Origin of the sequence: Halarcobacter bivalviorum (assembly GCF_003346815.1) — a bacterium.
Taxonomy (GTDB): Bacteria; Campylobacterota; Campylobacteria; order Campylobacterales; family Arcobacteraceae; genus Halarcobacter; species Halarcobacter bivalviorum.
Genome location: NZ_CP031217.1, coordinates 230,687 through 288,357, shown reverse-complemented (window position 1 = coordinate 288,357; position 57,671 = coordinate 230,687). Strand labels below are relative to the sequence as shown.

Sequence of the window (57,671 nt, the reverse complement as noted above, 5' to 3'; positions counted from 1 at the left end):
GAATTCATTAGATCTGGTGCTGCTGGACTTCACATTGAAGATCAAGTTGCTGCAAAAAGATGTGGTCACAGACCAAATAAAGAATTAGTTTCAATTGAAGAGATGTCTGATAGAATCAGAGCTGCTGTTGATGCTAAAATGCAATTAGACCCAGATTTCTATATTATTGCAAGAACAGATGCACACGCTTCTGAAGGGCAACAAGCTGCAATTGATAGAGCAAGAGCTTATGTTGAAGCTGGAGCAGACGCAATTTTTGCAGAAGCTATTCATACATTAAAAGAATATAAAGAGTTTACTGATGCAATTGATGTACCAGTATTAGCAAATATTACTGAATTTGGTGCAACTCCAATGTTTACTACTGAAGAGTTAGCTTCAGTTGGAATTGATATGGTACTTTACCCATTATCAGCATTTAGAGCAATGAACAAAGCTGCATTAAATGTATACCAAGAATTAAAAGAAAAAGGTACTCAAGAGGGTGTTCTTGATACTATGCAAACAAGAATGGAACTATACGATATGTTAGGTTACCATGATTATGAAAAGAAAATGGACGAATTATTTGCTAAGGGAAAAGCAAAGTAATTTTTTTTAAAAATTAAAAAAATCTAGGGAAAAGAAAAAAAAGGAGATTAATATGAGCGGATTAGCAGGTGTTACAGCTGGACAATCAGCAATTTGTACTTGTGGTTTAGGAAATGGTCTTAACTATAGAGGTTATGATATTGCAGATTTAGCTTTAAAAGCAAACTTTGAAGAGGTAGCATACCTTTTATTAGTTGGTGAATTACCAAATAAAGCACAATTAAAAGACTTCACAAGAAAAATTATTGCAGGAAGAGAATTACCAATTTCTGTTAAAGAAGTATTAAAAGCAATTCCAGCATCTTCACATCCAATGGATGTTATGAAGACTGCAACTTCAGCTTTAGGTTGTGTTGAACCAGAAGCAGAAGATTTCTCTGATCAAATGGCTAAAATCATTAGATTATTAGGAGCATTCCCATCATTTTTAGTGTACTGGCATCACTGGCACAAAAATGGTAAAGAAATTTGTTTAAAATCTGAAGAGACAACTATTGCAGGTTTCATTTTAGAGAGATTAAAAGAGACTAAACCTTTAGCTGTTGAAGTAAAAGCTATGAATGCAATGTTAACTTTATATGCAGAGCATGAATTTAATGCATCTACATTTGCTAACAGAATTACAGCTTCTACATTATCAGATATCTACTCTTGTATGACTACTGGTATTGGTACTTTAAAAGGTCACTTACACGGTGGAGCAAACGAAGTTGCAATTAAATTTGTACTTGGTTTTGATAATGTTGATCACGCACTTAAATCAGTTGATGAATTATTTGCAAGAAAAGAAAAAATCATGGGATTCGGACACAGAGTATATAGAAATGTTGATCCAAGATCTCCTGTAGGATTTGAATTAGCTAGCGAGTTAAAAGAGTTAGAGACTTCTGACCCTAAATTATTTGATATTGCAAAAGCAATTAGAGACAAAGTAAAAGCTGAAAAAGGTTTACCAGATAACATCGATTTCTTCGGTGGATTAATTTACCACTATATGGAAATTGAAAGATTATATTATACTCCATTATTCATTATGTCAAGAGCTGCTGGATGGGCTGCTCACGCATTTGAACAAAGAGCAAACAATAGAATTATCAGACCAAGTTCTGAATATACTGGTCCAGAGCCAAGAGAGTTTGTTGCTTTAGACGATAGAGCGTAATAACCCACTTCCCCTTACGGGGAATTTGACTAAAACGATTTTTTTATAGTAGCCTCTTTTGAGGTTGCTAAACAAACTGCCACATTTCAGTGGATAAGTTCATAACAAATTTAACACTGATGGCAAAATAGGAAAACCTACAAAAAAACAAAACAGGTATAAAAAATGACAAACGAAAAATATCTTAAAGATCTTGATGGTGTAGATGGTGTTAAATATTATGATGTGAAAGCTGCAGTAGAAGATATTACTGCTGGTTCATTTGAAAAATTAAACTATACATCAAGAGTATTAGCTGAAAACTTAATTAGAAAATGTCCTAGTGAAGACTTAAAAGATTCACTTATTCAATTAATTGAAAAAAGAACTGATAAAGATTTCCCTTGGTATCCATCAAGAGTTATCTGTCACGATATTCTTGGGCTTACTGCATTTGTTGACCTAGCAGGTCTTAGAGAAGCAGTTGCAAAAGAAGGTGGTGATCCTCAAAAAGTTAATCCAGTTGTTCCAACACAATTAATCGTTGACCACTCTTTAGCAGTTGAGTGTGGTGGATTTGATCCAGATGCATTCCAAAAAAATAGAGATATCGAAGATAGAAGAAATGCAGATAGATTCCACTTTATTAACTGGACTAAAGAAGCATTCAATAATGTAGATGTTATTCCTCCAGGTAATGGTATTATGCACCAAATCAACCTTGAAAAAATGTCTCCAGTTGTTCACTTAAATGAAGGAATTGCAAGTCCAGATACTTTAGTAGGAACTGACTCTCATACTCCTCATGTAGATGCACTTGGTGTAATCGCTGTTGGTGTTGGTGGATTAGAAGCTGAAAATGTAATGCTTGGAAACCCTTCTTATATGAGAGTTCCTGAAATTATTGGTGTTGAAATTGTAGGAACAAGAGCTCCTGGAATTACTGCAACTGATATTGCATTATCTATGACTTCTTTCTTAAGAGAAAACAATGTAATCTCTGCATACTTAGAGTTCTTTGGTTCTGGTATTAAATACCTTAACTTAGGTGATAGAGCTACTATTGCAAACATGACTCCTGAATATGGAGCAAGTGCTGGTATGTTTGCTATTGATGAGCAAACAATCTCTTATTTAAGAGTAACTGGTAGAGAAGAAAAACAAGTTAAATTAGTAGAAGCTTACGCTAAAGCAAATGGTTTATGGGCAGATCAATTTGAAAATGCTACATATGCTAGAACAATTCAATTTGACTTATCTAAAGTTACAAGATCATTAGCTGGTCCATCTAAACCACACAAATTAGTTCCAACTTCTACTTTAAAAGCAGAAGGTATTGTAAAAGAGTGGACTCAGGAAGGTGATTTAATTCCAGATGGTGGTATCTTAATTGCTGCTATTACTTCTTGTACAAATACTTCAAACCCAAGAAACGTTATTGCTGCTGGTTTATTAGCTAAAAAAGCAAATGAACTTGGATTAGAAAGAAAGCCATGGGTTAAATCTTCATTAGCACCAGGTTCAAAAGTTATTGAAGTTTATTTAAAAGAAGCTGGTTTATTACCTGAAATGGAAAAACTAGGATTCGGTGTAGTTGGTTTTGCATGTACTACTTGTAATGGTATGTCTGGTGCATTAGATCCAAAAATCCAACAAGAAGTAATTGATAGAGATATCTATTCAACTGCTGTACTTTCTGGAAACAGAAACTTTGATGGAAGAATCCACCCATATGTAAAAGAAGCATTCTTAGCATCTCCTGCACTTGTTGTTGCATATGCATTAGCAGGTACTGTAAGATTTGACATTGAAAATGATGTATTAGGTAAAGATAAAGATGGTAACGATATTAAGTTAGCTGATTTATGGCCATCTGATGAAGAGATTGATGCAATTGAAAAAGAGTATGTTAGACCAGAAATGTATAATGCTATTTATGATCCAATGTTTGCTAGAAATGCCTTAAGTGATGTTAAAGCTGAGCCATTCTACAGATGGAATCCAAACTCTACTTATATTCAAAGACCTCCATATTGGGAAGCTGAATATATGAGTATGCCAGCATTAAAAGGTATGAGACCATTAGGTGTATTCCCTGATAATATCACTACTGACCACTTATCTCCATCAAATGCAATTTTACCAGATTCTGCTTCTGGGGAATATTGTTTAAAAATGGGATTACCAGTAGAAGATTTAAACTCTTATGCAACACATAGAGGGGATCATAATACAGCTTCAAGAGCTACTTTAGCAAATCCAAAACTATTTAATGAAATGGTTAAAGATGAAAATGGAAATGTTAAACAAGGTTCATTAACTAAGATTATGCCAGAAGGTAAAGAGTCTAGAATGTGGGAAGCTATTGAAGAGTATAACAATAGAAAACAACCACTTATTATCATCGCTGGTACTAACTATGGTCAAGGTTCATCAAGAGACTGGGCTGCAAAAGGTGTTAGACTTGCAGGTGTTGAAGTTCTTATTGCTGAGTCAATTGAAAGAATTCACAGAACTAACCTAGTTGGTATGGGTGTATTACCATTACAATTTAAAGATGGTGAGACAAGATTTACATATAATATTGATGGGTCTGAGACTTTTGATATTGAAGGTGAAATCACTCCAAGATGTGACTTAACTGTTGTTATGACAAGAGCAAATGGTGAAGTTGTTAAATTCGAAGTTCTTTGTAGATTAGATACTTCTGCTGAAGTTGAAGTTTACAAAAATGGTGGTATTTTACAAAAATTCGCTAAAGATGTTGTTGCAGAAGGTTAATAATATCATATGATAATCAAAGAGCTTTTGCTCTTTGACTTATCTTTTTTTAGTGTGAATAATGTTCATATTTAAAAAAGATAATATACTAATTTACAAGGGAAACAAAAATGGCTTATCAACCACAATTTAAAGTAAAAGCTACATATATGAGAGGTGGAACTTCAAAAGGGACATTCTTTAATATTGCAAATTTACCAAAAGAAGCTTTAGAAGATACAAGAAAAAGAGATAAATTACTTCAAAGAATCGTAGGAAGTCCTGATGTTTATAAAAAACAAATGGATGGAATGGGAGGAGCTTCTTCTTCTACTTCAAAAGCTATTTTAGTAGGAAAATCTGATGTTCCAGGACATGATGTAGATTATTACTTCTGTCAAGTTGCTATTGATAAAGATTTTGTTGATATGAGTGGAAACTGTGGAAACTTATCTTCTGCTGTAGGTCCATTTGCTATTCATGAAGGATTAGTAGATAATGTACCTGAAAATGGTGTTTGTTGTGTAAGAATTTGGCAAGCAAATATCAAAAAAACTATTCTATGTTATGTAACTATGGAAGATGGAATGGTTAAAGAAATGGGTGATTATGAAATTGATGGAGTTGCATTCCCAGCAGAAGAAATCAAATTAGAATTTGTTGAGCCAGTTGACCCATCAGAAGAGTTATTCCCTACTGGAAACTTAGTAGATGATTTAGAAGTTCCTGGTGTTGGTACATTTAAAGCTACAATGATTACAGCTGGTATTCCTACTGTATTTGTAAATGCAGATGAAATTGGATACAAAGGAACTGAACTTCAAGGTGATATTAACTCTGACACTGAAGCTTTAGAGAGATTTGAAAAAATTAGAATTGCTGGTGCTTTAAAAATGGGTGTTATGAAAAGTGCGGAAGATGCATTAACTCAACAACATACTCCAAAGATTGCTTTTGTTTCTCCTGCACAAGATTTTATTACTTCTTCAGGAAAAGAAGTAAAAGCTTCAGAGATGGATTTACATGTTAGAGCTTTATCTATGCAACAACTACACCATGCTATGATGGGAACTGCTTCAGTTGCTATTGGTGTTGCTGCTTGTATTCCGGGAACACTTGTAAATTTAGCAGCTGGTGGAGGAGAAAAAGAGTCTGTAACTTTTGGTCACCCATCAGGAGCTATTAAAGTTGGAGCATCGTTATCACAGAAAGATGGAAAATATACAGTAGAAAAAGCTAGTATGAGTAGAAGTGCAAGAATCATTATGGATGGTAATGTATTTGTACCTGCTGGAACAATGGACGTTTAATTAAAAATATATCCAAAAGGACTAGACATAAAGTTTAGTCCTTTTTTATTGATTAAAATCAACAACTAACTTTCTCTTTTATGTAATACTTCCTAAAAAATTTTAGGATAGATTATGCAATTTTCTACTTCACCAAATGCTCCAATTATTGAAAAATCTTGGAAAGAGAGATTTTGTTCACAACCTCATCAAATGTTTTTTGTAAGTGCAATTTTTTTCTCTATTGTAGTCATGTTTTTAACACTTTTTTCTCTTTTAGGAAAAACAAATTTAAATTTTAGCACACTTCATGGTTTTGGATTAAATTATGCTGTTTTTACAAATGCCTTTCTAGGTTTTTTAATTACAGTTATCCCTAAATATAATGCTTCAGCTGTAATAACAAAAGAGCAATATGTTAAACCTTGGATTATTTTTCAAGTTTCAATGTTAATTACTATATTAATAAATCCTATTGTAGGAAAAGTTTTAGTAGCAGCTATCATGCTATATTTTGCAAAAATATTTTATGAAACTATAAAAAATGGAAAAGCTATTATAAAAGAAGATAGTATCTATTTAAACTCTATTTTTATAATAGGAGCTATTTTACTTTTAGTTGAAGTTATCTTTCAAGTAAACCTATCACTTCTTATTTTCTTTATATATCTAGTAAATATGGTATATTTTGTTGCTTTAAGAATGATTCCTGGTTTTTATTTTTCATATACAAAAATAAACCCTTGGCAAAGACCTAGTTTTATAAAACCTCTATCTTTTTTTCTACTTTCAATAGTGGGTATTGCTATACAGTTTGAGTTAGAAGCATTATTGGTTTTTAGTTCTTTTTTCTCTTTTTTATTTTTCTCTTTTGTCTTTATAAAACTTAATATGTTTAAAAAAACAAGTGCAATTTTACAAATCCTTGTTATTGGTTTTGCTTGGTTTCCTTTAGGTTTTCTAGCTCTATCTTTAGAGGCATTTTTTGAAGTTTCACTTTTAAAATTAGGACTTCATGTTTTTGCTTTAGGTTTTATTACAACTTTATTAATTGGTTTTGGTAGTAGAGTTAGTTTAGGTCATGCAATTCCTGCACAACCAATAGTAGCAGATGAATTAACAAAGTGGCTTTTTGTATTAACTCAAATCTTAGTAATATCAAGAATCAGTGCTTCTTTATTTGCTTTAGGAGACTCTTTATTTTTTATCTCTCTTTTACATTTAAGTGCAACTATCTGGATTTTTCTATTTCTAGTATGGACATTTAAATATGGGAAATATCTTCTAAGAATATAATACCTATTTAACATTAATAGGTATTACTATTGTAAACTCTTCTCCTTTATATTTTACATCTTCATATTCATACTCTATTGTCTCATTATATAGTTGACCTTTAAAATGTTTTTTTATAATTTCAGAAGACATATAAAGCCCTAGTCCTGTTCCTTGAGATTTATGTTTTGTTGTAAAATATGGTTCATAAATTTTCTCTTTTATATTTTTTCTTATTCCACCTGCATTATCAGAAATTTTAATAATTGCTTTTTCTTCTTCAATATAATTTTTCATAAAAATATATTTTTTATCTTCTGAAGAGAGTCTTGATTGAATTGCATCTTTTGCATTATTTATAATATTAATTACTACTTGCATTAACTCAAATTTATAACCTATTATCTCTATTGGTTCTAACTTTGTTATTAAGTTAATTCCATATGATTTATATGAAGTTTCAAAAATTTCTATATTCTCTTTTATAATATCTTCAATATTAAATTTTTCAAGTTCTTTATTTGGATTAAAAAAGTTTCTAAATTTATCAATAATTGTAGATAGATATTGAACAGTATCTACTATCTTATTTAGGTCTTTTATTGTCTCTTCTTTTTTATCAATCTTAAGTTCTATTTGCATAATTTGACTAGAAGAGATAGTACTAATTACATTTAAAGGCTGTCTCCATTGATGTGCAATATTTCCAATCATTTCTCCCATTGAAGCTAATTTACTTTGTTGATAAATCATCTGTTCTTTTTTTTGATTATCTTTTTGTAATTTAATTACTTCATCAATATCAGTATGAAAGCCTGTCATTCTAATAGGCTTTCCTTCTATATCAAAAAATACCTTTCCTCTAATTCTAAGCCACTTATATGAACCATTTTTAGATTTAAATCTATAGTTATCTTCATAAAAACTTGTTTCCCCTTTAAGATGATTACTTAATTTCCTTAATGTCTTTTTATAATCACTTTTATGAACACTTCTTTTCCAAAAATTTTTAATATCTATAATCTCATCTTGTGAGTTATAACCTAACATCTCCAAATATCTTCTTGAATAATAAGCATTTCCAGTTACTAAATCTAAATCCCATAACCCATCTTGTACACCTTCAATAGCTCTTGCATATTGTTCTTTTACTTCTCTTAACTCATCAATAATTGATTTTAAGTTAATAGCAAAGTTATCAAACTCTAAAATATTACTTTGTTCATAAAGTACCAGTTTATTATCTTTTGCTTCTTTTGCAAAATTTAAAAGTTTTGAAAATGGCTCAATAAAATATCTATTTGTAAATACATATAAAAAAGAGAAAGATACAACTACAAATAAAAATAGAATAACACCTGCTTTTATAAAATCATTTTTAAGTAAAGAGATAGTGGAGTTATTTGTAATAAAAATTACATTAATAAAATCCTTATTATCTAATTCAACCCTTTTATTAAAATATAATATATTCTCTTTTTTTACTATTTCTTTATTTCTTATTGAGTTAAAATCTATTAAAGCATCTTTTGCTGTAGTTGCAATTAAGTCATCCTTATAATAGATATAAACTTCTACTAAAGAAGCATTAATTTTAATACTATTTACTAAAGAGAAGTTATCATTAAGTATCTTTCCTGCATAAAGTCTAGCACTAACTCTTCCTGTCTTTTCATCAATAATCCTTTTAGAGCTAAGTAGAATTAGGAATTTTTCATCTTTATGAGTAATTACTAAAAAACTATTACCTATATTGAGATTTTCTTTACTAATTAAACTTATTATTGCTTGTGTATCAAAAAGAGAATTACTATAATCAATTAGCTGATTATCTTTTTCAAGATATAATAAATCTACTTGATCTGTTGAAGTTGAATCATCAATTAAATCCTCTATAGATTTATCTTTTTCTTCCATATTAGCTAATAACTTACTTATTTTAAAAGTAATTTCATCTAAATTATCTTTTTCATTATCAACAATTATTTTTGTAAGATTAACCGTTTGATTAAAATATTGTCTTAAATTGTAATCCAATACTTTTTCTGTAGAAAAATATGCCCAAATTGAGATTCCAAAAGAAAGAACTATTAGAAATATAATTATTGAAAAACTATTAATAATTGTAAGAGAAAACTTTTTTCTAATCATCTTTTGTATACCTAAAAGCTCTATTTTTTAGTTTTTCTAATTCTACTTGCTCAATTCCTTTTTCAACTATTGCAAATTCACCTGAATAAATTGTTGGAACTTTATAAGCTTGATTTGTAATATCAAGTTTTATTGCTTCAGCCATTGCAACACCACTATCATCACTCATTCTCATTACGGTAATATCTAAAAGGTTGTTTTCTATTGCAGTAAGTTCATTACTTCCCCCACCCCAACCATTTACTTTAATTTGTCCTAATAAGTTTTTCTCTTTTAAAGCTTCAATTACACCAAAAGCTATATCTGTAGAACAAGCATAAATAAACTTTAGATTACTATCTCTACTTAATAAATCTAAAGTCGCAAGTTTTGCTTTTTCTTTATTAACATCTGTATAATATTCATGGGTAAGCTTTAATTTTGAATTCTCATTTAAATACTCTACAAATCTTGTTCCTCTCATATAACTCACATAACCTTTTGAGCCATAAAGTACAGCGTAGTTTCCTTCACCTTTTGTCTCTTTTATATAGTAGTCAGCTAAAAGTTTAGTTCCTTTGTAGTGATCAAAACCAATATAAATAAAAGGTTGTCTATTTTGCCACTCTTTAAGAGGTGTAGTGATATTTTGTAGAATTAGTTTTGTCTTTTTTTTACTTACTATTCTTTCTACAAATTTTTTGTGTTTTTTTGCATCTAGAGTAAAGATTAAATAATCTGGATTCTCTTTTAAAGCTTTCATTAAATGTTTTGATTGTTCTTTTATTTCAACAGCAGGTTTTGTAAAAAAATCAATTAATTCATAATCAATTTTAAGCTCTTTTAGTCTTTTTTCAAAAGAGATTTTATTTTTTCTCCAATAATCTGAAATTTGGTTTGCTGGATAAACAAGTACTATTTTTATCTTTTTATTTTTCTTTTTTAATGCTTGGGCATCTTGTTTTATAATTTTATTAAATTCATTGTATTTATCTTCTTGGTTAGTGGTTTTCAAAAATTCTCTTACTTGAAAATACTCTTCATCGACGGCATACAAGTTAAGTGAAAAGAGAAATAGCAAGGTAAATGTTAGTAAATATTTCATAGTATGCCTTTAAAAAAGAAATATTATAACAAAATAGTAAAAATTAGTAAATAAATGATTATTACTTTAAGTCAGTAAAGTAGCTTTTAACTACTTTACTAATCTTGAGATTTCTTTAAATACAGGGTGCTTTGCATTTATTGTTAATTCAAATAATAAAGATTCATATGTTGTAGGAATTACTCCTGCTTGAATTAATCTTTGAATTGCTATTTCTTTATCTTTTTGTTTTCTTGAATTAACACAATCTGTTACTAAAACAACTTTAAAACCCTCTTCTAACAAATCTAAAGCTGTTTGTAAAACACAAACATGAGTTTCAATTCCAGCTAAAATAACTGTATCTCTACCACTTTTCTTTATTGCATTTAATCCATCATCATTTCCACAACAAGAAAATGTTGTTTTTTCAAAATGAGGATAATCTTTTGTAAGTTCATGAATACTAGGAATTGTTTCCCCTATTCCTTTTTTATATTGTTCATTTACAATAACTGGAATCTCGTGAAGTATTAATCCTTTGATTAATATTTGTAAATTTTTTTCTAACTCTTCATTATCTGAAATATGAGGGAAAAGTTTTTCTTGAATATCTACTTGTACAAAAATTGATTTTTCTGCTTTTATCTTCATATTAACTCCTTAAATTAATAATTTATAATACAAAAACATATAAGAAAAAGCTAGTAAATATTACTATTTTAGTTAGGATTTTTATAAATTAAGAGTGAAATGAGCAAAAAGGGCATAAAGCCCTTAAAAATGCTATTCAAATGCTACTTTTTCAGCACGAGCAAGTAGCTCTTTTGCACCTTGGTCAATAAAAGTTTGTGCTAATGTTTTACCAATATTTTTATAATCATTGATATCAGCAATTAAATCTTCTTGAATATATTCACTCCCATCTGGCATACCAACAATTGCTCTTACTTCAACAGAGTTTTCATCAATAATTGTAGCTTTTACTCCAATTGGAACTTGACAACCACCCTCTAAAGTTCTAACAAAATCTCTTTCAATAGTTGATTCTATTTCTGCATTTTTATCATGAATAACAGATAATAACTCTACTAACTCTGGATTATCTAAAGTTTCAATACCTAAAGTAGCTTGTCCCATTGAAGGAATCATATCACTTGTAGGAATTGGGTTAAAATGTTTAACTTCATCTTCAATTTGAAGTTTTTGAACACCAGTTGCTGCAAGGATGATTGCATCATACTCACCTGCTTTTAATTTTGCAATTCTTGTATTAATATTTCCTCTTAAATCTTTTAAAACAATATCAGGTCTTAATAATTTAATTTCAAGTCTTCTTCTTAAACTAGTTGTTCCAACAACTGCACCTTGTGGTAATTCTTGAATAGTTGAATATTTTTCACTTAAAAGAGCATCTCTTGGATCAAATCTTTTTGAAAGTGCTGCTAATACAAATCCATCTTCAAACTCAACTGGAACATCTTTTAAAGAGTGAACTGCTATATCCGCTTCTTTATTTAAAAGTGCAATTTCTAACTCTTTTGTAAAAAGACCTTTCCCTCCAATCTTTGCTAAAGGAACATCTAAAATTTTATCAGCTTTTGTAGCAAATGATTTTAATTCAATCTCTAAATCTGGATAGTGTTCATTTAATTGTGCTTTAATATATTCACTTTGCCATAAGGCTAAATTACTACTTCTTGTTGCTATAACTAATTTTTTCATTCTATTTTCCTAACATTTCATATTTTAATTTTGATTTATCTTGTTCACCATTTATAAAAATAGTAGGTGTTCCTTGCACAAGTACATCTTCTCCCATTTTTACATCTTCAAAAATCTCTTCTCCAACTCTTTTACTATTTATATCTTTTTTAGTATAAGAAGTTTTAAACTCTTTATTAAATGCTTTTATAATTACATCAGCATCATTTTCTTTAGAAGAAAATTTCTCATCCCAATAAACAGAATAGACTTTTTCTTCAATATTTGCTATTCCATCTTCTTTAGCTTTAGCCATTAATCTAACTAATGGTGCTGCTGCTGGATGAATAGATAAAAGAGGAAAATGATAATAGTAAAGAGCTATTTTATCTTCATATTTTTTAACATGATTGATTACATCTGGAACATAATCCATACAAAATGGACATAATGGATCAGAGAAAATCACAATTTTATCTTTTGCATTATGATTTCCAGCTATTAATCTTTTTTTATCATAATATTTATCTGTTAACTTTGGAGTCATTACATCTTTTAGTGATGTACCACTTGTTAAATCATATAGCTCTGAAGTTACAACTTCTCCATTTGTAAAAACAACATCTTTAGCATTTACTTTATTACCCGCCATTGTTGCTTCAATATCAACTATAAAACCATACCAACCTTTTTGAGACAACTCTTTTTTCATAAAAACTGATAACTTATTAAGTTCAACTCTTGGATTTTGAGAAAATCGTTTCTTCTCAAACTCTAATACTTTATTTTCTAAATTATCTGCATTTAAAAAAACTGCCACTAAAAAAATAGGAAGTAAACTTTTTAAAATCATATTTTTCCTTTCATCAATTTCTTGTCTTCACTGTAATTTTTTTTACATGAAGTAACTCTTTTGCTTTATCAAGCATTGGTGAGTTTAATATCTCATTTAACTCTAATTCTCTTTGTGAAGGTGCTGGATTTGATACTTTTTGCATATCAGCAACACATCCTGAACCAACCTCAATATCTTCAATCATTGAGCCACTTTCAGAAGAGTTATCCTCATTTTGACTTAAAGTCTGTTCTTCTGTTTTAGGCTCCTCTTGTGGAGGGATCTTCCTTTGTAAATTCAATTTCTGTATCTTGACCAAAAATATCATAAATGAAAATCTTAATAACTCCATAATGCTTTAATAAGAATTTTCTTTCATCCCCTTGAGCATAAGAGCTTATTTGAAGTTTATTATTTTCAAAAGATTTATAGATAAAGTTTCTTTCAAATAATTCGCCTAGTTCAACATCTCTTTCATAAACTTTATTGATTAAAGTTTCATAAACATCTTTATTAGGGTCATAAACTTCACTTACAATTTCTTCTTGAAAAGATTCTGTTTGCTCTTCATTTTGTTCTATTGTTTCTTCTACTTTTTGCGCTTTCACATTTGAAGAAACCTCACTTTGTTCTTCACTCTTAGGTAAACTTTCTATAGAAGTAAAAGGCGTTGACTCTTCTACTTGTGTAGGATTTATCTCTTGCTCAAAAGAAGGCTCTTCTACTTTTTGTTCTTCTTGTTTTAAAACTACTTCTTCATCAAAAGGTGTTGCAAAAGCATCAAAGGGTGTAGCAAAATTATCTTCTTGAATTTCAGTTTCTACCTTAGGTTCTTTTAGTTCTTGAATAGGTTTATTTAAAGTATTTTCAGAAACTACTTCTTTTGGTTTTTCTTCAAAACTCTCTATAGGTGCAACTGTTGGGATAGCATCAAGAGTATCTAAAGAGATACTATTTTGTTTATGCATATTTTCATGGTATTGTTCATTTAACTTAACGGGTTTATCATCATAAGCGTGATTTAAATCATTGTTAGCATGTTCAACTACTTTCTCTACAGAGATTGCCTCTTTAATTACAGGTTTAACTTCTACTTCTTCAACTTGATTAATAATATCATCAATCGTTTTTAGATTTGTGGCTTCAATCATTTTTGAAAGAGTTAAAATTAAAACAAATGTTCCATCAGAGTTTAAAGATAATAAATGTTTTGCATCACTTAAAATTCTAAAAAATCTATCAAAAAGAAGTAAGTCAAATTTAGCATCTTTTGCTAACATTTTTTGTCTTAGATAGATTGTCATTTCATCACAAACTTGAGAAATTTCATAGTTTTCTAACTCTTTTACAAGTTGAGTAATATCTGCTTTTTTTAAGATTATTTCAAAAAGTTTATCCATTAATTCTGGCTCAATAAGTCCTAACATATCAACTACAGAAGATACTGTAATTTTACCTTTTGAAAAAATAATTGCTTGGTCTAAAAGTGTTAATGTATCCCTTAAACTACCTTGCCCACTTCTTGTAACAATATCAAGGGCTGGTGTTTCAAAATCAATATTCTCTTCATTTAAAATATGAGATAAGTGATGCATTACATCTGAATTTGCTATTTTATTAAATCTAAAATGTTGAGTACGACTTAAAATAGTTGCAGGAAGTTTTAGTGGATCAGTAGTTGCAAGTATAAATTTTACAAAACCAGGAGGTTCTTCTAAAGTTTTAAGTAAAGCATTAAAAGCTTGTGTAGTAAGCATATGAACTTCATCGATAATAAATACTTTAAATCTAGCACTACTTGGTTTATATTTTGTATGTTCAATTAAATCTTTAATATCATCAATACCTCTATTTGAAGCAGCATCCATCTCTATCACATCTAAATGTCTATTTGCATTAGAACTTAAACAGTTTTCACAAACTTCACAAGGTTTTGAAGTAGGACCATTTGAACAAAGAAGTGCTTTTGCCATAATTCTTGCTGTTGATGTTTTTCCACTTCCTCTAAGTCCTGAAAAAAGGTAAGCATGAGATAATCTATTAGAATCTAATGCTAAAGAAAGAGTTTGAGAAATTGTTGTTTGTCCAACTAAATCTTCAAATCTTTTTGGTCTATATTTTAAAGCTAAAACTTTTTTCTCTTGTTTCTCATTACTCATTTTCATTCCTTACCACTATTTTTCCACCATCTTCCCAAGTTTCTAATATCATATTAATCATCTCTTTTTTTATTTCACCAGTATAAAAAACATTTATTTTTAACTCACCATCACAAGTAAAACCATTTGAAGAAGATAGAGATTCTAATCTTCTTGCAATAGCAGAACCTGTCTCAATAAGTTTTATATTTGCTCCCATAATCTCTTTTATGAGTTCTGAAACCAAAGGATAGTGAGTACAACCTAAAACAATTGTATCTACACTTTTTTCTTTCATAGGATCTAACCAATCTTTTAGCATATTATGAGTATCAACATCAGATACTTTTCCATTTTCAATTTGCTCTACAAGACCTCTACAAGCTTGGTCATGTACTATTACTTCATGTTCTAAAGCTAGGTCTTTTAATAGTTGTTGATATTTCTCTCCACTTAAAGTTGCAGGGGTTGCTAAAACTCCAATATTTTTTGTTTGAGTTGCTTGCATCGCTGGTTTAACACCAGGTTCTGTTCCAATAACCATAAGATGAGGAAACTCTTCTCTTAAATATTTGATTGCTGCAGAAGTTGCTGTATTACAAGCAACAATTAAAGCATCAATTTGATGTTTACTTATTAAATAATTAGTAATATCTAAACTATGTTTTAATATCTGTTCTTTTGTTTTTTCCCCATAAGGTGCAAACAAAGTGTCAGCTATATAAAAAACTTCAACACCTTTTAAAGAGTTAGCAAGAGCTTGAACTACAGTTAAGCCTCCTAGCCCTGAATCAAAAACACCAACTTTCAAATAAAACCTTTATTAAAATTGTAAGATTATATCTAAAAACTTATAACTAAATAGTTAAATAATCTACTTTTGTATATCTATATATTTATGCTAAAAAAGTTAGAATCCAAATAAAAAAGATAAATATGTTTCATCACTTCCATCCTTATAAACCATATTTAAATGAAGATACAAAAAAAATAATTGTAGGAACTCTTCCTCCTCCAAGGTTTTGTATTAATGAATTTAAAAAAGAAGATGTAAACTTTTGTTATGGCTCAAAAGACAACCTACTTTGGCCAGTACTTAATAAAATTTATAAGTTAGATTTATTATTTGATAATAGCCTTCAAGCAGTAGAACAAAGAAAAGAGTTTTTAGACAAAAATCAAATAGGTATTTGTGATATTGTAGATTCTTGCAAAAGAGAGAAAATTGATGCCAGTGATTTAGGTATGAGTGAAATTGTTTTAAGAGATATTCTTTTTTATTTAAAAAAATATAAAAGTATTGATACTTTACTTTTTACAGGTGGAAACTCTAAAAATGGTCCAGAATATTTTTTAAGACAAATTTTAAAAAAAGAGGAAATTAAATTTCATTTAGTAAATAATGAAATTCCAAAAATACATAAATTTATTTTTGATAACAGAGAGTTTAAAACTATTTCTCTTACTTCTCCTTCTAATGCAGCAAATAGATATATTGGTTCAAATAAACTTTATAAAAGAAGAAAAGCTCAAGATAAAAACTATACAACTTTTGATTTTAGAATTGAACAATATTCTAAAATTTTCAAATCTACTTAAGATTTATATAAAGCTAATCTTCTTATACTTTTATTTTATGAATGAGTATTCATTTATAAAAAGATATGCAAAGGAATTATCATGTTCATTACTGAAATCTTAATGTTTGTGGTTTTAAGTTTAGTAGCGTTTACAGCAGTTACATATGTAATAAATATGTTCGTCAAGGAATAAAAAGAAGGACTACCTTCCTTCTTTTTATTTAATTAGAATGCTTCTACGATAGCACCTTTATATTTAGTTGCAATAAACTCTTTTACTTCTTTTGAGTTTAATACTTCATTTAAAGCTTTAATATAATCTTTATTTTCATTACCTTCTCTTACAACTAAAATATTAGCATATGGAGAATCTTTTGATTCAATTGCTAAAGCATCTTTAGTAGGATTTAAATCCGCTGCTAAAGCATAGTTTGTATTAATAATTGCAGCATCAACTTCACCTAATACTCTTGGTAATTGTGGAGCATCTAACTCTTTAATTTTTAAATTTTTTGGATTATCTACAATATCAATTGCTGTTTTAAATTGAACATCTTTAAATGTTAATAAACCTTGTTTTACTAAAACATCTAAAGCTCTACTACCATTTGTTGGGTCATTTGGTACTGCAATTGTTGCACCATCTTCTAATTCATCTAAAGATTTAATTTTTTGAGAATATAATCCCATTGGCTCTAAATGAACATTTACTGTTTTAACTAACTTTGTATTTTTAGATTTATTAAACTCATTTAAATATGGCGTATGTTGGAAAAAATTTGCATCTAATTCACCTTCATCAACTGCAATATTTGGAGTAACATAATCAGTAAATTCTACGATTTCTAACTCATAACCTTTAGCTTGTAAAAGTGGTTTAACAATCTCTAAAATCTCTGAGTGAGGAACTGGAGTAGCTCCAACTTTAATAACTTTTTTTGCTTCTTCTTTTGGCTCTTCTGAACCAGTACAAGCAGTAATTCCAAGTGCAACAGCACCTACTAATGCTAATTTTAAAATATTTTTTAACATCTGTGTCCTTTCTTTTTTAATTTATTTTTTTGTAATCTTATATATATAATCACCTGTACTTTGAACTGCTTGTACAAGTGCAATTAATATAACAACTGTATATAACATAGTATCAGTTTGGAATCTATAGTATCCATATTTAATAGCTACATCTCCTAAACCTCCACCACCAACTGCTCCAGCCATAGCTGAAAACCCGATAACCGTTATTAGTGTTAAAGTAATAGCTGAAATAATACTTGGCATTGCTTCAACTAACATCACTTTAAAAATAATTTGCCAATCACTAGCACCAAAAGATTTTGCTGCTTCAATAACACCAGTATCAACCTCTTTGAAAGCACTTTCAATTAATCTTGCAATAAAAGGAGCAGCTCCAATTGTAAGAGGTATAATAGCGGCTGTTGTACCAATACTCTTTCCAATTAAAAATTTAGTAAGAGGAAATAAAACAATCATTAATATAATAAAAGGAAAAGATCTTAAAGTATTAATTACAACATCTAAAATAGTATAAATTTTTAAATTTTCTCGTAATCCACCTTTTGAAGTAAGTATTAAAATAATTGCTAAAAAAAATCCAATTACTACTGCAAAAAATGTAGAAACAAATGACATATATACAGTTTCGCCAAGTGCTGGCAATAAAATATCAACCATTATAAAACCTCCCATACAATGTCATGTTCTTTTATATAATTTGTAACAATCTCTTTCTTTTCTTCTTCTATATTTATAACCATATTACCTACTATATGAGTGTTTATCTCTTCAAGTTTTCCCCATACAATATTAAAATCCATATTTAATTCTCTTGCCATTTTTGTTATAAAGGATTGATAAGCATTATCTTTAGGGAAATATAATTTAATATTTACACCCTCAGAAGGTACAACTTCACTCTCTCCTAAAAACTCTTTCATCTTTTCATCAGGTTTTAAAAATAGTTCTTCTGTATCATCAAAACCAATAATGTTACCATGCTCTAATAATAAAGCTTTTTGGGCAATCTGTTTTACAACATCCATTTCATGAGTAACTAAAACAATTGTAATATTAAGTTTTTCATTAATCTCTTTTAAAAGATTTAGAATTGATGTTGTTGTATTTGGGTCCAGAGCAGATGTTGCTTCATCAGAAAGTAAAACTTCTGGCTCTAAAGTTAATGCTCTTGCAATAGCAACTCTTTGTTTTTGTCCACCACTTAATTGGTTAGGATATGAATCTTTTTTATTATCTAATCCAACAAGAGCTAATAATTCATTTACTTTTTTATCAATTTGCTCTTTTTTATATCCCCAAAGTTGCATTGGAAGTGCTACATTTTCATATACAGTTTTTCTTTGTACTAATGAAAAATGTTGAAAAATCATTCCAATTTTTTTTCTAAATTCTCTTAAGTTTTCTTTCTTAAGTGATTTAATCTCTTTATTATTTACTTGTAATGAACCATCACTATACTCTTCAAGTCCATTTATACATCTAAGTAGTGTTGATTTCCCCGCACCACTATGTCCAACAATAGCAAAGATTTCACCTTTTTTAATCTCAATAGATATATTGTTTAAAACTTTTGTTTTACCATAATATTTATTTAGATTTTTAATAGTTATCATAATAAGTCCTTATTTGTGGGTGAATATTATACAAAAAAGTATAAAACAAGTATTAAAGAGGTAACTTATTTGAAAGTTTGAGTTAACTTTAAGAAAACTAAGTATTTTAATCTTGATTATTTTACTTGTATTTATAAAGAAAAAAAAGTAACCCCTTAGGGTCACTTAATTTTACTCATTCATTGAAGCAAAGAACTCTTCATTATCTTTTGTTTTTTGCATTTTTGAATATAAAAATTTAAGAGCTTCAACTTCATCCATTGAAGCAATAGCATTTCTAAGAATCCAAGTTTTTTGTAGAATTTCAGGAGAAAGTAATAACTCCTCTTTTCTTGTACCTGATTTAGTAATATCAAGTGCTGGATAAACCCTTCTATTTGCTGCATCTCTTGATAACACAACTTCTGAGTTTCCTGTTCCTTTAAACTCTTCAAAAATAACTTCATCCATTTTTGAACCAGTTTCAATAAGAGCAGTAGAGATAATAGTTAAAGAACCACCCTCTTCAATATTTCTTGCAGCACCAAAAAATCTTTTTGGTTTATGTAAAGCATTTGCATCAACCCCACCAGAAAGAACTTTACCTGATGATGGTGTAACTGTATTATATGCTCTTGCTAATCTTGTAATTGAGTCTAAAAGAATAACAACATCTTTTTTCATCTCTACAAGTCTTTTTGCTTTTTCAATAACAATTTCTGCAACTCTTACATGATTTTGTGCAGGTAAGTCAAAAGTAGAAGAGTAAACTTCTCCTTTAACACTTCTTTGCATATCAGTAACCTCTTCTGGTCTTTCATCAATTAATAAAACCATTAAGTGAGTATCGGGATGATTTCTAGTAATCCCATGTGCTAACTCTTTTAGTAGTTCTGTTTTACCAGTTTTAGGAGGTGCAACAATAAGTCCTCTTTGTCCTTTACCCATTGGAGCAAATAAATCTAACATTCTTCCTGTCATTTTTGTTTGATCATATTCAAATTTAAATCTATCTGTTGAGTATAAAGGAGTTAAGTTGTCAAATAAAGGTCTGTTTTTTGATTCATTGATTGGTAGGTAGTTTATTGCTTCAATTTTTAATAAAGCATTATATTTTTCACTCTCCTTATTAGGAGGTCTAACCTGCCCTGTAACAATGTCACCTGTTCTTAATGCAAATTTTCTAATTTGAGTTGCTGATACATATGAATCATTTGATGTATCAGAGAAGTTTCCATCCATTGCTCTTAAAAAACCAAAACCACCATCTTTTATTTCAAGTATTCCTGTAAATAGAATAAAACCACCTTGGTCAATTTGAGACTTCAAGATGTTAAACATAAGGTCTTGTCTTTTTAGCTCTTGCGGGTTTTCTACTTCTAATTCTTTTGCTATTTTAAGAAGTTCTTCAAGGGGAAGTTCCCTAAGTTGTTCGATTTTGTACCCCTCAACAGGCACATGAGTTCTTGCTTTTCTACTTGCCGTAGATTTTGTTTTAGATTGAGTTTTTGACTCTTCCATAAGTATATTTTGCCTTTTATAGAATTACATATTAATGTAATGTAAGTTTTGTAGTGTTATTAAGAATTTGTGTTGTATTTTAGTGTTTATTTAAAAAAATGTCAAGAAATTTATATTTTATAAAGATAAAGATGCCTAAATTAGGCATCTTTATTAACTATTATAAGTCACCTTCGTGTTTAGCAAGATATTCAGCAACACCATCTTTGTTTGCTTTCATACCCTCATCACCTTTAGTCCATCCTGCAGGACAAACTTCACCATGTTCATTTGTAAATAACATTGTATCTACCATTCTAATCATTTCATCAATGTTTCTTCCTAATGGTAAGTCATTGATTACAGCGTGTCTTACAGTTCCATCTTTATCAATTAAGAAAGATCCTCTTAATGCAACAGACTCTCCGAATAATACATCATAATCTTTAGAAATTTGTTTGCTTAAGTCTGCAACTAATGGATATTTAATTCTTCCAATTCCACCATTTTCAACTGGAGTCTCTCTCCATGCGAAGTGAGAAAATTGAGAATCTACAGAAACACCAATTACATTGATACCTCTTGAAGTAAATTCTTCAATTCTTTTAGAGAATGCGATAATTTCTGAAGGACAAACGAATGTAAAATCTAATGGATAGAAAAATAATACCGCACCTTTCTCACCGATGTTATCATAAAGGTTAAAATCTTCAACAATTGAACCATCAGCAAGTACTGCTGTAGCTGTGAAATCTGGAGCTTTTTTTGTAACTAACATATAATTTCCTTTAATTAAAATTTTTGTGACATCATTATAGTAGAATTTTTTTAAAATAAATAATAAGTATAAAGATAAATAAAAAATTTAAGATAATCTTTACTTTAGGAAAAAATTTATCCAAATATTCAAAATATTACTATTTGATAGTTGTTATTATTTTCATTAAAGTGCCTTTCTGTGGGATTTCTAATAATACATAGATTTAATGATAAATTTATTATTAGTGTGATAAAGTTTCTAAAATTTAACAAGGAGTTATAAAATGGCAGTTAAAATTACAGACATTTGTATTAATTGCGATGCATGTTTAGATGAATGTCCTACTGAATCAATTGTTGATAATGATGAAAATCCAACTGGAGAAGATATTTATTATGTAAACCCTGAAACATGTACTGAATGTATTGGGGACAATGATGAACCAGCATGTGCAGAAGCATGTCCAACTGAAGGTTGTATCGTATGGGATGTAAGAGAAGGTGCTTCTCACCCAGTTAGAGATGGTATGACTGCAGGTGAACCTTGCGTTGAAGATTAATATTAATTTTTAACATTTATATATAGAATATTTTATTAAAAGGTGAGTAGTTTTTTTACTACTTGCCTTTTTTTTATTTTTTAGGTATAATCCGCGACTTAAAAATTAAATGAGGAAAATACCTATGGAACAAACGTTATCAATCATTAAACCTGATGCAGTAGCAAAAAACGTTGTTGGTAAAATCTTAGACAGATTTGAATCAAACGGATTAAGAATTGCTGCAACTAAAAAAGTACAGTTATCAAAAGCTGATGCAGAAGCATTCTACGCAGTTCACGCAGAAAGACCTTTCTTTGGTGAATTAGTTGAATTCATGATTTCTGGACCAGTTGTAGTTTCTGTTTTAGAAGGTGAAAATGCAATGGCTAAAAATAGAGACTTAATGGGTGCTACAAACCCTAAAGAAGCAGCTGCTGGAACAATCAGAGCTGATTTTGCTGACTCAATTGATGCAAATGCAGTTCACGGTTCAGATTCATTAGAAAATGCAGCAATCGAAATTAAATTTTTCTTCTCAGATAGAGAAATTTGTTAATATAGTTAAAATTTTCAATGAAAATAGAATTTAGAAAAGTACCACAAAGCCCTAAAATTTTTAGTGCTGAACACAATTCAGTTAAAATTGAAGGTACTTTTTGTAAAATATCGCCATCTTTAGTCAAAGTAGACAGCACTATTAGTGGAAAAACTACAGTTCAATGTGCAAGATGCGGTGAAGATGATACTGTTACTTTAGAGGAAGAGTTTAATTTCTTGATAAGTGATGGTATTTTCAAAAACGATTCCTCTGAGTCAGAAGACTTAGTTATAGAAGTAGATGATAATATTATTGATTTTGATGAAATTATTCAAAGTGAAATATCATCTATATATAGTGACTATCACATCTGTAATAATTGTACAGAGAGTGATTTAGTTGATAAAGAATATTAAATAAGGAGAAAAACATGGCAGTACCTAAGAGAAGAGTATCTCATACTAGAGCAGCTAAGAGAAGAACTCACTATAAAATTACTTTAAAAAGACCAGTAAAAGATAGTGACGGAACTTGGAAAATGCCTCATATGGTTAACCCAAATACTGGTGAATATAAAAACTAATGCTAAAAATTGCTATTGATGCTATGGGTGGGGACTTTGGTCCTCAACCTATAATAGACGGTTTGATTGCCGCTCTAAAACTAAACAACAACTTTACTGCTATAGCAGTAGGTGATAAAACTCAACTTGAAAACTTAATCCCTTCATATTTATTAAATAGAGTAGAAATTATACATACTGATGATGTAATTAGTATGAGTGACTCTGCTACTGATGCATTAAAGAGAAAAGAATCTACAATTTATAAAGCTATTGATCTAGTAAAAACTGGAGAAGCTGATGCAGTAGTTTCTGCTGGTCACTCTGGTGCTTCAATGTCTTTAGCGACACTAAGAATTGGAAGAATTAAAGGTGTAACTAGACCTGCTATTGCAACATTAATGCCTACAAGTGAAAATCAAAATACATTAGTATTAGATGTTGGAGCTAATGTTGACTGTGATGCAAAAAATCTTTTTGAATTTGCAGTTATGGGTCAAGTTTATGCAAGAGATGTTCTACAAATTGATGAACCATTAGTTGGTTTATTAAGTAATGGAGAAGAAGAGAGTAAAGGTAACGAAGTTACTAAAGAGGCTTTTAAACTAATTTCAAAAATTCCTAACTTTGCAGGAAATGTTGAAGGTAGTGATGTATTTAAAGGCTCAGTTGATGTAGTTGTTTGTGATGGATTTATTGGTAATATTTTATTAAAAACTGCAGAAGGTGTTGCAGATACTATTGGTAAAATTATTAAAAAGAATCTTAAAAGATCACTTATCTCAATTGCTGGTGCAGTATTAATGAGAAAGGTGTTCAAAAACTTAAAAGTTAGAGTAGACTATGCAGAATATGGTGGTGCACCATTATTAGGTGTAAAAGCTCCTGTAATTATTGCACATGGAAAATCAAACCCTAAAGCTATACAAAATGCTATTTTTCAAGCTATCAATAGTGCAAGTTCTAACTTAAACAACGATATTGAAGAGAGATTAAAGAGATTTAGCTCTTAATCCTCTTTTTTATTTAAGGAATTTTTTTATGGCTTATGCAGCGTTTAGATCAATTGGAGCTTATATCCCTCCTAAAATTATGACTAATTTTGATTTTGAAAAAATCATTGATACAACAGATGAATGGATTACAAAAAGAACAGGTATTAAAGAAAGAAGAGTATCAGAAGAGAATGAAGCCTCATCTGACTTAGGTGCAAGAGCAGCACAAGTTGCTATTGATAGAGCTAATATTGCAAAAGAAGATATTGATTTAGTTATTTGTGCAACAGTAACTCCTGATTATCTTTGTATGCCTTCAACAGCTTGTTTAATTGCATCAAAACTTGATTTACCACCAGTTCAAGCTATGGATATTAGTGCCGCATGTACAGGATTTGTATACGCAGTATCTTTAGCAAAAGCATACATTGAATCTGGTATGAAAAAGAATGTACTAATTATTGGTGCAGAAAAGTATACTTCAATTTTAGATTATACAGATAGAACTACTTGTTTTATTTTTGGAGATGGAGCTGGTGCAGCAATTATTTCTGCAACAGATAAAAAAGAAGAAGCTATAGTTGATGTGAACTGCTCAAGTGATGGAAACTATGATGACTTAATTAAAACTGCTGGGGGAGGAAGTAAACACCCTTGCTCACAAGAAGTTTTAGATAATAAGATGGCTTGTATTAGAATGAAAGGAAATGAAACTTTCAAACTTGCAGTTAAAACATTAACTTCTGATGTAAAAGTTATGATGGAAAAACATGGCTTAACAAATGAAGATATCACACACTTTATCCCTCATCAAGCAAACTACAGAATTATTAAAGCTGTAGGTGATGCTTTAGGCTTAAATGAAGAACAAACAGTAGTTACTGTAGATAAATATGGTAATACTTCAGCAGCTTCAATTCCTATGGCAATGAATTATGCTTATGAACAAGGAAAAATCAAAGCAGGAGATAAAATCCTATTTGATGCTTTTGGAGCTGGACTTACTTGGGGATCTGCACTTTTCCCTTTCTCACCAAAACAATAAATTTTACTGATGAGCTTTTGCTCATCTTAAAACTTACATAATATATATATTTATTTCTACAATAAAGAATACATTTCGGTCACATTTGTTACAATAGTAATATAAAGATATTACACTTAACTAGGGATAAGTTTGACTAAAAAAATTACTGAGAATTTCGAGATATTTCCATGGAATGAGAACCTTGAAATTGGGATTGAACAAATTGATAAAGAGCATAGAGTATTAATAAATCTTCTTAATAAACTTGCAAATAGTCTTACTCAAGAAAGAAATATTGAGATTGAAGAGACTTTTAATGAACTTGCAAAATATGCAGAATATCACTTTAAAAGTGAAGAAAAAATCTGGAAAGAGTATATTGTAAATAAAGAGCTTCTTGAAGAACATTACAAAAGTCATGAATCTTTTTTACCTAAAGTTTTAGAACTAAAAGAAAAAAATCAAGATAAAAGTTATAATGAAGTTATTGAAGAGATTTTACTATTTTTAATTAGATGGCTGGCTTTTCATATAGTTGATGAAGATAAAAGATTTGCACTTATCATAAAGTCTTTAGAAGATGGTAAAAATATAAAAGAAGCTATTTATGAAACAGAAAGTATGATGAGTGGTTCGATGAAGAATCTTATAGAGACTATACTTTCAATGTATGATAAACTATCTATTAAAACTATAAATTTAATTAGAGAAAGAAAAGCTAGATTAAGAGCAGAGAGAGAACTAAAAAAGATTAATAAAAAACTTGAAGAGTTGTCAAGGACTGATCAGCTAACAAAAATATATAATAGAAGATATTTTGATGAACAATTTAATTTAGAACTAAAAGAGTCTATAAAAAATCAAAAACTACTTACTGTATTAATATTTGATATAGATTATTTTAAAAAGTTAAATGATACTTATGGACATGCTAAAGGAGATGAAGCATTAAAGAAAGTATCTAAAACTTTAAAAAACTTATGTATAGAACATGAAATCACTATTTATAGAGTGGGTGGAGAAGAGTTTACTATTTTATTTTCTAATAAAAATGAAAAGGAAGTCTTAGCATTAATTTTAAAGATTCAAACTTTAATAAAAGAACTAAAAATACCTAATAAAGGAAGCCATATCTCTGATTTTGTGACAATTTCAGGAGGGTTAATTAGTATCATTCCAACAAAAGAAAATAGTATTGATTCAATTATGAGATTAGCGGATGAAAGACTTTATAAAGCCAAAAGAACAGGAAGAAATAAAATTATAACAATATAAGCTTTAGTACTTAAAGATATTGTACTAAAGCCATATAAAATATAGTTCCTAAGAAAATTGAAATCAAATAATTCTTAAGAACTAGGTGTAAAACTGCTGTAAAAAATATTCCTGCTAACTCTTTTATACCATAAGGGTATAAAGAAAAATTTATATCTTTTAGTGTATAAAATACCAAGATTGTCATTATGGTTGCAGGGAAAAACTTCTCTATAAAATTTAATGATTGTGGTAAATCTCTTTTTGCAAAAAAGATAAAAGGAAAAACTCTTGTTAAAAAGTTTACCAATGCCATAATTGCAATAGCAATATAAAGTTCCATACTACTCATCATTTAACCTCTGCCTAAAAAAGAAAAGTAAAACTAAAGCCAATGAAATAGTAACTATAAGCATTTTATCACTTGGAACAAAAGCTAAGGCTATAATAGAAGAAATAGTTCCAATAGCAAAAGGAATTGGATTTTTCAAGTTTTTATACTGTTCTATACATAATACAACAAATAGTGCTGTTAAAGAAAATTCTAAACCTGCTGTATTGAATTCAACATTTGAACCAACTATTGCTCCTAAAGTTGCTCCTGTAAACCAATAGAATTGGTTAAAAGCTGTTAAAAAAAAGTAGTACCACTTTTTTTTTAGTTGTTCATCATCTTTTATTGTGGTAAGAAGTGCATAAGTTTCATCTGTTAAGCCAAAGATTAAATAGGGTTTTAACTTTCCTGTTTTTTTAAATCTTTTTAATAAAGATAAACCATAAAAAGATTGTCTTAAATTTACAAACCAAGAAGCGATTGCAATATCTACAAAACCTGCTTTAGCATTAAAAAAATTAATTGCAACAAATTGTAAAGCCCCTGCATAAATAAAAAGACTCATTAAAGGAGCTAAATACCAAGGATATTCAAAAGATACTAATAATAATCCAAAGGCAAAACCTAAAACAGAGTATCCCATCATAACAGGGATAGAAATTTTAAATGCAGTCTTTATTTCTCTTTCTAATTTCAAATTATTTGAATCTTCTGTTATTAGGATTATTTTTAAATACGTTTAATGATTTCTCTTTTGTTATATTTTCATTATATTTATCAATAGTTGCAACTGAATTAATAAAAAGTATTGATTCATCAACTACTATTTGAAAGATTGCATAAAATGGAATTTTTACTGTAGAGCCAAAATTTTCACTTCCAAAACCAGCTTCAAAACTTATATGAGTTTCACTAATTTTTATAGTACTATATGTGTAGTTTTTTAAAACAAATAAAGAAAATTTTGCTAACTGTTCTTTTGTTGCACTTGGAAGTTCAGGATTAAACTCAACTGCATCAATATTTGCAGTTACTGCAAACTCCTGTCCTTTATTTACTAAATAATTCATTGTATCTTTTACTTGAGTACTTACTAATTCTTTATATTCAATATCTTCTAATATGTTATTAATCATTTTCTAGTCCTGCATTAAATTAGTTTTGTATTATATCCTATGTAATAGATGATTATACTTATTATAAAATTGTAAATTTTTTATAAAGATTATTTATAGGAAAAACTATAGTTTTGAATTTCATCAAAATCAATCATTGCGTTCATTAATGCTAGTTTTTTAGAATTTAAAAGCATTTCAAGGGTAATATCTTTCTCAATTAATTCTGCATTTTTAAGTAATCTCGCTCTTGTAGTTCCTGCTAAAAGTGGTTTTTTAGGTGTAATCCAATTATCTCCATCAAAAATAGCGATATTTGCAATTGAGGTATCTGTAACTAAACCATTTTTTATAATAATAATTTCATCACAAGACTCTCTTTTATTAAATAATAACTCTAATTCTGTTCTATCAAAATATTTTTTTGAATACTCTAACTCAGCTACTTCGATTATCCTAAAAGTATTAATCTCTCTTTTTTTATAAGGGAAAAAATCTACACTTAAAATTGAACTTTCATCATAAACAACTTTACATCTTGAAAGTTCATTTGAAGGAGGATAAATATAGTCTTGTAAGTTTAAGTTTTTTGCTATTGTTTTAGCAACTCTGTCTTCATGGAAAGTTAAATTAAAAACTTCATAGTCATCACATTTAATTGTTTCAAAAAATATATTTTTATTCAAAGCTACTCTTTATAATTTTTTTCAAATTATAAAGAGTTTTCTCTTAAGTTGCCTATTTTTTCTTTTTCTTTTTTGTTTCAAAAACTTTTGCAACTTCCTTTGCATAGTGAAGTTCTGTTGTAATACCAACGCAAGAGCAATTGATTTCAGATAAAACATATTTATCTGTTCCATCCTCATTATAATCCATAATATAATCCATAGTCCAAAGAAGTGGATAGTTTTGACCCTTTAAAAAAGGTTTTAAATCTTTTAAACCCTTTGTAGTAAGTTTAATAACTTCTTTCCATTTTGGTTCATCTGGTGATTCATATCTATATTGAGCTCCAGAAAAAAGTGTTGCAGAAAATTCACCCTCTTGAGGTTTTTTATGTACAACAGAGATAGGTTTATCATTTACAAGTAAAACTCTAACTTCACCTTCAGCAATTCTTTCTAAATATCTACACCCTACAAAACCATTTTTACCTTTGAAATATGCAGCATATTCTGATTCTTCTTCAAATCTTGATTCAAATTTTTCTAAAAATTCATTGATGTTATCATAATAAAATTTCTCATTGTTTACGGCCTCAACAGAGAAAATTGAACCATCATCTTTTTTAGATACTAAATATACACCCTCCCCTGTAGAACCATAGTTTGTTTTTAAAACTCTAATTCCATACTTGTCTAAATCAGAGGGAAACTTTCTTGCAAAATCAGTAAAGGTATTATAAAAATAAGTATCCTTATCCCCTAGTCTAGTTCCTTTTAGTTTGGCTAAAATATCTTTAAAATCAAGATTAATCATAACATCTGGATGAGTATGTACTTCAACTCCTGAATTTCCTAAAGCCTTTAAAAATTGGAAATATTCATCAACTTCTTTTAAGTTACCAGGATTGATTCTACTTATAACAGCTACTGCTTTCTCTTTTAAATAGTCAAGTAGTTCATATTTTCTATTTGGTCTATAAAAAACAATCTCTGTTTTATAGTCAGTTACCTCTTCAATTGCATTTAAAATTGGTTTAGTATCGGGTCTAAAACCATCAAAGCCTTTATCACTACCCTTTGTGTACTCTATTACAAAAATAGTGTTTCTCATAATCTTCTCCTTAAAAAAATTTCAAGGATTTTAAAATAATAAAAATACTTTATGGTTACAAGGTTAAAAAATAAGTTTTTATGTAATCTTTTTGTAATTAAAAAGGTAAGTAGACTTTGTCAATAAGTTCTTTATATTCATCTTCAACATTTGAATCACAAGTAATTCCTCCACCGCTTTTATAATAAAGGTTTCCTTCTTCATCTTTTTCAATAAATCTTATCATCACACAAGAGTTTAAAGAATTTCCATCATAAACTCCAAAAATACCAGTATAAAAACCTCTATCATAATTTTCATTCTCTTTTAGTATTTCAACAGTTTTTTTCTTTGGTGTTCCAGTTATAGAACCAGCAGGTAAAAGTGCAGTTAAAATATCCCCTATTTTAGCATGCCAATTTTCATCTAATTGACCTGAGATTTTAGAGCTTACTTGTAGAAGTTTTTTATCTCCTGCATTTATTTTATCAATATATCTAAACTTCTCTACTTTAATTTTATTTGCCACAATTCCTAAATCATTTCTAAGTAAATCTACAACCATAGTATGTTCTGCCATCTCTTTTATATTTCCTAAAATCTTGGCACTTGCATTTTCAATACTACTATCAATTGTCCCTTTCATAGGGTAAGTTGCTATCTTATTCTTTTTTATCTCTACAAATTTTTCAGGAGAGAAACAGACAAATTTATCAAAAAATTTTAATTTATATTTTGCATTTGCTTTTTCATATATCTCATCTAAACTAAATTTTGTTTCAATCCTTGTTTTTGCAGTTAGATTTAAAATATATGAATTACCTTCTTTTATATGATTTTGTAAAGTTTCAAAACTTTTCTTATATTTATCAAAAGAAATTGGAGTTTTTACTAAGCTTTCTTTGTGTGAAAGTTTTGAAGATATTTTTTCATTTATCTCAAATTTTATATCACTAGGAAGTTCTTCTAAGGGTTTTATATAAAATTGTGATAAATCATAAGATATTGTAAAAAAAAATGGCTCTTTTAAAGAGCCATATTTATTTAGTATACTTTGTAGGTTTTTATTCAAATTATTTAACTAGTTTATTTTATAAGCTTCTTTAAAATTGCCATTCTTACAGCAACACCATTTCTTACTTGCTCTAAGATTTTATTTCTAGGGTCAACTAACATCTCATCACTTATATCAATATTTCTATTTACTGGTCCTGGGTGAAGTAATAAAATATCTCTATCTCCAAAAGTATCTTTTGTAATACAATAATTCTTTGCATAATCAGTTAATGATGTAAAATATACTTCATCATGTCTTTCAAGTTGAGTTCTTAAACTCATAACAACATCAACCTCATCAATAATTTCATCTAAAGTATCATATTGTTTAAACTCACTATCTTCATATTTAAAACAATCAGGAGCAACAAAACAAACATCCATTCCAAATCTAGGAAGAAGTCTTCTATTTGAACCTGCAACTCTTGAACTTTTTACATCTCCAATAATTGCAACTTTTTTACCTTCAACTTGACCATTAAAATGTTCATAAATAGTAAATAAATCTAATAAACTTTGAGTTGGGTGAGCATGTTTTCCATCACCGGCATTGATAATCGGACAATCTACATGGTCAACTAAACTTCCTGGTAAACCACATTCGCTATGTCTAATAGTAATAGCATCTGGTTTCATTGCATTGATATTTGCAATAGTGTCAAAGATAGTTTCACCTTTGCTTCTTGAGCTTCTTCCTACATCTAAAGAGATTACCTGAGCTCCAAGTCTTTTAGCTGCCATTTCAAAAGCACTTCTTGTTCTTGTAGAGTCTTCAAAAAATAGATTTACTACAATTTTTCCCTTTAGAACTTCATTACTTTGCATATCTAGAAACATTCTAGCATCATCAAATAGCTCTAAAATTTCTTCATTTGTAAAATCTGCTGTACGAATTAGGTGCTGCATTTATTCCCTTTAATTTTAATTTTGATTTTATCAAAAACAGCTTTAAAATTTTTATTTAAGTATAATGTTTTCACTCAAAATTTTAGGATTTTTATATGAATTATACAAAGTACTTTTTTTTCTTTTTATTTTTACTATTTCAAACTACTATTTTTGCAAAAGATGAATTTTCCTTTTCAAAAGATATCAAACCTATTTTAGACAATAGATGTGTAACCTGTCACTCTTGTTATAACTCCCCTTGTCAGTTGAAGTTATCCTCTTTTGAGGGTCTTATAAGAGGAGCTTCAAAGGAGAATATCTATGCAAATAGATTAAGTGCTATTGAGCCTTCAAGACTTTTTGTTGATGCTACTACAGAAGAACAATGGAGAGAAAAAGATTTTTTTTCAGTTACTAAAACTTTTGAAGATTCAAGCAACTCTATAATGTTAGAGCTTTTAGAACAAAAACAAAAAAATCCTATAAATAAAGGGGATTATTCTCCTGAAACAGATGAATTAGCTTGTGTACAAAATGAGACTGAGCTAAAAGAGTATTTAGAAAAGAATCCTCATAAAGCAATGCCTTATGGTTTTCCAGCAATAAGTAAAAAAGAGCATGAACTTTTAAGTTCATGGCTAAAAGCAGGAAAATTAGTAGATGATAAAAAAGATAAAATTACAGTATTTGAGAAAAAGCAAATAAAAAAATTTGAAGACTTTTTTAATAATAAAGCTATTAAGTATCAAGTAACAGCTAGATATATTTATGAACATCTTTTTTTAGCTCATCTATATTTTGATAAAAATAGTAGAAACTTTTTTGAATTAGTTAGGTCAAGAACAAAAACAGGAGTGATTGAAGTTATTCCCACTAGGTTTCCATATAGTGAAGTAAAAGAACCTTTTTATTATAGAATAAAACCTATTGAATCAACAATTGTACATAAAACTCATATGGTATATGAATTAAATGATAAAAAACTAAAAAGATATGAAGAGCTTTTTATAAAAAATAAATGGCTTGAAAAACCATATATGCCCCCTTTTGATACTAAAATATCTGCAAATGCACTTAAAACTTTTAAACAGATTCCTGCAAAAAGTAGATACGAATTTCTACTTGATGATATTCACTATTTTATAATGACTTATATTCGTGGCCCTGTTTGTAAAGGTCAAATTGCTTTAAATGTGATTAATGACCATTTTTGGATAATGTTTATGGACCCAAACTCTGATTTAGCAATAAGAGATGAAAAGTATCTAAATGATAATTTAGTAAATCTATCTATTCCAAATAAATATGGACAAACACCTGATTTATTAGAAACTTTTACAATAGTTAAAAATTATCAACAAGCACAAATATATTTTAATAATAAAAATAAAATCTATAAAGAGTATTATCCTAAAGGAGTATCATTAGATCATCTATGGAAAGGTAATAAAAATAGTAAGGACTCTATTCTAACTATTTATAGACATTTTGATTCAGCTTCAGTACATAAAGGGGCATTAGGAAATATCCCTAAAACAATGTGGGTTATTGATTATCCTTTACTTGAAAGACTATATTACTCACTTGTTGCTGGATTTGATATCTTTGGAAGTACTTCTCATCAATTTTTAGTAAGAAAACATATGGACAGATTAAGAATTGAAGGGGAAACTAACTTTTTAGAATTTTTTCCTACAGAAGTAAGAAGAGAATACTTTAACTCTTGGTACAAAGGTTGGTTAGCACAAAGACTATCTTTTTATGTGCCTTCTGAAAATGAGCCTAATATAAATTACAAAACAAAAGATTATAAAGAAGAGTTTGTAGATAAACTATTTAAAAAACTAAAAATATCAAAAGATAGAATAAATTTTATAGATAAAGATTATGTAGCAGTAAAGATATTAGAAAACTACTCTACAAAAGAACAAATAGAAGAGACATTTAAAACATTAACTCTACCAAATAACTCTAAATTTATTCAATATCATACAGATGATAAAACTAATCTAGCATATATTAGAGTTGAGCTAGAAAATGGTCAAGATTTAATTTATACTATGGTTATAAATAGATGGCATGATAATGTTGCTTTGATGTTTAATGAAGACTCAAGATTAAATCCTAAAAAAGATAGAATCAATTTTATTGAAGGGTTTATTGGTTCTTATCCAAATATTTTTGTAAAGGTAAAACAGAAAGATTTAAAAGAATTTTTTACAATAATTTATGATTATCAAGATACGAAAGAAGAAAAAGAAAAGATTTTAAAATATGTAATAAATAGAGCGCATCCTAACTTTTGGGAAGAGTATGATTGGTTTACTAAAAAATTTGAAGAACAAGATAAGCTACATTTTGGTCTATTTGACTTAAATAGATATCATATTAAAGCTATTGATAACTTTCGTTAATATTAATTAGATATAATCTCATCTAAATATTAAATGTTTTAGGAAGTTAAATGTTAGAACAATTAGATAAGCAGTTTGTACTTCAAACTTATAAAAGAAACTATGTAAACTTTAAAAAAGGTATAAATGCAACACTTTTTGATGAAACAGATAGAGATTACATCGATTTTACATCAGGGATTGGTGTTGTTTCAGTAGGACATGGAAATAAAGAAGTTGCTGATGCAATCTGCAAACAAGCTAACAATATTATTCATATTTCAAATCTTTATGCAATAGAACCTCAAGCAAAACTTGCTGAAAAAATTGCAAAACTTTCAGAAATGGATGTGGCAACATTTTTTGCAAACTCAGGAGCAGAAGCAAATGAAGGTGCAATTAAAATTGCTAGAAAATATGGTGAAACAAAATTTGATAAAAAAAGATATAAAGTAATCACTTTAGAACACTCTTTTCATGGTAGAACAATTACAACAGTAAAAGCAACAGGTCAAGCTTCTATGCACTCTCCTAATTTTGCTCCATATCCAGATGGATTTAAATATGATGCAAGAATAGATGATATTTATAATTCAATTGATGATGAAACAGTTGCTGTAATGATTGAGTTAGTACAAGGAGAAGGTGGGGTACAACCTTTTGAAAAAAAAGATATTCAAGAACTTGCAAAATTTTTAAAAGAACAAGGTATTTTATTAATCATTGATGAAGTTCAATCAGGTGTTTATAGAACAGGAGAGTTCTTAGCTTCAAATCTATATGAAATTGAGCCAGATATTATTACTTTAGCAAAAGGTCTTGGTGGTGGAGTTCCTATTGGAGCTGTAGTTACTAAGCATAAAGATATTTTTGAAGCTGGTGACCATGGATCTACTTTTGGTGGAAACTACTTAAGTACAGCTGCAGCTTCTAAAGTTGTTGATATTTTAGATGAGTATAAAAACTCTGGTCAATTAGATGAAACAATCATCTATTTTGATTCAAAATTAAATGAATTAATAAAAAAATATCCTGAACTTCTATTAGAAAAGGTTGGAGTTGGTCTAATGAAAGGTATTAGAATAAAAGATGCAGATTCTCTTGCAGCTATTATTTCAAAAGCTTTTGAAGAAGGTGTTTTAGTATTAAGAGCAGGAAAAAATACTTTAAGACTTTTACCTCCATTAACAATATCTAAAAAAGAGATTGATGAGGGATTTAAAAGGTTAGAGAATGCACTTTCAAAAATTAGCTAATCTACTTTTAATCTCTTCATTATCACTTTCTAGCATAGTGGCAAATGAAATTGATGAAAAAATTCTTTCAAAAGATAGATTAGATATTATTGATTTAAGTAAAAAACAAAATGAAGAAAAAAGTTCAAAGTTAAGAAAAGATTGGATTAATCCAATCACTTTGAGCTACTCTAAAAACTATACAGAAAACTATGACACTATTAAAAGTATGGTTTCTATAAATCAACCTATTTTTAAAAGTGGTGGTATTTATAGTGCAATTAAATATGCTAATGTAAACTTCAAATATAATGACTTAGATATTGAAACTCAAAGAAAAGAGTTAATAAAACAAGTAACCACAATGCTTTTTAATCTTCATATTATTGATTTAAATATTAAAAAAAATGAGCTTCTTCTAAAAAATGCAAAAATAGATATTGAAAGAAAAAAAGAACAGGTATTAAATGGTTTCTTAGATACTTCATATTTAGATAATGCAATTTTAGATGCAAATGGTGTTAAGAATACTCTTGCTGATTTATATTTTCAAAAAGAAGAGTTAGAGAATAACTTTAATAATCTTGCAAGTAAAGAATATACCAGCTTTGAATTACCTCAACTTACTTTAACAGATAAAGAGAACTTTTTAGAAAACTCTTTAGAACTTGCAAAAGCAAGAGTTGATATTAAACAAAAAGATTACCTTACAAATATGTCTATTTCTCAATATTTACCAACACTTAGTGTAAATATGGATTATAACCATTATCATGATACAGATAGTAACCCTTCTATTGTAGATGAAACTACGACAAATTATGGAGTTTCTGTTTCAATGCCTTTAGATGTAAGAGCTTTAAATGATGTACAAACACAAAGAATTGAGTATCTAAAATCAAAACTAAATTTAAATAATATTATTTTAGAAGAACAAAATTTTTATAAAACAAAACTTTCAAGAATTGATATGCTTGAGAGAAAAAAAGAGATTGCAAAAGAGGATTATGAACTTTATGACTCTTTATTAAAAATTATAGTTGAAGAGAAAAATGCTCAATTAAAAACACAAAGTGATGTAGATACACTTGCAAATTCTCAAAAAATAAAGTCTTTAGAAGTAAAAATTTATGAGTTACAAAAACAAATAGAACTTTTAGAGGTTTATTCGAAGATTATTTAAAGATAGCTTTAGAGCTACCTTTAAATTAATTATTTCTTTTTTATTGCTGGAAGATTTAAATAGTAATCCATCTCTGATGGAGTTAATATTTTAATAGTATTTGTACTTCCTGGAATTCCAACTGGATAACCAATTGTTGCTACATAAATTCCACTCTTATCTAATAAACCTTTTTCTTCAAGTTTTTTTAACATGATATGAATCATCTTAGAAGCTTGTGCCTCTTTTATTTTAGAAATAGGAAAAACTCCCCAGTTTGCACATAAAGGATTTAATACTCTTCTTTTATGAGAGAAGATATAAATTGGTGTCTTCGGTCTATATCTAGAGATTTTCATTGCTGATTTACCTGAACTTGTAAGAGCAATAATTCCTTTTGCTCCTAAATCATCTGCTAATTTTGTAGCAGTTGCTTGAATAACATCAAACTCATCATGATATGCTAGTTTATCATGTTTATCAAAAGGATAAATCTCTTCTGTTTTTCTAATAATATTTGCCATAGTTTCAACAGTATTAATTGGATCAATTCCAACGGCACTCTCTTCACTTAACATAACAACATCAGTTCCATCTAAAACTGCATTTGCTACATCTGAGATTTCTGCTCTTGTTGCTCTTTCATTTTCAGTCATTGATAAAAGCATTTGTGTTGCTGTAATTACTGGCATACAAGCTTCATTTGCTTTTTTGATAAGTCTTTTTTGAATAGTTGGAACTTCATAATAAGGAACTTCAATTCCTAAGTCTCCTCTTGCTACCATTAAACCATCACTTGCTTCAATAATTTCATCAATATTTTCAACTGCATCAAATTTTTCAATTTTTGCAATAAGTTTACCTTTGTAATTACCAAGAAGTTTTCTTGCATGTTCCATATCTCTTTTATTTTGAACAAAAGAGATAGCAAAGTAATCAACTTTGTTTTCAACACCCCATGCAATATCTTTTTTATCTTTTTCAGTAATTACATCAATATCAATTACTGTATTTGGGAAGTTGATACCTTTTTTAGAAGCTAATACTCCGTGATTTTCTACAATAGCTTTAATCTCTTTACCTGTTTGAGTAACTTTTGCACGAATTGTTCCATCATATAAATAGATATATTCATCAACTTTAACTTTGTCAAGTAGTTCTGGATAGTTGATTGATACTATATATTTTTTGTCATCTTGTTTGTAACCAACAATCTCATTTTTTACAAAAGTAATTTCATCACCTTTTAATAATTCAAATGGTTCTTTAACATCACCAATTCTCACTTTAGGACCAGAAATATCTTGAAGTACTGCAATTGTAGTATTAAGATTATTCATAGCTGTTCTAATATTATTTAATGTATTTAAATGATATTCATGATCGCCATGTGAAAAATTAAGCCTAAACATATTTGCTCCGGCTTTAATTAGCCCTTCAATCATCTCAACACTATTACTTGCAGGTCCTAATGTTGCTAATATTTTTGTTCTTTTTTCCATTGGGCTACTCCTTATTAAAATAATTTATAAGAGGTATTATATCAAAATAGATTTACATTGCAGTTACATGCTGTATAGGAAATATCAATCTTTTTTAGCTAAACTTCAAAAATGAATTCAAATAAAATTTCTTTTAAACAATATATGCAAAAATGGCTCTACTCAAATGATGGATATTACGCTACTTATAAGAGTATTGGAAAAGAAGGAGACTTTTTTACTTCAGTTTCAACTTCCTCTTTTTTTGGGGGAACTATTGCAAAAAAAATAGTTGATGAAATCCAAAATGGAAAGCTTACAAAAGATACAACTATTTTAGAAGTAGGTGCTCATCATGGTTACCTTTTAGCAGATATTATTCAATTTATTTATACTTTAGCTCCTTCTTTATTAGAAACTCTAACTTTTGCAATTGTAGAGAGATTTGAAAATTTACAAAAAGTACAAAAAGAGTATTTAGAAAAATCTTTTGGAAATAGTATCAAACTAAGATTTTATAAAGATATCAAAGAGGTAAAACTCCCTTCTGCTTTTGTTCTGGCAAATGAGATTTTTGATGCCTTTGCTTGTGAATTAGTTTATGAAAAAGATTCTACGTTTTATCAAGCTTTTGTAGAAAAAAATAAAATAGTATTTGAAGTATGTGAAGAGAAGAGCATCCTTGAACATTGCCATGAATATAGACTTTCAAAAGGAGAAGTTTGTTTAGATTATGAAATTTTTATAAATACTCTTTGTCAAAATATAGATAACTTTCAATTTCTTACTTTTGATTATGGAGATAAATTTTATAGAAATGACTTCTCTACAAGACTCTATAAAAAACATAAAGTTTCACCTATTTTTGAAGAGAATCTTCTTCTAGAAAACTATTATAAAAAAGCAGATATTACTTATGATGTTTGCTTTTCTTACCTAAAAGATATTTTTGAAAAAAACAATATCAATGAAATTAAATTCAATACACAAATGAATACTCTTATAGAGTTTGGAATAATTGAATTACTTGAAATTCTAAAAATAAATGTAGATGAGAAAAGATATTTAAAAGAGGTGCAAAAAGTTAAGATGCTTATTGAACCAACAGGAATGGGAGATAGATTTAAAACTCTCTATGTAAAAAAGTAACAACAAGGATAAATAATATTTTTGTAACTTTAAAAAACTATATTCACATTTTACTTTTAGTACAATAGGAAAGTTATATTATGGACATAAAGGATGCAGATGAAAAATCTATCAATAAAAGCAAAACTACTAGCAATTGTAATTAGTTCAATTGTAATAGTTTCAGTAATAATTTTAGTTCAATCAAATATTGCACTATACAACACTTCTGGAAAAATTACTACTAAATTTGAAGGAGATGCTTACTCTTCAAAAGAAGCTGAATTAAAAAGTTATGTTGAGATTGCAATTAAAACTGTAGAATCTTTTTATAAAAGAGCTCAAAATGACCCTGAAAATTTAGAGGCTTATAAAAAAGCAGCTTTAGAAGCTATTGAAAGTATTAGATATGGAGAAGATGGTTATTACTGGATAAATGATTCTCATCCAAATATGGTTATGCATGCAATTAAGCCTGCACTAAATGGAAAAGATTTATCAAAAATCAAAGACCCAAACGGAGTTTTTTTATTTAATGAAATGGCAAAAATCACTCAAGGTAATCCAAAAGGTGGATTAGTAGAATATGTATGGCCTAAACCTGGTTTTGAAAAACCACAACCTAAATTTTCTTATGTAATGAAATTTGAACCTTGGGATTGGATTATTGGTACAGGAGCTTATGTAGATAATATTAGTTCTTCAATTGATAAAATGAAAAGTGCTACTGAAGAAGAGATTTTTTCTACAATGATGACAAATATTGTTATTATATTTATTATTATGATTATCTTAGCTTTTATTATGTTAGTAATTGCAAAGAAAAGTATTTTTGATCCACTTGAAAACTTCCAAAATGGTTTATTAAACTTCTTTAAATACTTAAATAAAGAACAAGTAAATGTTGACTTACTTGATGATAGCAGCAAAGATGAAATAGGTACTATGTCAAAAGGAGTTAATCAAAATATCAAAAAAACTCAATCTCTAATTGAGCAAGATGCAGCCTTAATTGAAGATGTAAAAAGAGTAGTTGAAGAGATTAAAAAAGGTCACTTAGATAAAAAAATCACAAAAACAACTCAGAATGAAGCTCTTAAAGAGTTACAGGTTATCTTCAACGAGATGTTAGATATTATGCTTAAAAATGTTCATAATGATATAAATGAAGTAAATAGAGTATTAAGCAGTTTCAAAAATAAAGACTTTAGAGAGAAAATCTCTTCTCCTCAAGGTGAAATAGCTAAAACATTAAATGAGTTATCTGAGATTATTAATAAAATGCTTTTTGATAATCTAAAAAATGGTACAACAATGAATGAAAATGCGGAAATGCTTAGATCAAATGTTGAAAAATTAAGTATTAGTTCAAACCAACAAGCTGCATCTTTAGAAGAGACTGCTGCTGCTTTAGAAGAGATTACAGGAACAATTACTAATACTTCAAATAATATTACTCAAATAGCAAGTTATACTCAAGATTTAACAAACTCTGTAAAAGTTGGTCAAAACTTAGCAAGTGAAACTACTTCTGCAATGGAAGAAATTAACTCACAAACAGAATTAATTGCAGATGCAATTACTGTTATTGACCAGATTGCATTCCAAACAAATATTCTTTCACTTAATGCAGCTGTTGAAGCTGCAACTGCTGGAGAAGCAGGAAAAGGATTTGCTGTTGTTGCTGCAGAAGTTAGAAACTTAGCTAGTAGGTCAGCAGAAGCAGCAAAAGAGATTAAAACAATTGTTGAAAATGCAACTTCAAAAGCAAATAATGGTAAAGAGATTTCTCAAAAAATGATTGAGGGATATGATGGAATTTATGCAAAAGTTCAAGAAACAGAGAGTTTAATCAAAGATATTACTATTGCTTCTAAAGAACAAACAACTGGTATTGCACAAATAAATGATGCCGTTGCTGAGTTAGATAAAGCAACTCAAGAAAATGCAAATGTTGCAAATAATACAAGTGATATTGCAAATCAAACATCTCAAATGGCTATGAATATAGTAAATGAAGCAAATGAATCTCAATTTTTAAACAAAGATAGTGTAAAAGTTAGAAATTCTAATGTAGTACCTCAAACTACTAATAGAAGTACTAATACAAAAGTTGAAGCTAAAAAAGAGATACCAACCCAAAAAAATAAAGTTATTGAAGCTCAAACAAGTAATGATGATGAATGGGAAACTTTCTAGTTTCCTCTTCATAACTTAAAATCTAAAGTTTCTTTTTTATTTGATAACAATAAAAGAAACTTGTGTTAGAATCACTAAAAAATTTAAAGGAAACTACTATGAATCTTATTGTAAATGGAGAAGATAAAAGTTTTGCTGAAAACTCTACTTTACAAGCAATTATTGATGAATTAAGAGTTGAAGAAAAAGTAATGGCAGCAGCTGTTAATATGGAAATTGTAAAAAAAGATGAATGGAATAAATTTATTGTAAAAGAGAACGATAAATTAGAGCTTTTACAATTTGTTGGTGGCGGTTGATTTAAGGCTTAACTTGTCTACTAAACAAAAAGGTCAAGTTGCTGAACTCAAAGCCTGTGAATACTTAAAATCACATGGCTTTGAAATTATTGAACAAAACTATTATGCAAAAAAACTTGGCGAAATTGATATAATCTCAAAAAAAAATGATATCTACCACTTTATAGAAGTAAAATCCTCTCTTGATTATGAAACTGCTGTAAATAATATAACTACCTCAAAAATATCTAAACTAAAAAGAAGTATTGACTACTATATCCAAATAAAAAAACTCGATATTACTTATTGTCTTGATGTAATTATTATTGTAAATGATGATATTGATTTAATTTCAAATATTACTATATGAAATTTTATTGCAAATTGAAATATTTTTTGTTATAATTCTTTATGTTTTTACACTTAGATTTAGACTGCTTTTTTGTATCTGCCCATAGAACTGTTGATAAAACTTTAGAAGATATTCCTGCTGCAGTAGGAGGAAGAAGTAATTTAAATATTTTTTCTAGTAAAAAAGAGATTAGAAAAATTAGTGAAAATGGGGGAGCTTTTGTTAGCACTATTCTTACAAATGAAGGTGAAAAAAGTTTTAAAGAGTACTTTGTTGATGAAAATGGAAGAATAAGAGGAATAATAACTACTGCTTCCTATGAAGCTAGAGCCTTTGGAGTGAAAACTGCAATGAGCGTAAATGAAGCTTTAAGATTATGCCCAAAGCTAAAGATGATTCCACCAAATTATCCTTTATACCATGACCTATCAAAAAAACTTTGTGAACTATTAAAAAAAGAGATTCCTTTAGTTGAGCAATATTCAATAGATGAATTTTTTGGAGATTTAAGTGGATATATAAAAGAAGAAGAGGTAGAAGAGTTTGCACTTAAATTAAAACAAAAGATAAAAAAAGAGCTTGACCTTCCAATTTCAATAGGAATTGCTCCTTCAAAATATCTTTCAAAACTAATAACTGAATATGCAAAACCTGATGGTATTAAATTTGTTAGAAAAGAGCATATTAAAAATTTTACAAGAGATATTCCCATAGAAGAGTTTCCTGGTATTGGGAAAAAATATCAATTAAAATTAAGAGGTTATGGAATACGAACTCTTGGAGATATAGAAAGTAAAAAGGAGTTATTCTATTCATGGAAAAAACCTGGAATAGAGCTATATAATAGAATTTGTGGAATAGAAGATAATAAATTAAATCTACAAAGAGATAAAAAATCAATTGGTATAGGAAGAAGTTTTGATTCAATAAAAGATAGAGAAGAGCTTATAAGAAGAGTAACTATCTTAAGTAGATATCTCTCTTTTATAGTAAAAAAATCTAATAAAAATCCTCTTTCATATGCTTTACAAATTAAATATGAATCAAGAATAAAATCAAAAGATTTTATAAATGTAAATAGAATCTTTAATGAAGAAGATTTTAAAGCACATATCAAAAAACTCTTTTTAAAAAATGACAATCATCCTTCGCAAGGAGTAATTCAACTAAATATTACTGTTTATAACTTCTCAAAACCAAATGACTATACCTACAATATTTTTGAATATGAAAATGATTTAAAAAAAAGAGAATTAGGTAATAAGATACAAATTTTAAGAGAAAAGTATGGTGTAGATATTATAAAAACAGCAGCTGAAATAAAAAAAGATAATTAAAACTCCTAAAGGAGCTTTAATTAATAACTGCTACAAGCATCTATAATAGATTGTTGATTTGGATATAAATAGACTTCAACTCTTCTATTCAGTGCCATATTTTCATTACTATTATTTGGAACTAAAGGTTTATTAAAAGAACACCCTTTTGAAAAGATTTGATTTTGAATTCCTGTATTATGTAGAGTATTTCCTACATTAGAAGCTCTTTCTTCTGATAGTTTTTGATTATATTCATAAGAACCTCTACTATCAGTAAATCCTACAACTTGAACAATAGTATCTGGATACTGTTTTAAGACATTACTTATTTTGCTAATTTTATTTGCTGCTGATTGAGTAGGAATAGAAGAATTAGTTTTAAAAACCATCTCATCTCTTAGCATTATTTTTACATATTTATCTGTATTAGAAACAATTAAATCATTATCAGGATTTAATGCTGCATTAGGATTATTATCTACATTTGTATTTAATTCATCAGCTATATCTTTTGCTTGTTGCTCCATACTATAACCTATTCCACCACCAACAGCAGCACCTATTGCTCCACCTATAATTACTCTTTTTGCTTTATTATCACCTTTTGTTGTAGCACCAACAACGGCTCCAAGTAAACCACCAATTAAAGCACCTGTTTGTGTTTTTGACATTCCAGTATTATTATCAGGAGTTTGTGCATTATTATTTTGCATTGCACACCCTGTAAGTAAGAGTGTTGACAAAGATAAAGCACCAAGTTTTATAATAAGTCTATTTGATTTCATAACTTACCCTTTTTTATCAGATATTATATTTTACTATTTTTTTATGATTAAATTTTTTAAAATTTAAACTAATATTCTAATTATATACTGTAGTTTTTAATGAAAAATAAACAAATAATAAATAATGAAAAAGTAAAGTGAGTTTTTGGTTGCGGAAAGTGGATTTGAACCACTGACCTTCGGGTTATGAGCCCGACGAGCTACCTAGCTGCTCTATTCCGCGTTAAACCAAAGAAATGGATGGGGTAGCAGGATTCGAACCTGCGAATACTGGTACCAAAAACCAGTGCCTTACCGCTTGGCGATACCCCATTAAGTTAGATTTTAAATAACTTTTTGAGGTTGAAATTCTATCAAATCAAGCTTAAAGTAATCTAATATCGGTATTTTGTTCTCACTGTTTATTAATTAATAACAAAAAAGATATATTTTATATGTTAATAATTTATCTTATGTATAATTTAGATAACTATAACTAAGAGGGTTTGCTTTGTATAAAATTATTATTGCACTTTTTTTATTATTTTCAATGCTTTATTCCAAGCCTATAACACTATATGAAAACTTAAAAGAGATTGATATCTTAAAATATTCAGATCTTTATATTGATTATAGTAAAGAGTTAACTATAAATGATATTAAAAAAAATAAAGATTTATTTCAAATAAATAATAACAGCAGATTATCATATGGTTATTCTCCTGATTTCAATGTTTGGATTAGGTTTAAACTAAAAAATGGAACAAATAAAAAACTTCAAAAAATATTAGAATATGATAACCCTTTAACAACCCATATAGAATTTTATGATTTAGAAGAAAATAGTAAAAAAATAAAAGGTCTTTACTTTAGACAAAATGATATAAAAACAGTAAACTCAACTTTCAAAATAGATTTAAAACCCAATAGTGAAAAAACTTTTTATATTAAAGCAAATTCTCAAATTACAACACTAATTATTAAATTGAAAATCTGGGATTATCTCACTTTTTTTGAAAAAGAGTTAAAACATCAGATGATTCTTGCTTTATTTTTTGGAGCAATGTTCATTTTAGGTATATACAACCTTTTTATCTTTTTCTTTACAAGAGATATAAGTTACTTATATTATGTTATTTATATTATAGGTATTATTGTTCATCACTTATTATATGTTGGCTTTGCAACAATTTATCTTTTACCTGAGTATTGGATTGAAAAAATACTTGAACTTGCTCCTATAATTGTAGCTATTCCTATTATCGCATTAGCACTGTTTACTAAAGAGTTTTTAAATATAAAGCAGTACCCTAAAAACTATAAGTTCTTAAATTTTTATTTAATTTTGATTCCTATTTCTATTATATTCTTTATGCTAACAGATGATTATGATAAACATAGAAATACACTTACTATGCTTTTATTAATATATTTAATGGGATTAACTCTTTATGCAACAATCAAAAAAAATAAACAAGCATATTTCATCCTTTTTGGTTGGTTTGTTTTTTTAATCTCTGGCTTAACAATGTTCTTATCAAGTGCAGGTCTTTTTAATGTATATGAATATTTTCCATATATTGTTGAAGCTTCATTTGTATCAGAAGCAACTATTTTTTCAATTGCCCTTGCAAATAGAATTAATAGTTTACAAAAAGAAAAAGATGATGCAAATAGAAGATTGATTTTACATCAAGAAAATGAAACAAAAAGATTAAGTAAAAAAGTTGCGATTAGAACAAAAGATTTAAAAGAGACACTAATAGAAAAAGAACTTCTATTAAAAGAACTTAATCATAGAGTTAAAAATAATATGCAAACAATTGTATCTCTTATAAGACTTCAAGCAGATGAGATAGAAAATGATAAGTTACAAGATATTTTAGTAACTATTCAAAATAGAATAAATGCCATGAGTCACTTACATGAGCTTTTATATAAACAAGATAATATCTCACATATTAATACTTATGAGTATTTTGAAATATTAGTTGAAGAAGTAAAAGATAGTTATGACAAAGATGTAGATATTTACTTAGATATTAAAACAAATATAAAGATGGAACAAGCAGTATATTGTGGATTAATTTTAAATGAGCTTCTTACAAACTCTTTTAAATATGCTTTCCCAAATTTTATTGGAACAGTGGACATTAAACTAACTAAAGAGCAAAATAAGATAACTCTTATTGTAAAAGATAATGGTATAGGTTTTAAACAAAGTAGTTCTTATAATTCATTAGGACTAACTCTTGTAAATACCTTAGCAGTAAATCAATTAAAAGGTGAAATTAGTATAGATACTAAAAATGGTGTTGAAACTAAAATTGTCTGGGAAGATAATGAACAATGAAAGAATTTTAATTGTTGAAGATGAAGTTATTGTTGCTCTGGATGTAAAAAGTGCTTTAAAAAGCTTTGGTTATAAAAGAGTAGCTTATGTAACTAACTATACTGATGCAATTAACTTCGTAAAAGAAGAGAATCCCACTCTAATCTTTATGGATATCAATCTAAAAAATAGTAAAGATGGTATTGAAACAGCAAGCCAGATTCAAAAAATAAAAAATATTCCTATTATATATTTAACTGCTTATTCTGATGAGAAAACAATTGGAAAAGCAGTAAAAACAAATCCAATTGGATATTTACTTAAACCCTTTAAAAGAGAAGAATTAAAAACTACAATTTTTTTAGCTTTACATAAAATCAATAGTAGTAAAGAACTATTTAATAGTGAAGACTTCATCCATCTAGGGTTAAACTATTACTATAATCTAAAAGATGAAATTCTCTTTTATGAAAATATTCCTATAAAATTAAGTATTAAAGAGAGAGCTTTATTAAGTATTTTAGTTGAAGCTAAAGGAAATATTGTCTCATTTAATACCTTAGAAACTCTTCTTTGGCCTGATTTTCCAGTATCAAATGGAGCTTTAAGAACTTTATTATATAGAGTAAGAAGTAAGCTTGAATATAAGCTTATTGAGACTATCCCCTCGCTTGGATGTAAACTTAGCAATAAAATCTAGTAACTTTTTTACTATTCTGTGACATAAAGTGTGACATAAATCCTTTAAAGTTTGTCTAAAAAAAGGACAAACAATGAGTCACTTAAATAGAAATATCTCTATTAATTTCCTTCAAGAATTTGTTAATCACAATATTGATTCAAAACTTAACTATTTTCCTGAAAAATTTAATGAAGAGCAAAGATATGCTCTTGAGATCTTTAAAAAAAGAGTCTTTTTAGAAGAGATTATTGAAGATACTATCTCTTTTAACAAAAACCTAAACTGGGACAATAAATATACAAATACAAACTTAGCTACTACAGCAGAAGAACTTATTGAGGTATTTAAACTAAGAAGTACTGTTTACAAAGAGATCTCTTATCAAAAAGAGTGTCCTGATGAAATAGATGGATTAAATTTTGATTTATTTGATAAAAACTCTGCTGTGATTTATTGTAAAAATAATAATGAAGTTTCTGGAACAATAAGATTAATATTTGATTCAAAAGAGGGTTTACCTTCTGAAAAAAAATGCTCTTTTGACAAACAAAGAGAAGAGTTTAGTTTAATAGGCGAAATTTCAAGAAATATAGTAAAAACTAGAAATAAAGGTTTAAATCAAGAGTTCAAATATTTAATGTGTGGTATCTATAATATTTTTGTAAACAATGGTATTGATATGGCTTTATCTGGGATTAGAGCAGACCATTTAAAACTATTTGAAAAACTAGGTGGAGTACAAGTTGAAAAAGAGCTAGACTCTTATGGAAATGTTGATATTCCTTTTTTAATAATTTCTTACAACCCTACTTTTGCTTCAAAGTTTTTTAAAAAAGTATTCCTAAAAGAGCTTGCGTGACATCAAGTGACAAAAAGATGATATACTTCTTTTTAAAAAAATAATTTTGGTGAAAAGAAATAATGAATAAAGTACTAATAGTAGAAGATGAAACAATTGTAGCACTAGAGATAAAAAAAGTATTAGAAAACCTTGATTTTAAAGTTACAGATACTGCAACAGATTATGATAGTGCTTTAGAGAGTGTAAAAAACAATAAACCTGATATAATTTTAATGGATATAGACCTTCGAAGTGATAAAGATGGTATTGATGTTGCAAAGCATATACAAATCAATGATAATATCCCTGTTATTTACACAACAGCATATTCTGATGAAAAAACATTAAATAGAGCAATTTCTACAAATCCTGTTAGTTATTTAATAAAACCTTTTAAAAGAGACGAATTAAAATCAAATATCTTATTAGGTTTATATAAAAGTAAACAAGTTGATAAAACACCTATTGATAAAAGTCTTTTAAAATTAGGATATGACTATTATTATGATACACAACTAGATAAACTTTATTATAAAGATATGTTTATCAAACTAGGACTAAAAGAGAGGCAGCTACTAAAGATTTTGATTAAAGCAACTGGTACTATTGTAACTTTTGAAGAATTAGAATATAAGATTTGGCATAATCATACTATTTCAAGTAGTACTCTAAGAACATTAATTTACAGATTAAGATCAAAGCTACACTATGACTTAATAGAAACTATCTCAAATGTGGGTTGTAGAATTCCAGTAAATTCATAGAAGATATAGAAAGAAGTCTTACTTCTATCTATATTTAATTAAAGAAACTACTCTATTTGGTAGTCTAATTCCTGCTTTACTTAAAGCATCAATTAAATTTTCATTACTTTGCAATAATCTAAAAAATACTTCTATTTTTTTTATAAATTTTATTTCTCTTATTGACATTCTTATTCCTTTCATCTAAAAAACAATTTCTAGTGTGGATTAAAACTCTTTGTTAGTATTTTTTGGTTGCGGAAAGTGGATTTGAACCACTGACCTTCGGGTTATGAGCCCGACGAGCTACCTAGCTGCTCTATTCCGCGATAAATAAAATAAGTAAGATTGAAACTTAAGATTATTGATTTTATAGTAATAAAAGTTGTGCTGATAAAAATGAGAGTTATCTTACATTTTTGGCAGACAAGTATTATAATAAACTCTAGCTTAATCCCTTGTTAAGTTAACTCGTAAATAAAAAGAAAGACCTAACTTCTAAGAAAAAATATTAATTATTCAACATTATTATAAATATATATTATATTTATTAAATGTATTTTAGATATTATAAAATAATTAAAAAATATATATTTAAACAAATGCATGATATTAAATTTATAATTAAAAGTGTTACTAAATATTAGGAAATATTTAACCTAATGAAAGAAGAATATCATGAAAATCAAAGTATTGATCGTTGAAGATGAAATATTAATTGCTATGGATATAAAAAACACAATAGAAAAATTAGGACATGAAGTAATAGATACTGTAACAAATTGTGATGATGCATTAAAAAGTATCCAGAGAGAACTTCCCGATTTATTATTTGTAGATATAAATCTTGGAAAAAATAAAAAAGATGGAATTGATACAGTTCTTGAAATTCGTAAAAACAACAATATCCCTGTTGTATATATTTCTGCATTTAATGATAAAGATACCATTGAAAGAGCAGCAGAAACTTATCCACTTAACTATTTAGCAAAACCTTATAAAAGAGATAATATCAAAGCAACTTTAATAATTTTAATATATAAATTAAAACAAAAAAAATTTAAAAATAAAAATAATTTTTTACACTTAGGATATGACTATTATTATGATCAACAAAATGAAAGACTCTACTACAAAGAAGAATTAATACAAATTGGATCACAAGAAAAAATACTATTATCCTTATTAATAGAAGCAAAAGGTAATATTGTTTCAAAGGATACAATTCTTTATAATGTATGGAAAGAAAATTATGTTTCTCAAAGTTCAGTAAGAACTCTTGTTTATCGATTACGTAATAAATTAAATCATCAACTTATAGAAACTATTCCATATCATGGATTTAGACTAATAACAACAAATTAACAAAATAATTTAAATATCAATATTAAATTTACTTATAAAACTAAATATATTTTTAATATTTAAAAAATAATTTGACAACTTATTTGACATCTATATAATAAAATTTAAACATATTAATTTTTTGACCAAAAGTCAATAGAAATAAGGTAATTATATTGAGAATAAAAAATTTAATTCTTATATTTTTATTCATGATTTTTAATACAAATCTTGTATTTGCAAATACTCCTGTACAACAAATCATAAAAGAGAGGCAATCTTTTGAAAGCCAAAAAGAACAGTTTAAAAAGCTTGAAAAAAATAGTAATGAAAAAATATTTTTTAATGAAGTGAAGAAGCCTTTATTGGAAAAAATAAGTAATGAGAAATGTGTTGAAATTAAGAAAATAGAAGAAAATACAATTACATTGCTTTCAAAAAAAGAGAAAAAAAAGATTTTCCAAAAATATAACAATGGATGCAGAACATTAACAGAACTCAACAACTTAACAAAAGAATTAACAAAACTCTATATAGATAAGGGATATGTTACTGCAAAAGTTTATTTTAAAGCTCAAAAAATTGAAAAAGGCATATTAGAAATTATAGCTTTAGAAGGCAAGATTAATAATATAACACCAAAGAATCTTTATATAAAAAATGCTTTTTTATTTCAAGAAAAAGACTACTTAAATCTTAGAGATTTAGAAACTGCAATAGAATCAATAAATCGCCTACCCTCTAATAAAGCTACTATTAAAATAGTCCCAGCAAAAAAAATTGGAATGTCAAATGTTGAAATAGAAAATAAAACGACAAATAGACTCAATGGTAATATTGGGATTGATAACTATGGTTCAAAAAAAATAGGTAAATTTCAAGGAAATATGAATTTAAATTTTGATAATCCCTTAGGGATAAATGATCAATTCTCAATTTACCTTAACAGTACACAAAATCATACAAAAATAGAAAACTCTAAAGGTAATAGCTTTGTTTACTCTTTTCCTATAGGAAGTAGATTATTGAATACTATTAGTTATAAAAAATCTAGTTATAAACAGTTATTAAAAGTAGGTATTACAGATTATGAGACAAAAGGATATACAGATACTTCAACCTTTAATATGAAGTATAAACTTTTTCACAATAGAGAAAATAGATTAAATCTAGGAGCTTTTTTATCAAGATATGATACAGAAAACTATATAGAAAATTCTCAAATTGAAACTTCTAGCTACTCTTTAGCGACTAAAGGAATAGAACTAGATTACCTTTTTCAACAAGAAGGTTTTTATTCTTATATATCTTTAACGTACACAAAAGGTACAGATTGGTTTGGAACATATAATCCTACTGATTTAGATGAAAATTTTTCATTTTATAATATTGATGTGAGTCTTTTTAAACAATTCTTAGGCTTACAATATTCTTTTAATGGACATTATCAGGATACAAAAGATTTACTTTTTGGAAATAACCAAATTAGTATTGGTGGACCATATAGTGTTAGAGGTTATAACAAAGAAGGATTAAGTGGTAATAGTGGCTATTATATACGAAATGAACTAGAAAAGTCTTTGTCTTCTAAACTCTTTAATATATTTATTCAAAAATATTTTTTAGCATATGATTATGGTTCTATAGGGGAAGATGAAAGTACCCAAGGGGGAATATTAGCTAGTTATTCTTTAGGAGGAAAATATTTTTATAATGATTTTTCAATGCAATTTTATTATGCAACACCCTTACGTAAAAAAGATGTAGAGGAAACAGGTAAATTTTTTGGAATATCAATGGGATATAGGTTCTAAAAGATGAAAAAGCTTATATTATTAATGATATTTTTCATAATTGGTACTATTTTTCTATATTTTAATCAAGATCGTATGGCACATCATATTTTAAGATATGAAGATATCGATACAAAAACTAAGTATCAATTTTCAAAAGAGAACCATCTTTTGAAAATTATTCAAGAAGATAAAATAATATCATTCAATTTAGATGATAGTTCTATAAAAACATCTAAATCAATTAATGGAAAAGTTATCGAAAAATATTTTTGGCAAGGGAATGAAAAACTTTACATAGTAACAGATGCTAATAATAAAGTAATTAGAGAATACCTTTATAAAACAAAATATGACACTCTTCCTTATGGTATGAAAACCAATGGCCAAATATATTATTTTATTTATAACAAAATGAAAAGTCTCAGAGTTGTTGTAGATAGTACAAATAAAATAGTTAAAATATTAGATTATGATAAAAATGGGAAAGTTGTTAAAGATACAAACCCTTTACTTCAAGTTGATTTTTCATATGGAAGTGGACTATTAGAACCTCTAAGTGGAATACTTTTTTTTCCAGAAGGTAGTTATGATCCAAAAAATTCTAAATGGATAACAAAGATAAAAAATGATGACATTCTTCAAAACCTACAATACCTTTCAGCTCTTCCAAAACAAGAAGTTTATTTATGTTCAGATACCTTAGATACATATTACCATAGTTATCTTTGTACTAATGGAAAATGTGGAGGGTTCTATGCAATAAATTATCTCGAGTATTTTAATGCAAAAGGAATCATTGTAGATAACTCTAAATATTTTCATCCAAATAGATGTAAGAAAATAGAGTTGGATAATAAAGTATATGACATAAATAAATTTGGCTTATGTGTCGAAAAAAAAATTCAATCCAAAGAGATAAAAATATTTGATGTCTTAAATCATAATTGTCATCATGAAGTAGATGAAATTATTAATACATGCAAAATAAATCACAAAAGGGGAAAAGTTAATGTTTTTTAAAAAAGTTTGCTCAGTTTTATTAAGTATTAGTTTACTATTTAATCAAATAGTTTATGCAAGCGGAATTACAGTAGATTCAACAGCTTCAAGCATGAATAAACCATCTTTAGGAAATGCTCAAAATGGTGTACCTATTGTTAATATTGTAAATCCAAATTCTAATGGACTTTCCCATAATAAATTTAAAAACTACAATGTTAATAAGCAAGGACTTATTTTAAATAATTCACGAGTAGTTACAAAAACCCAACTAGCAGGATATATTAACCGTAATAAAAATTTAAGTACAACAGCAAAAGTTATTTTAAACGAAGTAACAGGAACAAATAAAAGTTTACTAAAAGGTTATACGGAAGTTGCAGGGAGCGCAGCTCATGTTATTATCGCAAATCCAAATGGAATTTCTGTAAATGGAGGAGGCTTTATAAATACTCCACAAGCTACATTAACAACGGGAAAACCTTTTTTCTATGGAAATGAACTTGGTGGCTTTAATGTAAGAGGTGAAGATATTATTATAGAAGGAGAAGGATTTAATGTAAATAATATAGACAAAGTAAATCTTTACTCTAAAGCTTTACAACTTAATGCAAAAATCTATGCAAATAAGCTTAATATTGTAACAGGAGATAATGATATTTCACAAGATGGTACCATAACTTCTTTAGATACTAATGGTAGTGGAATTGCAATTGATTCCTCTTTATTAGGAGGTATTTATGCAAATACAATTACTTTAACAAGTAATGATAAAGGAGTAGGAGTAAACTTGCCTCCTGAAGTTATCTCTCAAAAAGATTTAATTATTAATGCAAATGGAAACCTTGTATTAAAAAAAGTTGTTGCTAATGAAAATATAAATATAACAATATCAAATGCAAATATAGAAAGTACAAATGAAGTTGGTGCAAAAAATATATTACTAAAAACAAGTAAAGATTTAATTGTAGACGCAGGAAGTATTATAGAAGCTAGTAATAATCTTATTACTAAAGCAAAAAATATTAATAACTCAGGTGAATTAAGAGCTATATCAGATAATAGTAATTTATCACTAGAAGTTGAACAAGAACTTATTAATAACAATAATATCTATTCTAAAAATGATATTGTAGTTAATAGTACCAAAGTAGAAAATAATAATCTTATTCAAGCAGATGATGATATTACAGCGAATATAACAGACTTTACTAATAATACAAATGGAACAATTTATGCTAAAGATAAACTAACACTTATCAGTACAGATATAGATAATAAAGGTGTAGTTACAGCAGATAATGTAAATATAAAAACACAAATTATCACTAATAAAGGGGCATTATATACTACAAATGATATGAGTATAAAAGCAAATACTCTTACAAATGAAGAGATGATACGAAGTAATAATGAAATTAATTTATTAATTTCAAATGCTTTAAATAATGAAAAAACTAGTATGATTTATGCAGATGGTAATATAAATATTGCTGCTAATGAAGATAAAGATAAAATAAATACAATTACAAATAAAGGATTAATTCAATCCCATAAAGATATCAATATAACAGCTAAAACACTAAATAATACAGCTGCATCACCTGTATATACTCCTAAAATAACATCAAGTACAAAAACAGTTTCTCGGGGAGGTTCAAAAAGTTATGATATTGTAACTACAACTGTCAGAACGGATCTCTTAACAATACCAACAGATCCAGCATTAATGTTAGCAGAGGGAAATATAACTATTGATGTAGATACTCTTAACAACTATTACTCTTTAATCTCTTCAGACAAAGATATAATATTAAATGCCTTAACTGCAAATAATGTTGGAAAAGTTGCTCTTACAACAACTTCTGTAACCACAAAACAATACAGAAAAGAGAAATATTGTTCAAAAAGGGTTTCTGGCTCTTGCATGAAACATAAAACAAGAGCAGGATATAGAGGAACCTTTACATCTAAAAGTACATCTAAAGTTCCTGTAATAAATTATGGTATTCAAGCAAAAAGATCAATTATAGGAAATGTTGTTACTTTAAATAATATAAATAATGGGCAGGATATATTAACTCAGCAAGAAATTTCACAAAAACAAGATGAAATCAATACCATAGTGTCTAATAGTATTAGTCTACAAAATGGAATAACAGCACTAGATGATAATAATGAACAAATCAATTTAATAGTAAATGAAGTTCAGGATATGGAAGCTAAAGTAGATAGTATACAAACAAATGATGACTTTACAACATTTAAAATAGATCTTCAAAATATAAAAACTGCTCTAGAAGATGTCATTAGTAAAGATCAAGAGACTATGGATAATCTTCAAGTAGTAATTAATTATACTAAAACATTAAATTCTTCAACAAACTTAGAACAGGAGATAATAAAACTTGAAAGTTATTTATCAACACTTAAAGATAATCTTACACAAAATACAACAAATCTAGAAAATATAGAAAATATTGATTCCTCTTTAAATGTTGTAGAAGATATGGCTGAACAAAAGCAAGCATTAATAGATGTAGATGTGGATATTAAAAATATAATTGAAAATAATCATACAATTATTGGAGAAATCGAAAACAGTAATTTATCTACTTTAATTAATGAATTTGACAAAGTTTATAATACACTTAGTGATGAGCTTCAAAACACATTGACTCAACAAGAGAATACAAAACAAACTGTAATAAGTAATCAAAATGGTTTATATCAAACAAGAAATACACCAACACTTAAAACTGTAAGTAATATCACTATAAATAAAGATAGTAGTGATCTTACTTCAAAACTAACCTTACCAAAAAATAAATTTGGTTTATTTACATTAAGTGAAAACCCTAAACATAGTTATTTAATAGAGGCTAATCCACTTTATACAAATTATCAAACTTTTATCAGTAGTGATTATATGATGGGAAAACTTGGCTATGACCCTACAAAAACAATAAAAAGACTCGGTGATGCTATGTATGAGACAACACTTATACGAAATAGTATCATAAATCTAAGTGGACAAAGATACTTAAAAGGATATGACAGTGACTTAGCTCAATTTAAAGGGCTAATGGATAATGCTATAGAGGTACAAAAGAATCTTAATCTTGCATTTGGAGTAACTTTATCTAAAGAGCAAATAAATAGTCTTACAAAAGATATAGTTTGGATGGAAGAGAAGATTATACAAGGACAAAAAGTATTAGTACCTGTTGTATATCTTGCATCTTTAAATAAAGAAAATTTAAAAAATGGTTCACAAATAATTGCAGGAGAAGATATAGCCCTTGCAACAACGGGAACATTACAAAATCAAGGAAAAATAGAAGCAGGAAATGATTTAGCAATTTTATCAAATAATATTCAAAATCATGGTGGAACAATAGAGGCTAAAAACAATGCTGCACTACAAAGTAATACAAATATTGATAATATTAGTGGAGCTATAAAAGCGGGAAAAGACTTAAAATTAAATGCTAAAAAGAATATTAATATAAGTGTAGCTACAAATGAAGAAACCTATAAATATAAAAGAGGTTCTCAAACAACTACAAATAAAGGGAAAGACTCAGAAATATTAGTAGGAGGAAATTTACTGATTAATGCAGGAGAAGGTGTAAATATAACCTCTTCAAAAGTAAAAGCAGAAGAAGATGCTGTAATAATTGCCGATAAAGGGGATGTAACTATAGATACAGCAAAACAAAAAGAGAAGTTTTATTTTGATGTATATGGGGGATACTATAAAGGAGACTCTTCAAAAAATAGTGGTTCACAAATTGAAGCAAAAAACCTAACTGTTTTAACAAATGGTAATTTAAATATAAGTGGTAGTACAATAAAAGTAAAAGAAGACGCAAACATCTATGCAAAAGATGTAAATATCACCTCTTCTCAAGATACAAGCTCCTCAAAATATAAAAGTGAATCAAAAGGCTTTTTCTCAAGTTCAAGTACAAAAATAGAGAAACAAAGCTCAAAAAATATAGCATCACTACTACAAGCTAAAAATGTAAACATAGATACAGATTCACTTACACTAATAGCCTCAAAAATAAAAGCAAACCAAGCAGAGATAACAGCAGAGATAATAAACCTAATCTCTTCAAAAGATTCTGAATATCTTAGTAAATTTTCAGATACAAGTGGAATACTAACAAAAACAATAGCTACTAAAGGATATATAAAAGAGATAGCTAAAGAAGCAAAAATAGAAGTAAATGAAAAACTTATAGTAAATAATAAAGATATAACTGAAAAACTGACAAGTGATAATATAATAAAAGCTCTCTCTTCTGAAGGGAAATTAACTCATGAACAAATAAATCTAGTAAAAGCAGTACTTAATAATGATGAATGGGATGAAAAAACCACAAGCTTAAGTGGATTAGGTGCTTTAATTGTTGCTGTTGTAGTAACAGTACTAACAGCAGGAGCAGGAGCAGCAATAGTAGGAACAGCAGGAGGAGCCGCAACAGCTGCAACAACAGCTACTTTAACAACAGCAAGTGTACAAGCAGCAGTAGTACAATCACTAGTAACGGGAGTAACCAATCAATTAGTTACTTCAGCTATTACTGGAAATAGCTTTAAATTAGATGGAAAAACCTTATTAAAAGGAGCAGTGAGTGCTGGGGTACTTTCTTATGCAAATACTGCATTATCAATAGATGCACTCAAAGAAAGTATGAGTGTTACAGATTATGCTCAAAATGCAGTGGTAAGAGGTGCTGCACAAGGTATTACCTCTGAACTAACAGGAGGAGAGTTTAAAGATGGATTTAAAACAGGAGCAGTATTATCAATATTTAATGATAGCTCATTACAAATGAGAAAATATGTGAAAGATAACTATGATTATGCAGGAAAGAATGGAGAAAAAATTCCTGATAATGTAAAAAGTATTGGGGTTAATGGTGATGGAGTGAAATTGGCAGGAAGTGGACTTGATCCAATTACAAAAGATAAAATTATTGCTCCATTTGGTGGAGCACAAACAGGAGAGAGATTGATATTTGGAATACCATATGCTGAAGGTGGAGTAGTTGACAAAACAGTAGAATACTTTGCAGGACCACATGACTTTATATCAAGTTGGAATTATGAGAATATAGACAATAAAACATTTT

General features: G+C 28.0%; 52 protein-coding genes and 3 tRNA genes (2 of these 55 running past the window's edge). 29 read left to right on the top strand and 26 right to left on the bottom strand.

Annotation, left to right across the window (positions count from 1 at the left end; genetic code table 11):
* From prpB to ABIV_RS01465, 5 genes are all read left to right on the top strand, one after another.
* Positions 1–591, top strand: the 3' portion of a protein-coding gene (gene prpB / locus ABIV_RS01485) for a methylisocitrate lyase (RefSeq protein ID WP_114838210.1). Its footprint begins 294 nt before the window's first position; 591 of the gene's 885 nt are visible here — the last part of the coding sequence; its start codon lies beyond the left edge, outside the window; the stop codon is at positions 589–591.
* A gap of 52 nt (positions 592–643) precedes the next feature.
* Complete coding sequence (locus ABIV_RS01480) at positions 644–1,753, top strand: citrate/2-methylcitrate synthase (RefSeq protein WP_114838209.1); 1,110 nt, start codon at positions 644–646, stop codon at positions 1,751–1,753.
* A 165-nt stretch (positions 1,754–1,918) separates the two neighbouring features.
* Positions 1,919–4,513 carry a Fe/S-dependent 2-methylisocitrate dehydratase AcnD gene (gene acnD, locus ABIV_RS01475; protein WP_114838208.1) on the top strand — a complete coding sequence of 865 codons (2,595 nt, stop codon included), beginning with the start codon at positions 1,919–1,921 and terminating at the stop codon, positions 4,511–4,513.
* Between the two features lie 110 nt (positions 4,514–4,623).
* Positions 4,624–5,802 carry a 2-methylaconitate cis-trans isomerase PrpF gene (gene prpF / locus ABIV_RS01470; RefSeq protein WP_114838207.1) on the top strand — a complete coding sequence of 393 codons (1,179 nt, stop codon included), beginning with the start codon at positions 4,624–4,626 and terminating at the stop codon, positions 5,800–5,802.
* Between the two features lie 114 nt (positions 5,803–5,916).
* Entirely contained in the window at positions 5,917–7,077 is a 1,161-nt protein-coding gene (locus ABIV_RS01465; RefSeq protein ID WP_114838206.1) for an NnrS family protein, read from the top strand.
* Positions 7,078–7,080: 3 nt separating this feature from the next.
* Here the strand turns inward: ABIV_RS01465 and ABIV_RS01460 are convergent, their stop codons facing one another.
* From ABIV_RS01460 to murI, 8 genes are all read right to left on the bottom strand, one after another.
* A complete protein-coding gene (locus ABIV_RS01460; protein WP_114838205.1) occupies positions 7,081–9,207 on the bottom strand; it encodes a PAS domain-containing protein in 2,127 nt (708 codons plus the stop codon).
* On the bottom strand, positions 9,200–10,291 hold the full coding sequence (locus tag ABIV_RS01455) for a substrate-binding domain-containing protein (protein WP_114838204.1): 1,092 nt from the start codon (positions 10,289–10,291) through the stop codon (positions 9,200–9,202). Before ABIV_RS01455 ends, ABIV_RS01460 begins: the two co-directional genes overlap by 8 nt.
* Positions 10,292–10,381: 90 nt before the next feature.
* Positions 10,382–10,924: a hydrolase gene (locus tag ABIV_RS01450; RefSeq protein ID WP_114838203.1), complete on the bottom strand. Its 543-nt coding sequence runs from the start codon at positions 10,922–10,924 to the stop codon at positions 10,382–10,384.
* A 132-nt stretch (positions 10,925–11,056) separates the two neighbouring features.
* Positions 11,057–11,995, bottom strand: coding sequence for a hydroxymethylbilane synthase (gene hemC, locus ABIV_RS01445; protein WP_114838202.1), 939 nt, complete (start codon positions 11,993–11,995; stop codon positions 11,057–11,059).
* 1 nt (position 11,996) lies between these two features.
* Positions 11,997–12,827: a DsbA family protein gene (locus ABIV_RS01440; RefSeq protein WP_114838201.1), complete on the bottom strand. Its 831-nt coding sequence runs from the start codon at positions 12,825–12,827 to the stop codon at positions 11,997–11,999.
* Between the two features lie 13 nt (positions 12,828–12,840).
* Entirely contained in the window at positions 12,841–13,110 is a 270-nt protein-coding gene (locus ABIV_RS01435; RefSeq protein ID WP_114838200.1) for a hypothetical protein, read from the bottom strand.
* Positions 13,070–14,968 (bottom strand): DNA polymerase III subunit gamma/tau, encoded by a 1,899-nt coding sequence (locus ABIV_RS01430; protein ID WP_114838199.1) that lies wholly within the window; start codon positions 14,966–14,968, stop codon positions 13,070–13,072. The genes ABIV_RS01435 and ABIV_RS01430 overlap by 41 nt, the downstream gene beginning before the upstream one ends.
* Positions 14,961–15,758, bottom strand: a complete 798-nt coding sequence (murI, locus tag ABIV_RS01425) for a glutamate racemase (protein ID WP_114838198.1) — start codon at positions 15,756–15,758, stop codon at positions 14,961–14,963. The genes ABIV_RS01430 and murI overlap by 8 nt, the downstream gene beginning before the upstream one ends.
* Positions 15,759–15,883: 125 nt before the next feature.
* Between murI and ABIV_RS01420 the strand changes: the two genes are divergently transcribed.
* Positions 15,884–16,546 carry a uracil-DNA glycosylase family protein gene (locus tag ABIV_RS01420; RefSeq protein ID WP_114838197.1) on the top strand — a complete coding sequence of 221 codons (663 nt, stop codon included), beginning with the start codon at positions 15,884–15,886 and terminating at the stop codon, positions 16,544–16,546.
* 206 nt (positions 16,547–16,752) lie between these two features.
* Here the strand turns inward: ABIV_RS01420 and ABIV_RS01415 are convergent, their stop codons facing one another.
* From ABIV_RS01415 to ABIV_RS01395, 5 genes are all read right to left on the bottom strand, one after another.
* Positions 16,753–17,559 carry a MetQ/NlpA family ABC transporter substrate-binding protein gene (locus ABIV_RS01415; RefSeq protein ID WP_114838196.1) on the bottom strand — a complete coding sequence of 269 codons (807 nt, stop codon included), beginning with the start codon at positions 17,557–17,559 and terminating at the stop codon, positions 16,753–16,755.
* Positions 17,560–17,580: 21 nt separating this feature from the next.
* Positions 17,581–18,219, bottom strand: coding sequence for a methionine ABC transporter permease (locus ABIV_RS01410; RefSeq protein ID WP_114840424.1), 639 nt, complete (start codon positions 18,217–18,219; stop codon positions 17,581–17,583).
* Entirely contained in the window at positions 18,219–19,175 is a 957-nt protein-coding gene (locus ABIV_RS01405) for a methionine ABC transporter ATP-binding protein (RefSeq protein ID WP_114838195.1), read from the bottom strand. Before ABIV_RS01405 ends, ABIV_RS01410 begins: the two co-directional genes overlap by 1 nt.
* Before the next feature lie 171 nt (positions 19,176–19,346).
* A complete protein-coding gene (gene rho / locus ABIV_RS01400; protein ID WP_114838194.1) occupies positions 19,347–20,675 on the bottom strand; it encodes a transcription termination factor Rho in 1,329 nt (442 codons plus the stop codon).
* 160 nt (positions 20,676–20,835) lie between these two features.
* The gene (locus ABIV_RS01395) at positions 20,836–21,432 is read right to left on the bottom strand and encodes a peroxiredoxin (protein WP_114838193.1); all 597 of its coding nucleotides are present in this window, start codon (positions 21,430–21,432) and stop codon (positions 20,836–20,838) included.
* A gap of 265 nt (positions 21,433–21,697) precedes the next feature.
* Here ABIV_RS01395 and ABIV_RS01390 point away from each other — a divergent pair, with 265 nt between their 5' ends.
* From ABIV_RS01390 to ABIV_RS01360, 7 genes are all read left to right on the top strand, one after another.
* The gene (locus ABIV_RS01390; RefSeq protein WP_114838192.1) at positions 21,698–21,973 is read left to right on the top strand and encodes a 4Fe-4S dicluster domain-containing protein; all 276 of its coding nucleotides are present in this window, start codon (positions 21,698–21,700) and stop codon (positions 21,971–21,973) included.
* 124 nt (positions 21,974–22,097) lie between these two features.
* Positions 22,098–22,511, top strand: a complete 414-nt coding sequence (gene ndk / locus ABIV_RS01385; protein WP_114838191.1) for a nucleoside-diphosphate kinase — start codon at positions 22,098–22,100, stop codon at positions 22,509–22,511.
* Positions 22,512–22,528: 17 nt separating this feature from the next.
* Positions 22,529–22,909 carry a DUF177 domain-containing protein gene (locus tag ABIV_RS01380; RefSeq protein ID WP_114838190.1) on the top strand — a complete coding sequence of 127 codons (381 nt, stop codon included), beginning with the start codon at positions 22,529–22,531 and terminating at the stop codon, positions 22,907–22,909.
* A 14-nt stretch (positions 22,910–22,923) separates the two neighbouring features.
* A complete protein-coding gene (gene rpmF, locus ABIV_RS01375; protein WP_114838189.1) occupies positions 22,924–23,076 on the top strand; it encodes a 50S ribosomal protein L32 in 153 nt (50 codons plus the stop codon).
* Positions 23,076–24,068 (top strand): phosphate acyltransferase PlsX, encoded by a 993-nt coding sequence (gene plsX / locus ABIV_RS01370; protein ID WP_114838188.1) that lies wholly within the window; start codon positions 23,076–23,078, stop codon positions 24,066–24,068. The genes rpmF and plsX overlap by 1 nt, the downstream gene beginning before the upstream one ends.
* Positions 24,069–24,096: 28 nt before the next feature.
* Complete coding sequence (locus ABIV_RS01365) at positions 24,097–25,095, top strand: beta-ketoacyl-ACP synthase III (RefSeq protein WP_114838187.1); 999 nt, start codon at positions 24,097–24,099, stop codon at positions 25,093–25,095.
* A 132-nt stretch (positions 25,096–25,227) separates the two neighbouring features.
* The gene (locus ABIV_RS01360; RefSeq protein ID WP_114838186.1) at positions 25,228–26,352 is read left to right on the top strand and encodes a GGDEF domain-containing protein; all 1,125 of its coding nucleotides are present in this window, start codon (positions 25,228–25,230) and stop codon (positions 26,350–26,352) included.
* Between the two features lie 10 nt (positions 26,353–26,362).
* Here the strand turns inward: ABIV_RS01360 and ABIV_RS01355 are convergent, their stop codons facing one another.
* The 7 genes from ABIV_RS01355 to ABIV_RS01325 form a co-directional block, all read right to left on the bottom strand.
* The gene (locus ABIV_RS01355; RefSeq protein WP_114838185.1) at positions 26,363–26,683 is read right to left on the bottom strand and encodes a branched-chain amino acid transporter permease; all 321 of its coding nucleotides are present in this window, start codon (positions 26,681–26,683) and stop codon (positions 26,363–26,365) included.
* Positions 26,676–27,362, bottom strand: a complete 687-nt coding sequence (locus ABIV_RS01350) for an AzlC family ABC transporter permease (RefSeq protein WP_205526941.1) — start codon at positions 27,360–27,362, stop codon at positions 26,676–26,678. The genes ABIV_RS01355 and ABIV_RS01350 overlap by 8 nt, the downstream gene beginning before the upstream one ends.
* A gap of 1 nt (position 27,363) precedes the next feature.
* On the bottom strand, positions 27,364–27,801 hold the full coding sequence (locus tag ABIV_RS01345; RefSeq protein ID WP_114838184.1) for a hypothetical protein: 438 nt from the start codon (positions 27,799–27,801) through the stop codon (positions 27,364–27,366).
* Positions 27,802–27,890: 89 nt separating this feature from the next.
* Positions 27,891–28,466, bottom strand: coding sequence for an aminotransferase class IV family protein (locus tag ABIV_RS01340; protein WP_114838183.1), 576 nt, complete (start codon positions 28,464–28,466; stop codon positions 27,891–27,893).
* A 52-nt stretch (positions 28,467–28,518) separates the two neighbouring features.
* On the bottom strand, positions 28,519–29,556 hold the full coding sequence (locus ABIV_RS01335) for a Cj0069 family protein (protein WP_114838182.1): 1,038 nt from the start codon (positions 29,554–29,556) through the stop codon (positions 28,519–28,521).
* Positions 29,557–29,653: 97 nt separating this feature from the next.
* The gene (locus ABIV_RS01330; RefSeq protein ID WP_114838181.1) at positions 29,654–30,607 is read right to left on the bottom strand and encodes an aminodeoxychorismate synthase component I; all 954 of its coding nucleotides are present in this window, start codon (positions 30,605–30,607) and stop codon (positions 29,654–29,656) included.
* Positions 30,608–30,621: 14 nt separating this feature from the next.
* On the bottom strand, positions 30,622–31,497 hold the full coding sequence (locus ABIV_RS01325) for an aspartate carbamoyltransferase catalytic subunit (protein WP_114838180.1): 876 nt from the start codon (positions 31,495–31,497) through the stop codon (positions 30,622–30,624).
* Between the two features lie 95 nt (positions 31,498–31,592).
* Between ABIV_RS01325 and ABIV_RS01320 the strand changes: the two genes are divergently transcribed.
* The 3 genes from ABIV_RS01320 to ABIV_RS01310 are packed head-to-tail and all read left to right on the top strand — an operon-like array spanning position 31,593 to position 36,290.
* Positions 31,593–33,893 (top strand): fatty acid cis/trans isomerase, encoded by a 2,301-nt coding sequence (locus tag ABIV_RS01320; protein ID WP_114838179.1) that lies wholly within the window; start codon positions 31,593–31,595, stop codon positions 33,891–33,893.
* Positions 33,894–33,943: 50 nt separating this feature from the next.
* The gene (locus ABIV_RS01315) at positions 33,944–35,128 is read left to right on the top strand and encodes an aspartate aminotransferase family protein (protein ID WP_114838178.1); all 1,185 of its coding nucleotides are present in this window, start codon (positions 33,944–33,946) and stop codon (positions 35,126–35,128) included.
* Complete coding sequence (locus ABIV_RS01310; RefSeq protein WP_114838177.1) at positions 35,106–36,290, top strand: TolC family protein; 1,185 nt, start codon at positions 35,106–35,108, stop codon at positions 36,288–36,290. The genes ABIV_RS01315 and ABIV_RS01310 overlap by 23 nt, the downstream gene beginning before the upstream one ends.
* Before the next feature lie 29 nt (positions 36,291–36,319).
* Here ABIV_RS01310 and pyk read toward each other — a convergent pair whose 3' ends face one another.
* Positions 36,320–37,771, bottom strand: coding sequence for a pyruvate kinase (gene pyk / locus ABIV_RS01305; protein WP_114838176.1), 1,452 nt, complete (start codon positions 37,769–37,771; stop codon positions 36,320–36,322).
* Positions 37,772–37,882: 111 nt separating this feature from the next.
* Here pyk and ABIV_RS01300 point away from each other — a divergent pair, with 111 nt between their 5' ends.
* From ABIV_RS01300 to ABIV_RS01280, 5 genes are all read left to right on the top strand, one after another.
* Positions 37,883–38,899, top strand: coding sequence for an SAM-dependent methyltransferase (locus ABIV_RS01300; RefSeq protein WP_228254324.1), 1,017 nt, complete (start codon positions 37,883–37,885; stop codon positions 38,897–38,899).
* A gap of 99 nt (positions 38,900–38,998) precedes the next feature.
* The gene (locus tag ABIV_RS01295; protein ID WP_162917963.1) at positions 38,999–41,077 is read left to right on the top strand and encodes a methyl-accepting chemotaxis protein; all 2,079 of its coding nucleotides are present in this window, start codon (positions 38,999–39,001) and stop codon (positions 41,075–41,077) included.
* 98 nt (positions 41,078–41,175) lie between these two features.
* A complete protein-coding gene (gene thiS, locus ABIV_RS01290; protein ID WP_114838174.1) occupies positions 41,176–41,376 on the top strand; it encodes a sulfur carrier protein ThiS in 201 nt (66 codons plus the stop codon).
* A 13-nt stretch (positions 41,377–41,389) separates the two neighbouring features.
* Positions 41,390–41,725 carry a YraN family protein gene (locus ABIV_RS01285; protein WP_114838173.1) on the top strand — a complete coding sequence of 112 codons (336 nt, stop codon included), beginning with the start codon at positions 41,390–41,392 and terminating at the stop codon, positions 41,723–41,725.
* 41 nt (positions 41,726–41,766) lie between these two features.
* Positions 41,767–43,044 carry a DNA polymerase Y family protein gene (locus ABIV_RS01280; protein WP_114838172.1) on the top strand — a complete coding sequence of 426 codons (1,278 nt, stop codon included), beginning with the start codon at positions 41,767–41,769 and terminating at the stop codon, positions 43,042–43,044.
* Between the two features lie 20 nt (positions 43,045–43,064).
* Here the strand turns inward: ABIV_RS01280 and ABIV_RS01275 are convergent, their stop codons facing one another.
* The 3 genes from ABIV_RS01275 to ABIV_RS01265 form a co-directional block, all read right to left on the bottom strand.
* Positions 43,065–43,811, bottom strand: coding sequence for an OmpA family protein (locus ABIV_RS01275; protein WP_114838171.1), 747 nt, complete (start codon positions 43,809–43,811; stop codon positions 43,065–43,067).
* A gap of 146 nt (positions 43,812–43,957) precedes the next feature.
* Positions 43,958–44,034 (bottom strand) — tRNA-Met (locus ABIV_RS01270).
* Positions 44,035–44,048: 14 nt separating this feature from the next.
* Positions 44,049–44,123, bottom strand: a tRNA-Gln gene (locus ABIV_RS01265).
* 178 nt (positions 44,124–44,301) lie between these two features.
* Between ABIV_RS01265 and ABIV_RS01260 the strand changes: the two genes are divergently transcribed.
* From ABIV_RS01260 to ABIV_RS01245, 4 genes are all read left to right on the top strand, one after another.
* The gene (locus ABIV_RS01260; RefSeq protein WP_205526940.1) at positions 44,302–46,143 is read left to right on the top strand and encodes a 7TM diverse intracellular signaling domain-containing protein; all 1,842 of its coding nucleotides are present in this window, start codon (positions 44,302–44,304) and stop codon (positions 46,141–46,143) included.
* Complete coding sequence (locus ABIV_RS01255; RefSeq protein ID WP_114838170.1) at positions 46,133–46,822, top strand: response regulator; 690 nt, start codon at positions 46,133–46,135, stop codon at positions 46,820–46,822. Before ABIV_RS01260 ends, ABIV_RS01255 begins: the two co-directional genes overlap by 11 nt.
* A gap of 73 nt (positions 46,823–46,895) precedes the next feature.
* Entirely contained in the window at positions 46,896–47,663 is a 768-nt protein-coding gene (locus tag ABIV_RS01250; RefSeq protein WP_114838169.1) for an N-acyl amino acid synthase FeeM domain-containing protein, read from the top strand.
* A gap of 62 nt (positions 47,664–47,725) precedes the next feature.
* The gene (locus tag ABIV_RS01245) at positions 47,726–48,409 is read left to right on the top strand and encodes a response regulator (RefSeq protein WP_114838168.1); all 684 of its coding nucleotides are present in this window, start codon (positions 47,726–47,728) and stop codon (positions 48,407–48,409) included.
* Positions 48,410–48,433: 24 nt separating this feature from the next.
* Here the strand turns inward: ABIV_RS01245 and ABIV_RS13565 are convergent, their stop codons facing one another.
* Both ABIV_RS13565 and ABIV_RS01240 read right to left on the bottom strand, forming a co-directional pair.
* Positions 48,434–48,577 carry a hypothetical protein gene (locus tag ABIV_RS13565; protein ID WP_162917962.1) on the bottom strand — a complete coding sequence of 48 codons (144 nt, stop codon included), beginning with the start codon at positions 48,575–48,577 and terminating at the stop codon, positions 48,434–48,436.
* Between the two features lie 63 nt (positions 48,578–48,640).
* Positions 48,641–48,717: transfer RNA gene (locus ABIV_RS01240), tRNA-Met, on the bottom strand.
* A gap of 349 nt (positions 48,718–49,066) precedes the next feature.
* Here ABIV_RS01240 and ABIV_RS01235 point away from each other — a divergent pair.
* The 4 genes from ABIV_RS01235 to ABIV_RS01220 form a co-directional block, all read left to right on the top strand.
* The gene (locus tag ABIV_RS01235; RefSeq protein ID WP_114838167.1) at positions 49,067–49,753 is read left to right on the top strand and encodes a response regulator; all 687 of its coding nucleotides are present in this window, start codon (positions 49,067–49,069) and stop codon (positions 49,751–49,753) included.
* Positions 49,754–49,908: 155 nt separating this feature from the next.
* Positions 49,909–51,546 carry a ShlB/FhaC/HecB family hemolysin secretion/activation protein gene (locus tag ABIV_RS01230; protein ID WP_228254323.1) on the top strand — a complete coding sequence of 546 codons (1,638 nt, stop codon included), beginning with the start codon at positions 49,909–49,911 and terminating at the stop codon, positions 51,544–51,546.
* Positions 51,547–51,549: 3 nt separating this feature from the next.
* On the top strand, positions 51,550–52,548 hold the full coding sequence (locus ABIV_RS01225) for a hypothetical protein (protein ID WP_114838165.1): 999 nt from the start codon (positions 51,550–51,552) through the stop codon (positions 52,546–52,548).
* On the top strand, positions 52,538–57,671 hold the 5' portion of the coding sequence (locus ABIV_RS01220; protein ID WP_114838164.1) for a two-partner secretion domain-containing protein. Its footprint extends 215 nt past the window's final position; the window shows 5,134 of its 5,349 coding nt (coding positions 1–5,134); it begins with the start codon at positions 52,538–52,540; its stop codon lies beyond the right edge, outside the window. Before ABIV_RS01225 ends, ABIV_RS01220 begins: the two co-directional genes overlap by 11 nt.

Excerpts from the sequence above, each read along its gene's own strand:
- ABIV_RS01480 (WP_114838209.1), top strand. The coding sequence starts at position 644 with ATGAGCGGATTAGCAGGTGTTACAGCTGGACAATCAGCAATTTGTACT.
- acnD (WP_114838208.1), top strand. The coding sequence starts at position 1,919 with ATGACAAACGAAAAATATCTTAAAGATCTTGATGGTGTAGATGGTGTT.
- prpF (WP_114838207.1), top strand. The coding sequence starts at position 4,624 with ATGGCTTATCAACCACAATTTAAAGTAAAAGCTACATATATGAGAGGT.
- ABIV_RS01465 (WP_114838206.1), top strand. The coding sequence starts at position 5,917 with ATGCAATTTTCTACTTCACCAAATGCTCCAATTATTGAAAAATCTTGG.
- ABIV_RS01460 (WP_114838205.1), bottom strand. The coding sequence starts at position 9,207 with ATGATTAGAAAAAAGTTTTCTCTTACAATTATTAATAGTTTTTCAATA.
- ABIV_RS01455 (WP_114838204.1), bottom strand. The coding sequence starts at position 10,291 with ATGAAATATTTACTAACATTTACCTTGCTATTTCTCTTTTCACTTAAC.
- ABIV_RS01450 (WP_114838203.1), bottom strand. The coding sequence starts at position 10,924 with ATGAAGATAAAAGCAGAAAAATCAATTTTTGTACAAGTAGATATTCAA.
- hemC (WP_114838202.1), bottom strand. The coding sequence starts at position 11,995 with ATGAAAAAATTAGTTATAGCAACAAGAAGTAGTAATTTAGCCTTATGG.
- ABIV_RS01440 (WP_114838201.1), bottom strand. The coding sequence starts at position 12,827 with ATGATTTTAAAAAGTTTACTTCCTATTTTTTTAGTGGCAGTTTTTTTA.
- ABIV_RS01430 (WP_114838199.1), bottom strand. The coding sequence starts at position 14,968 with ATGAGTAATGAGAAACAAGAGAAAAAAGTTTTAGCTTTAAAATATAGA.
- ABIV_RS01420 (WP_114838197.1), top strand. The coding sequence starts at position 15,884 with ATGTTTCATCACTTCCATCCTTATAAACCATATTTAAATGAAGATACA.
- ABIV_RS01415 (WP_114838196.1), bottom strand. The coding sequence starts at position 17,559 with ATGTTAAAAAATATTTTAAAATTAGCATTAGTAGGTGCTGTTGCACTT.
- ABIV_RS01410 (WP_114840424.1), bottom strand. The coding sequence starts at position 18,219 with ATGGTTGATATTTTATTGCCAGCACTTGGCGAAACTGTATATATGTCA.
- ABIV_RS01405 (WP_114838195.1), bottom strand. The coding sequence starts at position 19,175 with ATGATAACTATTAAAAATCTAAATAAATATTATGGTAAAACAAAAGTT.
- rho (WP_114838194.1), bottom strand. The coding sequence starts at position 20,675 with ATGGAAGAGTCAAAAACTCAATCTAAAACAAAATCTACGGCAAGTAGA.
- ABIV_RS01395 (WP_114838193.1), bottom strand. The coding sequence starts at position 21,432 with ATGTTAGTTACAAAAAAAGCTCCAGATTTCACAGCTACAGCAGTACTT.
- ABIV_RS01390 (WP_114838192.1), top strand. The coding sequence starts at position 21,698 with ATGGCAGTTAAAATTACAGACATTTGTATTAATTGCGATGCATGTTTA.
- ndk (WP_114838191.1), top strand. The coding sequence starts at position 22,098 with ATGGAACAAACGTTATCAATCATTAAACCTGATGCAGTAGCAAAAAAC.
- ABIV_RS01380 (WP_114838190.1), top strand. The coding sequence starts at position 22,529 with ATGAAAATAGAATTTAGAAAAGTACCACAAAGCCCTAAAATTTTTAGT.
- rpmF (WP_114838189.1), top strand. The coding sequence starts at position 22,924 with ATGGCAGTACCTAAGAGAAGAGTATCTCATACTAGAGCAGCTAAGAGA.
- plsX (WP_114838188.1), top strand. The coding sequence starts at position 23,076 with ATGCTAAAAATTGCTATTGATGCTATGGGTGGGGACTTTGGTCCTCAA.
- ABIV_RS01365 (WP_114838187.1), top strand. The coding sequence starts at position 24,097 with ATGGCTTATGCAGCGTTTAGATCAATTGGAGCTTATATCCCTCCTAAA.
- ABIV_RS01355 (WP_114838185.1), bottom strand. The coding sequence starts at position 26,683 with ATGAGTAGTATGGAACTTTATATTGCTATTGCAATTATGGCATTGGTA.
- ABIV_RS01345 (WP_114838184.1), bottom strand. The coding sequence starts at position 27,801 with ATGATTAATAACATATTAGAAGATATTGAATATAAAGAATTAGTAAGT.
- ABIV_RS01335 (WP_114838182.1), bottom strand. The coding sequence starts at position 29,556 with ATGAGAAACACTATTTTTGTAATAGAGTACACAAAGGGTAGTGATAAA.
- ABIV_RS01325 (WP_114838180.1), bottom strand. The coding sequence starts at position 31,497 with ATGCAGCACCTAATTCGTACAGCAGATTTTACAAATGAAGAAATTTTA.
- ABIV_RS01320 (WP_114838179.1), top strand. The coding sequence starts at position 31,593 with ATGAATTATACAAAGTACTTTTTTTTCTTTTTATTTTTACTATTTCAA.
- ABIV_RS01315 (WP_114838178.1), top strand. The coding sequence starts at position 33,944 with ATGTTAGAACAATTAGATAAGCAGTTTGTACTTCAAACTTATAAAAGA.
- ABIV_RS01310 (WP_114838177.1), top strand. The coding sequence starts at position 35,106 with ATGCACTTTCAAAAATTAGCTAATCTACTTTTAATCTCTTCATTATCA.
- pyk (WP_114838176.1), bottom strand. The coding sequence starts at position 37,771 with ATGGAAAAAAGAACAAAAATATTAGCAACATTAGGACCTGCAAGTAAT.
- ABIV_RS01300 (WP_228254324.1), top strand. The coding sequence starts at position 37,883 with ATGAATTCAAATAAAATTTCTTTTAAACAATATATGCAAAAATGGCTC.
- ABIV_RS01295 (WP_162917963.1), top strand. The coding sequence starts at position 38,999 with ATGAAAAATCTATCAATAAAAGCAAAACTACTAGCAATTGTAATTAGT.
- thiS (WP_114838174.1), top strand. The coding sequence starts at position 41,176 with ATGAATCTTATTGTAAATGGAGAAGATAAAAGTTTTGCTGAAAACTCT.
- ABIV_RS01280 (WP_114838172.1), top strand. The coding sequence starts at position 41,767 with ATGTTTTTACACTTAGATTTAGACTGCTTTTTTGTATCTGCCCATAGA.
- ABIV_RS01275 (WP_114838171.1), bottom strand. The coding sequence starts at position 43,811 with ATGAAATCAAATAGACTTATTATAAAACTTGGTGCTTTATCTTTGTCA.
- ABIV_RS01255 (WP_114838170.1), top strand. The coding sequence starts at position 46,133 with ATGAACAATGAAAGAATTTTAATTGTTGAAGATGAAGTTATTGTTGCT.
- ABIV_RS01250 (WP_114838169.1), top strand. The coding sequence starts at position 46,896 with ATGAGTCACTTAAATAGAAATATCTCTATTAATTTCCTTCAAGAATTT.
- ABIV_RS01245 (WP_114838168.1), top strand. The coding sequence starts at position 47,726 with ATGAATAAAGTACTAATAGTAGAAGATGAAACAATTGTAGCACTAGAG.
- ABIV_RS13565 (WP_162917962.1), bottom strand. The coding sequence starts at position 48,577 with ATGTCAATAAGAGAAATAAAATTTATAAAAAAAATAGAAGTATTTTTT.
- ABIV_RS01235 (WP_114838167.1), top strand. The coding sequence starts at position 49,067 with ATGAAAATCAAAGTATTGATCGTTGAAGATGAAATATTAATTGCTATG.
- ABIV_RS01225 (WP_114838165.1), top strand. The coding sequence starts at position 51,550 with ATGAAAAAGCTTATATTATTAATGATATTTTTCATAATTGGTACTATT.